Raw genomic sequence first — 57,050 nt, forward strand, 5'->3', positions numbered from 1 at the left:
AGTGCGAAGCGAGTGCGAAGCGAGTGCGAAGCGAGTGCGAAGCGAGTGCGAAGCGAGTGCGAAGCGAGTGCGAAGCGAGTGCGAAGCGAGTGCGAAGCGAGTGCGAAGCGAGTGCGAAGCGAGTGCGAAGCGAGTGCGAAGCGAGTGCGAAGCGGGTGCCAAGCGGGTGCCAAGCGAAGACCCGGCCGGCCGCCGGGCCGCCCCAAGGCCGGCCAGCCCCCTCGGGGGGCAGCAAGCGAGCGAAGCGAGTGCGGCGTGGGGGTCCACATTTATTTCTTGTTTACACCCCCCTCCCCAACCTATATCCCGTTTTTACCCCCCGCTCCGTAACCTGCCGGTGTCCTGATTGGTCACCTGGCCTGCCCGGCGCGCATCCGCTTTTGCCGCGCAGGCCCGTCGTTCGAAGGGAGCGTGGCTCCCGGGAGGAAAAACGTGGATGCCATCTATATCGCCGTCTTCGCCGTCATGGCCGGGCTGACAGTTGCCCTGCTGCGCTTCTGCGAAGCCCTGTCTTCGGGGGAGCCGTCATGAATTGGCTCTATTGGGTCAGCGGCCTGACCGCCGCCCTGCTGTTCGTCTACCTGCTGGTGGCCCTGTTCAAACCGGAGAAATTCTAATGACCGCCGAATTCGTCGGACTGCTGGTCCTGTACCTGGCGGTCCTGCTTGCGATCGCGCCGCTGCTTGGGCGCTATATCCGTATCGCCATGGAAAACGGGCAATCCCGGCTTACCGCCTTGGGCCGCCCGCTTGAACGTGGCATTTACCGGCTGGCGGGCGTCGACCCGCAGGCCGAGATGGGCTGGAAGCGTTATGCGCTGGCCGTGCTCGCCTTCAACATTCTTGGCGTCGTGGTCGTGTACGCCCTGCAACGGGTCCAAGGCATGTTGCCGCTGAACCCGGCGGGCATGGGCGCCGTCACGTCGGACTCGGCGCTCAACACCGCCATCAGCTTTGTCAGCAACACCAACTGGCAGGGCTACGGCGGCGAAGCCACGATGAGCTACCTGACGCAGATGCTGGCGCTGACGGTGCAGAACTTCGTCTCGGCCGCCACCGGCATCGCCGTGCTGTTCGCGCTGATCCGCGGCCTGGCGCGCCATAGCTCCGCCACCATCGGCAACTTCTGGTCCGACATGGTCCGCTGCACGCTTTACGTGCTGCTGCCCCTGTCGTTCGTGCTGGCGCTGGCGCTTGTCAGCCAAGGCGTGATCCAGAATTTCAGCCCCTACCAGGACGTGCAGACGGTTGAAGCCCTGCACTACGACCAGCCGCGCGTGGATGCGCAAGGCCAGCCGGTGCTGGATGCAAAGGGCCAACCCGTGACCGACCCTGCGGTGACCTCGACGCAAACGCTGGCCATGGGCCCCGTGGCCTCGCAGGAAGCCATCAAGCTGTTGGGCACCAACGGCGGCGGCTTCTTCAACGCCAACTCCGCGCATCCGTTCGAGAACGCCACCCCGCTGGCGAACTTCCTGGAGATGCTGGCCATCCTGATGATTCCCGCCGCGCTGTGCTTCACATTCGGCGAAATGGTGGGCAGCCGGCGTCAGGGCATCGCCATCCTGGCCGCGATGACCGTGCTGTTCGCCGTCTTCGCGCTGGGTACGGCGTACTTCGAACAGCAGGCGAACCCCATGGCCGCGCAGGCCGGCGCCGACAGCGCAATGACCGCGCTCTCGCCCGGCGGCAACATGGAAGGCAAGGAAACCCGCTTTGGCATTGCGGCCACATCGCTGTTCGCCACCATCACCACGGCGGCGTCCTGCGGCGCGGTCAACGGCATGCACGACTCTCTGAACGCCATGGGCGGGCTGCCGCCGATGCTGCTGATGCAGTTGGGTGAAGTCGTTTATGGCGGCGTGGGTTCTGGCCTGTACGGCATGCTGGCCTTCGCCATCCTGGGCGTCTTCATCGCCGGGCTGATGATCGGCCGCACCCCGGAATACCTGGGCAAGAAGATCGAAGCGTACGACATGAAGATGGTGTCCATCGTCATTCTGGCCACGCCGCTGCTGGTGCTGGGCGGTACGGCGCTGGCGGTGTCGGTGTCGGCCGGCCAGGCGGGCGTGCTCAATCCGGGCATCCACGGGTTTTCCGAAATCCTTTATGCGCTGTCTTCCGCCGCCAATAACAACGGCAGCGCGTTCGCCGGCCTGTCCGCCAACACGCCCTTCTACAACGTGCTGCTGGGCATCGCGATGTGGTTCGGCCGCTTTGCCGTGATCGTCGCCGTGCTGGCGATGGCCGGGTCGCTGGCGGCCAAGCGCCGCCTGCCCGCCGGCCCCGGCAGCATGCCCACCACCGGCCCCCTCTTTGTGGTGCTGCTGATTGGCGCCGTACTGCTGGTGGGCGCCCTGACATATGTGCCCGCGCTGGCCTTGGGCCCGGTCGCGGAACACCTGCAACCCTGAATGCAACAGGCTAGGAATCAACATGGCCAAAATTGAAATGCCAACCTCCAGCGCAGGCGGCGGCGCTGCCCGCGCCCCCGCAACTGCCACGCAAGATCGCCCTTTCGGCATGTGGTCGCGCTCGCTTGTCGGGCCGGCCCTGGTGGACAGCCTGCGCAAGCTATCGCCCGCCGCGCAGCTGAAGAACCCCGTGATGTTCGTGGTGTACGTGGGCAGCATCCTCACCACGCTGCTCTGGGTCATGGCCCTGCGCGGCCAGGCCGAAGCCCCGGCGGGCTTCATCCTGGCCATTACCGTGTGGCTGTGGTTCACGGTGCTGTTCGCCAACTTCGCCGAGGCGCTGGCCGAAGGGCGCGGCAAGCAACAGGCGGCGACGTTACGCGGCCTGCGCACCACCATCAACGCCCGCTTGCTGAAAGGCTTTCGCGAGGCAGACGCCCGCGACGCCCAGCCCGCGCAATGGCGCGATCAGGCCATCAGCCAGCCCTCGGGCCTGCTGCGCCGTGACGACGTGGTGCTGGTGGAAGCCGGCGACACCATTCCCGGCGACGGCCAGGTCATTGCCGGCGTGGCGTCGGTGGACGAAAGCGCCATCACCGGTGAATCGGCCCCCGTCATCCGCGAATCGGGCGGCGACTTTTCTTCCGTCACGGGCGGCACGCGAGTGCTGTCCGACTGGATCTTCGTGCGCATCGCGGCCGATCCCGGCGAGAGCTTCCTGGACCGCATGATCGCCATGGTCGAAGGCGCCAAGCGCCAGAAGACGCCAAACGAACTGGCGCTGACGATTCTGCTGGTGGGCCTGACCGTGGTGTTCCTGCTGGTCGTCGTCACGCTGATGCCGTTCTCGATCTACGCGGTCAGTGCGGCCGGTGGCGGCGCGGCCGTCACGGTGACGGTGCTGGTGGCGCTGCTGGTCTGCCTGATCCCCACCACCATCGGCGGCCTGCTGTCGGCCATCGGCGTGGCGGGCATGAGCCGCATGATGAGCGCCAACGTCATCGCGACCTCGGGCCGCGCGGTGGAAGCGGCGGGCGATGTGGATGTGCTGCTGCTGGACAAGACCGGCACCATCACCTTCGGCAACCGTCAGGCGTCGACCTTCCTGCCCGCGCCCGGCGTGTCGCCGCGCGAACTGGCCGACGCCGCCCGCCTGGCGTCGCTGGCCGATGAAACGCCGGAAGGCCGCAGCATCGTGGCGCTGGCCGACAAGTCCCTGCACGCGCCGGCCGCGCGCATGATCGACGTCGAATTCGTGCCCTTCACGGCGCAGTCGCGCATGAGCGGCGTGAATCTGGGCGATCGCATGATCCGCAAGGGTGCGGTCGACGCCATTCAGTCGTGGATTGCCGCGCAAGACAACACGGTGCCTGAACCCGTCTTGCGCCTGGCCGAAGATGTGGCGCGGCGCGGCAGCACGCCGCTGATGGTCAGCGACGGCAACCGCGCGCTGGGTGTCGTGGAACTGAAAGACATCGTCAAGCCCGGCATTCAGTCGCGCTTTGCCGAGCTGCGCCGCATGGGCATCAAGACGGTGATGATCACGGGCGACAACAAGCTCACCGCCGCGTCCATTGCCGCCGAAGCGGGCGTAGACGACTTCCTGGCCGAAGCCACGCCCGAAGCCAAGCTGAAGCTGATTCGCGCCTATCAATCGGAAGGCCGGCTGGTGGCGATGACGGGCGACGGCACCAACGACGCGCCCGCACTGGCGCAGGCCGACGTGGCGGTGGCAATGAACTCGGGCACGCAGGCCGCCAAAGAGGCCGGCAACATGGTGGACCTGGACTCCAACCCCACCAAGCTCATCGAAATCGTCGAGATCGGCAAGCAGATGCTGATGACGCGCGGCGCGCTGACCACGTTCAGCGTGGCCAACGACGTGGCCAAGTACTTCGCCATCATTCCGGCCGCCTTCGCCACCGTGTACCCGCAACTGAACGTGCTGAACATCATGGCGCTGACGACGCCGGCGTCCGCCATCTTGTCGGCCGTGATCTTCAACGCGCTGATCATCGTCGTGCTGATCCCGCTGGCGCTCAAGGGTGTGCGCTACCGGCCGCTGGGCGCGTCTGTGCTGCTGCGCCGCAACCTGCTCATTTATGGCCTGGGCGGCCTGCTGGTGCCGTTTGCCGGCATCAAGCTGGTTGACATGGTGCTGGCCGCGCTGGGCTGGGTGTAAGCCAGCTCCCGCCCCGAAACCCGAAAGGAATTCATCATGAAACACACAGCCTCATCCCCCGCCCCCCTGCCTCGCCCGGGCGGCATCCTGCGCCCCGCGCTGGTCGTCTTCGCCGCCCTGTCGCTGGTGACGGGCCTGGCCTACCCCTTCCTGACGCGCGGCGTCGCGGCCGTGGTATTCCCGCACGAGGCGGCCGGCTCGCTCATCAAACAAGGCGACAAGGTCGTGGGGTCGGCGCTGATTGGCCAGTCGTTCACGTCGCCCCAGTATTTCTGGAGCCGGCCGTCCGCCACCGCGCCCATGCCGTATAACGGCGCGGCCTCGGGCGGGTCGAACCTGGGCCCGCGCAACCCCGCGCTGGCCGAAGCCATCCAGGCCCGCATCGCCGCGTTGAAAGCGGCGGACCCCGACAACCCCACGCCCGTGCCGGTGGACCTGATCACGGCGTCCGGCAGCGGGCTGGACCCGCACATCAGCCCGGCAGCGGCCGCCTACCAGGCCGCGCGCGTGGCCCGCGCCCGAAACTTGCCGCGCGCGCAGGTCGATGCGCTGATCCAGGCCAACACCGAGCAGCCCTGGCTGGGCGTGCTGGGGGACCCGGTCGTCAATGTGCTGATGCTGAATCTGGCGCTGGACAACTTGCGCCCGGCCCCATGAGCCCCGAGCGTATAGTATTGCCAGCTTTCCCCACCCCACTCTTGCGCGTTCATGGCTGATATTGCTGGCGAGCGTCCCGATCCCGACGCGCTCTTGAAGACCCTGGACGAGGCCGCGCGCCAAGCCGTGCGCGGCAAGCTGCGCGTGTACTTCGGATCGTCGGCCGGCGTGGGCAAGACCTACGCCATGCTGGTCGCGGCCCGGGCGCAAGCCGCGCAAGGGGTCAACGTGCTGGCGGGCATCGTCGAAACCCACGGCCGCCGCGAAACCGCGTCGCTGCTGGAAGGCTTGGCGGTGCTGCCGCTGAAAGACGTCGCGTATCGCGGCCACGTCCTGAAGGAATTCGATCTGGACGGCGCGCTGGCCGCCCGCCCCGGCCTGGTGCTGGTGGACGAACTGGCGCATTCCAACGCGCCGGGTTCGCGCCACGCCAAGCGCTGGCAAGACATTCAGGAATTGCTGGCGGCTGGCATCGACGTCTGGACCACGCTGAACGTGCAGCATCTGGACAGCCTGAACGAAGCCGTGGGCAGCATCACCGGCGTGCGCGTCTGGGAGACCGTGCCAGACGAGGTCTTCGACGCAGCCGACGAAGTCATGCTGGTGGACTTGTCGGCCGACGAGCTGCTGCGGCGCTTAAAGGAAGGCAAAGTCTATCTGCCCGAACAGGCCCGCCACGCCACGCGCAATTTCTTTCGCAAGGGCAACCTGATTGCACTGCGCGAATTGGCGCTGCGCCGCACGGCGGATCACGTCGATGACGACGTGCAGGCCTACCGGCGCGACCGCGCCATTGAACCCGTGTGGCGCACGCGCGAAGCGGTCGTCGCCTGCATCGGGCCGGACATCGATGCCGAATACGTCATCCGCAGCGCGCACCGCCTGAGCCAGCAGCTGGAGTGCGACTTGCACGTGGTCACCATCGACACCCCACGCGCCGCGCCCACGCCGCAAGCTGAGCAGGACCGTATGCAGCGCACGCTGGCGTTCGCGGATTCGCTGGGCGCACGCACTGAAACGCTGGCGGGCGGCGACATGGTCGACGCGGTGGTGCGTTACGTGCGCCGGCACAACATCACCAAGGCCATCGTCGGCCGCACGCGCGCCACCGGTTTGCAGCGGCTGCGCCTGTCGGTGTCCGCGCTGCTGACGGCCGCCATCACGCCCGGCTGGTTGTGGCGGCGGCACAGCTTCGCCGACATGCTGGCCGCGGGCTGCCCCGAGATCGACATCATCCGGCTGGGCGCGCCACCGCTGCCCGCCAGCGCCGCGCCCGGGCGCGACCCGCTCACGCTGGGCCGCCGCGCGAGTCTGGGCGCCGACGAGCGCACCGCCCGTTCCTGGGCCGGCTATGCCTGGGCGCTGTGCTATTGCGCGGCTGCCACGGGCTTGTCGATGCTGGCATTCCCCGTGCTGCACCAGACCAATATCGTCATGCTGTTTCTGCTGGCGGTGGTGGGCGTGGCGCTACGCCATGGACGCGGGCCGGCGGCGCTGGCATCCGTCGTCAGTGTGGCGCTGTTCGACTTTTTCTTCGTGCAGCCGCTGGCCTCGTTCGCCGTGTCCGACGTGCAGTACCTGCTGACCTTCGGCGTGCTGTTATCCGTGGGGTTACTGATCGGGCAACTGACGGCCGGCCTGCGCCTGCAAGCCCAGGCCTCGGTCAAGCGCGAAGCCGACGCGCGCAGCCTGTATGAATTTGCGCGTGAACTGTCATCGGCGCTGCTGCCCGAGCAGATCGTGGCGTCGGCCGGCGCCTTCGTGCACGCCACCTTCGGCTCGCGCTGCGCGCTGTATATCCTGGGGCTGGACGACCGGTTGAAACTCGCCTCGCCGGCATCCGACGACATGCCGCCGTTGGAGTCGGCGCTGGCCCAATGGGTCTACGATCACGGCCAGCCCGCAGGCGCTGGCACCGCAACCTTGTCCAACAGCGAGCTGCTGTACCTGCCGTTGAAAGCACCCATGCGCACGCGTGGCGTGCTGGCGCTGGCCGCCCCCCGCCGCAGCCTGTTCTCGCACCCGGATTCGCGCCGCCAGATCGAGGCCTACGCCACCCTGATCGCCATTGCGCTGGAACGGCTGCACTACGTGGAAGTGGCGCAGCAGGCACTGGTCAGCATGGAATCGGAGCGGCTGCGCAACTCGCTGCTGGCCGCCGTGTCGCACGATTTGCGCACCCCGCTGACCAGCCTGATCGGCATGACCGACACCTTGACGCGCCAACAGGCAACGCTTGCGCCCGACGTGCAGGACACCGTGCGCGCCATGCGCGACCAGGCGCAGCGCATGCACGCGCTGGTTGTCAACCTGCTGGACATGGCGCGCCTGCAAAGCCGCGACACGCCGCTGCGCCGGGAATGGCAATCGATTGAAGAGCTGGTGGGCGCATCGCTTGCCGCCATGCGCGAACCGCTGGCTGCGCATCACGTCACGGTCGCCAGCCTGTCGCAGCTGCCGCTGGTGGAATGCGATGGCGTGCTGATCGAACGCGTGCTGTGCAACCTGCTGGAGAACGCGGCCAAGTACACGCCCGCAGGCAGCACGCTGCATCTGCACGCGGCCGTCGTCGATGACGAACTGCGTGTAGCCGTCAGCGACAATGGCCCCGGTGTCGCCCCCGGCGCCGAACGCCGCATCTTCGAAAAATTCACGCGCGGCGAACGCGAATCCGCCACCCCCGGCGTTGGTCTGGGCCTGGCGGTGTGCGAAGCCATCATCTCGGCCCACCACGGCCGCATCTGGGTCGAACACACGCCGGGGCAGGCCTCTGGCGCGCAATTCGTCTTCAGCCTGCCGCTGGGCACGCCGCCCGCAATTCCTCCTGAAACCCATTGATTCCCCCAAAGCATGTTCGACTATCAGCCCACCGTCCTGATCATTGAAGACGACGCCAACATCCGGCGCTTCGTCCGCCAGGCCCTGGAAAGCGAAGGCTGCGTCGTGCACGAAGCCGACACCGTCAAGCGCGGCCTGATCGAAGCCGGCACCCGCCAACCCGACGCCATCGTGCTGGACCTGGGCTTGCCCGACGAAGACGGCATGACGCTCATCCGCGAATTGCGCGCGTGGACGGAAGTGCCGGTGCTGGTGCTGTCCGCCCGCAGCGCCGAGGCCGACAAGGTGGCCGCGCTGGACGCGGGCGCCGACGACTATCTGACCAAGCCCTTCGGTGTCAGCGAGCTGCTGGTCCGGCTGCGCGTGCTGCTGCGCCGGCATGCACGGGGCGGCGCGGGCAGCGCCGCCGAAATCACGTTTGGCGAGGTGCGCGTGGACTTCGCCAAACGCGTTGTCGAACGCAATGGCCAGCACGTGCACCTGACGGCCATGGAATACCGGCTGCTGGCCGCGCTATTGGCGCATCGCGGCAAGGTCATGACGCACCGTGAACTGCTGCGCGAGGTCTGGGGCCCATCGCATGTGGAAAGCAATCACTACCTGCGCATCTATATGGGTCATCTGCGCCAGAAGCTGGAAGCCGATCCTGCGCAGCCGGTATTCCTGATGACGGAAATCGGTGTGGGCTATCGCTTCGCGGGGTGAATGCCGGGTGGTGGGGATGGCGCCGCGTTGATGCGGTCTTGTTGATGCGGTGTTGTTAACGCGGCCTGGTTGACGCGGCACTCTTGATGCCGCCTTTATGCGGACCACGCGAGTCTTGTCTCGCGCTTTATGCCGATCCTCCTATTGTTGCGATCCTCATCCAACATCAGGAGCCTTCCATGTCCCGCAACACCCTGGCCGCGCTTGCGCTGCTTGCGCTTACCACCACCTCGCAGGCCAGCGAAGCCCCCGTCGCGACGACAACGCCCGCCGCCAGCGACTTCTCTTTATCGGCCAACCTCACGCTGGCCAGCCAGTACCGCTATCGCGGCCTGATGCAGTCGAACAACCAGCCCGCCATCCAAGGCGGCTTCGATCTGGCTCACGCGAGCGGCTTTTATCTGGGCAACTGGAATTCCAGCATCAGCTGGCTGGGCGACAGCAACAGCGCCGTGTCAGCCCCCGTCGAAATGGATTTCTACGGCGGCTACAAGGGCAATCTGACAGAAGGCGTGCCGGTTGACCTGGGCGTCTTGCAGTACTACTACCCCGGCGACTACCCGTCCGGATTCACCAGCCCCGACACCACCGAGCTCTATGCCGGCATCGGTTACGGCCCGGTGATGTTCAAGTATTCCATCGCCATGACCAACCTGTTCGGCTTTGCCGACAGCAAGTACAGCCAGTACTTTGACGTGACGGGCAACGTGGAAACGGGGCTGTGGGGCTTGACCCTGAACGCCCATGTCGGCCGCCAGATCGTGCGCAACGTCGACCACGGCTCCTATACCGATTGGAAGCTGGGGCTGACGAAAGACTTTGGAGCGGGCTTGTCGGTGTCGCTGGCGTACCTGGACACCAATGCCGACCGCGCGGTCTACACCAACACGCGCGGGCGCGACATGGGCCGCGCAACCGGCCTGCTGTCCGTGACCAAAACGTTTTGATCCGGCGCGGCGTTGACGCGTTTTTTATGCGCCGCGCCCGCTTTTATCGGCAGGATTTACGGTGCGATTTCTATAGTGGAATCGTCATCAACCAACCGGAATTACGGATCGCCGCAAGTGGCGAATCCGTCCCGCCCCCCGCCATGACTCCCCGACTGGATCGCCGCCCCCTGCTTTCGCCCGCTTCCTCTCCCGCGCTGCCCCTGCCGCAATCCGAGCGGGTGGCGCTGACGGTCAGGGTCGATACGCTGGATGCCCTGAAGGTGCGGCTGGCGCTGCACCGCGAGCTGGGCGACCGTATCGGCGTCTATGTGCTGTCGGTAGACCACGCCCATGCGCAAAGCACGCTGCAACTGCAGTGCGCCCGCCACGAACTCGGCGACCTGATGCACGCCGTCATGTGCGGCCTGCCCCAAGCGGAATTCGGCGCGGTGCGCCCGGCGTCGGCCATCACGGTGCAATAAGCCATGGACATGCCCGTTACGACCGCATTCGAAGGCATCTGGCTGCCGATGATCACGCCGCTGCGTGGCGGCTATGTCGACCTGGACGCCGCCCAGGCGCTGGCCCGCTACTACCGCAACGCCGGCATCGCCGGGCTGGTGCTGTTCGGCTCCACCGGCGAAGGCAACCTGCTGAGCCTGTCCGAAAAAATCGACATGGCAGAAGCCATCGCCAGCGATCCGCACGCACTGCCGCTGGTGTTTGGCGCAGGCGGCGTCGACACGCGCGGCGTCGCCACCGCCATCCGCCGCCTGGACAAACTGGCCCCCGCCGGCTATCTGGTGCCGCCGCCCTACTATTTGGGCCCATCGCAAGCCGGCATCCTGTGGCATTACCGCCAGATCGCCTGGGCAACCGAACGCCCCATCATTCTGTACAACATCCCCAAGCGGACTGGCGTGACGATGACAGTGGAGACCATGGAGAAGCTGGCGCTATTGCCCAACTTCAGCGCGGTCAAGGAATGCAATCCGTCGGTGCTGTCCGCCTTGAATGCGCGCGGACGCCTGGCCGCGCTGTGCGGCGAAGATCTGTCGCTGCTGGATCATTGGCTGGCGGGCGGACGCGGCGCCATCCCGGCCGCGGCGCACGTGTACCCGGAGCGCTATGTTGAAGTCATGCGCCTGGCGCAGGCGGGCCACGCCGAGGCCGCACGCGAACTCTTCGAGCCCTTGCGCGGCATGATCCGCCTGCTGTTCGCCGAACCCAACCCCGCGCCCATCAAGCGCGCCCTGGCGATGCAAGGGCTGATCACCGACGAGCTGCGCATGCCCATGACGCCGGCCAGCCGAGAGCTGAGCATCCGGCTGCAACGCGCCATGGGCGCGCTGCACAGCCTGCCTAGCCGGCTGCAGACAGCTTGAACACCGACACGGCGCGCGCCAGGTCGTCGGCCTGCTCGTGCAAGGTGGCGGCAGACGCGGCAAACTCCTCGACCAGCGCGGCGTTCTGCTGCGTCACGCTGTCCAGGTGCGTCACAGCCTGATTGATCTGTTCGATCCCCACGCTTTGCTCAGCCGACGCGGTGGCGATTTCGCCCATCAGGGGCGCGCTGGTGGCGGCGGATTCCAACACGCTGCCCATCGTGGCGCTGGCCTGTTCCACGCGCTGGCTGCCGCGCGCCACCGATTCGGACGAGGTTTCGATCAGCCCCTTGATCTCTTTGGCCGCAGTGGCCGAACGCTGCGCCAAGGCGCGAACCTCGCCCGCCACAACCGCAAAGCCACGCCCCTGCTCGCCGGCTCTTGCAGCTTCCACGGCCGCGTTCAGCGCCAGGATATTGGTCTGAAACGCAATGCCGTCGATCACGCTGATGATTTCGCCAATGCGCTGCGAACTGTGCGAGATCTCGTGCATGGCGTCGATGGCGTGTTGGGTCTCTTCACTGCCCTGGCGCGCCAGTTGCGCCGCCTGCCCCGCCAGCGAACTGACTTCGCGCACATGCTCGGCGCTTTGCTTGGCCGTGGCGGTGATTTCTTCCACGCTGGCCGCCGTCTGTTCCAGGGCGGCCGCCTGCTTTTCGGTGCGATCCGACAAGTCCATGCTGCCCGCGGCAATCTGGCGCGAGGCCGCCGCGATGGAGCTGGTGGAATGCACGATGGTGCGCACGGCAACGTCCAGGCGTTGCTGCATTCTTCCCATGCCCTCGAACAAACGGCCGATCTCGCCCCGATGGTGGCGCGACACCGCGGAAGACAAATCGCCATTAGCCACGCGCTCGCACAAGGCCACGGCTTCATCCAGCGGGTTGATCACATGGGTGCGGAAAAAGCGCAGGGCGGCGATCAGCACCAGGGCCAGCAAGCCCAGCGTCACACCGCCCTGCCGCCACAAGGTGCCGTAAAACGCGTCATCGACATCATCCACGTACAGCCCGGTGAAGATCAGCCAGCCCCACTCCGCGTCATAGGCGGCATAGCTGATCTTGGGCAGCGCCTCGTCGGCGCCCGGCCGGGGATAGCGGTACTCCACATAGCCGCCGCCCGCCTTACCTTCGGCATAAAGGTTTTCAAAGATCGGCAGGCCGTCCACATCCTTGATGGCGCGCACGTTCGTGCCCACCAGCTTGGCGTCAGGGTGCGCCAGCAAGGCGTAGTCGTCACCGAACACCCCCACATAACCATCAGCGCCGTAGCGCAGTTGCGTCAGGCGCCGCGCCACATTGCGCTTGGCCTCCGCCAGCGGCATGCCTTCACTGACGCTTTGCTTGCCGTTGCGCAAGATGCCCGCGGACAGATCCAGTACGTGGCGCAACTCCGTCTTCCGTTCGGCCACCATCTCTATGCGCCGCTGCCATGCGTCCCAGGTGCCTAGCGCCAGAACGGCAACGCCAATGGCGAACACGAACCACAACAGCTCCCTGCGCAGACTGGAATTTTTCACAGCCTCTCCTCGTAGTGCCCATTCTTATGCCTGAAACCTTTCGCGGCAGAATGTGACGGTTTATGTATTGCGTTCCGTCAGAATACGGTGACACAGCAGGGTTTTCACTAGGTCGACCTCGTCGACTTGATCTAACGCAAGGCCCATAAAAAAAACGCAAGGCGAGTGCGCCTTGCGTCAGGTAATGCTTGCACTGCGCGGGAATTTACCCGCCCGTCTTCAGCGCCGCAGCGCGCGGTTGGCGGCCTCGGCTACGCGAGGCGTCGTCAACGCAATCAGCGTCACGACGATGAGCGAATAATTGGGCACGCTGCGCATATTGCGGAACATCATTTCCGTCAGGCTGAATGCGCAGTAGCTCAGGCAGAACAGCAGGCCCAGTTGCGCCCCCACTCGGATCACCCGGTCGTCGCTCGCCATGCGGCGGAAAAACACCGCGGCTGGCAACAGATACAGGGTCAGGATGCTCAACAAGCCCAGCAGCCCATAACCGGACAACGCGGCCAGCATGTCGTTGTGCGGTTCGCCAAACCCTTCAACGACCTCGGCGGTCACGATCCCCTGGGTTTCCAGCTGGCGCAGTTCCTCGCGGAACTTGCTGGGCCCGATTCCCACGATGGGACTTTTCTGGAACATGAGGATGGACGCGTGCCACAGCTGCAAGCGGATACCGAAAGACGTATCGCGATTGGCCGAGGTGGAATAGCCCTGCACGTCTTTCGAGATCTCGTGCATGCGCGTGCTGAACGTCCAGATGGCGGCGGCGCTGGCCACCAGCGCCACACAGACGGCCAATGCGCAATACACCTTGTGGCGGCGCTTCCAGTTGCGCAGGCCCAGCAAGAACACCACCCCCAGAATGGGCAGCAACATCCAGCTGCTGCGCGTCTCGGACTCCCATGTGGCGTAGACGGACAGCGCCACGGCCACCAGCTTTACCGTAGTCTCGGCGCGCGGCCAGCGCGTACAGGGGCCAAAGCCCAGGGACAACAGCGTCATCGCGCCAAACAGCAGCGTCATGTTTGCAAACGCCACGGCGTTATAGCGCCCGCCGACATCAACCATGGCGCCACGCCCTTGCGTTTCCATGGTGACGATCAGCAGCACCGAACCGGCAATGGCGCCCGCCAAAATGCTCCACTGCACCAGCTTCAGCCATCGCTGCGGCGCGCGCAGCAGCAGCCAGAGCACCGGCAGCGCCAGCGCAAAGCGCAGCAGCTTCTCCAGCTCTGAATTGCTCCACACGCCTCGCACCGCGGACGTGATGAACATACAGGCCAGCGGCAGCAGCAACACCAGCGACATCGGCCACAACTCGCCAAACGCCATGGGCTCGTAACGCTTGATGGCGTTCACCGCCAGCGCCGTCAGCGCGACCAGGCCGGCCAGGTAAAGCACGGCGGGGCCACCCACCGGGCTGGTCAGCGCCAGGGCAGGAACCAGCAATACCAGCCAAGTGGCCAGGGAAACATACATTCGGGGCACAGCGATCAACCTGAAAAGAACGATGCAAGCGCAGCGCGCTTCATGCGAGTAAGGGTAGATAAACCCGGTAGACAAAACCCGCCCGCCATGACGGCGGGCGGGTTCTACGGAGCAATGCGGAGCGAACCGCGAATTACATGTTTTCGATCATGACCTGACCGAAGCCCGAGCACGACACTTGCGTCGCGCCTTCGAGCAGGCGGGCGAAGTCGTACGTGACCTTCTTGGACAGAATGGATTTTTCCATGCTGGAGATGATCAGGTCGGCGGCTTCGGTCCAGCCCATGTGGCGCAGCATCATTTCGGCCGACAGGATTTCGGAACCGGGGTTCACGTAGTCTTTGCCTGCGTACTTGGGCGCCGTGCCGTGGGTGGCTTCAAACATGGCCACCGAGTCCGACAGGTTGGCCCCCGGCGCAATGCCGATGCCGCCCACTTGCGCGGCCAGCGCGTCAGAGATGTAGTCGCCGTTCAGGTTCAGCGTGGCGATGACGTCGTACTCGGCCGGGCGCAGCAGAATCTGCTGCAGGAAGGCGTCGGCGATCACGTCCTTGACGATGATCTCGCGCCCGGTCTTCGGGTTCTTGAACTTGCACCACGGGCCGCCGTCGATCAGCTGCGCACCGAATTCCTTTTGCAGCAGCTCGTAGCCCCAGTCGCGGAAGCCACCTTCCGTGAACTTCATGATGTTGCCCTTGTGCACCAGGGTCAGCGACGTGCGGTCATTGTCGATGACATACTGCGCGGCTTTGCGCACCAGGCGCTCGGTGCCTTCGCGCGACACGGGCTTGATGCCGATGGACGAGGTGTTCGGGAAGCGGATCTTCTTCACGCCGAGCTTGGTTTGCAGGAACTGGATCAGCTCCTTGGCCTGCTCGCTTTCGGCCATGTATTCAATACCCGCGTAGATGTCTTCCGAGTTCTCGCGGAAAATCACCATATTGGTCTTTTCGGGTTCACGCACCGGCGAGGGCACGCCCTTGAAGTACGCCACCGGACGCAGGCAGACGTACAGGTCCAGTTGCTGGCGCAGCGCGACGTTCAACGAACGGATGCCGCCGCCGACCGGGGTGGTCAGCGGGCCCTTGATGGACACCACGTAGTCTTTGACGACTTCCAGGGTTTCATCGGGCAGCCACACGTCGGGGCCGTAGACCTTGGTGGCCTTCTCGCCCGCGTAGACTTCCATCCAGTGGATCTTGCGCTTGCCGCCGTAGGCCTTTTGCACCGCGGCGTCGACAACCTTGATCATCACCGGGGTGATATCGGCGCCCGTGCCGTCGCCTTCGATGAAGGGAACGATGGGCTGTTCAGGCACATTCAGCGAGAAATCAGCGTTGACCGTGATCTTCTGGCCGCCAGCGGGAACCTTGATATGTTGGTAGGTCATGAATGCTCCATTTGCTCCGGGTGGTTTTTCTGCATGCGCCGCATCGGAAAGCGTCCGATTCCGCAGGGGAAAATCACCCTCGCGAACCGCACTCCGGATGGCGTATAGCAACCAATTCTATATCGCAAAGACGCTACAGAAACCTGACCGCGCCCCGGGGGCGGTAAAATAGTGCATCTCCATCCCGCATTTCTGCCCCGACCCGATGTTCAATCCCTCACGCGACCAAGTCCGCGAATTCTTTATCGACACTTGGCGCAAGCACCGCGCCAACGAGGTGCTGACCCCGCTTGAGGCCATCGCGCTGGACTGGATCATCGAGCATCCGGAATATCACGGCGACCTTGAAAGCCCCGACGCCATGACCGCGGAATACGCGGTGGAAAAGGGCCGCACGAATCCTTTTCTGCATTTGTCCATGCACCTGGCCATTGCAGAGCAGCTGTCAATCGACCATCCGCCCGGCATCCGCCTCGCCTATCAGCAACTGACGGCGCGCTCGGACGCCCACCACGCGGCGCACGAGATCATGGAATGCCTGGGACAGGTGGTGTGGGAAGCGCAGCGGCTGGGCACGCCGCTGGACAGCGACAGCTATATCGATCTGATCCGCCGCCGCGCCAGCCTTTGAACCCGCTAGCGGGTTATTTGCGTACGCCCAGGTCGCTGGGCAAGGACGCCAGCCACGCCGATACGTTGGAGATGTCCTGGTCGGACAGTTGCGTGGCGAACGCGCCCATGATGGGGTTCTTGCGCACATTGGCCGTGGCCGCGCTGCCGGAGGCGCCGCGTTTGTAGGCTTTCAGTGCATGGGACAGGTAATCGGCGTGCTGGCCGGCCAGCGTCGGGTAGGCCGGGTCCACCGCCGTTTTGGCGTCGGCGCCATGGCACGACGCGCAATTGAATTTGTCGAAGACGGCCTTGCCAGCCGCCAGATCCTGCGCGTGGGCGGCAGAGCCTGCGATAGCGAGGGTCGCGCCCAGAAGGGCAAGCATCGTGCGATTCATGGTTTGCCCCTTATTTGAGATTCGAGTAGTACGCGGCCAGATCGGCGATGTCCTGGTCGGACAAACTGCCGGCAATGGCGTCCATCGTGGGATGGCTGCGCGCGCCTTTCTTGTACTCGTTAAGGGCGGTTTCGATGTACTTGGCGTTCTGGCCAGCAATCATCGGCACGTGATAGAGCTCGGGAAACGTCGCCTTGTAGCCTTCGATGCCATGGCATCCGATGCACATGGAAACCTTGTCGCGGGCGTTTTGGATATTACCGACAGGCGCTGCGTCAGCAGCAACAGCCTGGCCGGCGATCGCACAGGATGCCATCGCGGCCAACACGGAAACCGTGCACTTCAGAGAGGTTCGCAACTTCATTGGAATGGCTCTTCTTGGTATGGCTTAAGGACTAGGGCCTGCTCACACGTTGGCCCCCTGCAAACACGTTGCGGGTCGAACCCAGCTGCAAATCCAACTGCAAAACCGCCTGATTGTACGATAATTGCCCAGGATTAATACCTTACGATGGGTTTGATCCCCGTCAATTCTCGGAAGCCATCAGACAATGTCAGCAGCCCAGTCCGCCACCTCCGCGTCGCCTGCCCGCTTTAACGGCACCGACAGTTATGTCGCCACCGATGACCTGAAACTCGCCGTCAACGCCGCCCTGACCTTGCAGCGCCCCTTGCTTATCAAGGGCGAGCCCGGCACCGGCAAGACCATGCTGGCCGAAGAGGTCGCACGCGCGCTGGGCCGGCCGCTGCTGCAATGGCATATCAAGTCCACCACGAAGGCGCATCAGGGCTTGTACGAATACGATGCCGTGTCGCGGCTGCGCGACTCGCAGCTGGGTGATGAAAAAGTCCGCGATATCCGCAACTACATCGTGCAAGGCACCTTGTGGCAAGCGTTCCAGGCGGATGAGCCGGTGGTGTTGCTGATCGACGAAATCGACAAGGCCGACATCGAATTCCCCAACGACCTGCTGCGCGAACTGGACCGCATGGAATTCCATGTGTACGAAACGCGCGAGACCATTTCCGCGCGCCATCGCCCGCTGGTCATCATCACGTCCAACAACGAGAAGGACCTGCCCGACGCCTTCTTGCGCCGCTGCTTTTTCCATTACATCCGCTTCCCCGACCGCGACACCATGCGCGACATCGTGGCCGTGCACTACCCGCATTTGAAGCAGGACGTGCTGCGTGCGGCGCTGGACACGTTCTTTGCGCTGCGCGATGCGCCGGGCCTGAAGAAAAAGCCGTCAACGTCGGAACTGCTGGACTGGCTGCGCCTGTTGCTGGCTGAAAACGCCACGGCCGCCGAAATCGACGCACACACCGCCACCGCCGTGCCCCTGATGGCCGGCGCCTTGTTGAAGAATGAGCAAGACGTGCATCTGCTGGAACGCCTCGCGGCCATGACGCGCGGCGGCCAGCGCCGCTGATCTTGCCGCCACGCGCAGCCCGCTCATGCTGATCGACTTTTTCTACCACCTCCGGGCACACAAGCTGCCCGTCTCGGTCAAGGAATACCTGACGCTCGTGGACGCGCTGCGCCACGACCTGATGGCGCCCACGCTGGACGAGTTCTACTTCCTGGCGCGCGCCACGCTGGTCAAGGACGAGTCGCTTTACGACCGCTACGACAAGGCCTTCGGCGCCTACTACAAAGGCATCGAAGCCGCCCTGCCCGCCGGCAAGGAGATCCCGCTGGACTGGCTGATCAAGCAGTTCGAAAAGAACCTGTCGCCCGAAGACAAAGCCGCCATCGAAAAGCACGGCTGGGACAAGCTGATGGAGCTCTTCAAGGAACGCATGGAAGAGCAGAAGGAACGCCACGCGGGCGGCAGCAAATGGATCGGCACGGGTGGCACCTCGCCGTTCGGCAACGGCGGCTATCACCCCGAAGGCATCCGCGTGGGCGGCGCATCGGCCGGCAACCGCACGGCCGTGAAGGTCTGGGACATGCGCCAGTTCAAGGACTACGACGATCAGGTCGAACTTGGCACGCGCAACTTCAAGGTTGCGTTGCGCCGGCTGCGGCGTTTCGCGCGCGCCGGCGCCGAGATGGAGCTGGACCTGGACGACACCATCGCCAGCACCGCCCGCAATGCCGGCCACCTGGACTTACGCATGGTTCCCGAACGGCACAACACGGTAAAGGTGCTGATGCTGCTGGACGTGGGCGGCAGCATGGACGACCACATCGGCCGCGTCGAGGAACTGTTCTCGGCCGCGCGCAGTGAATTTCGCAACCTGGAAGTCTATTACTTCCACAATTGCCCCTACGAAAGCCTGTGGCAAAGCAATCGGCGGCGTCAGAACGAACGCTTCGACACCTGGGACGTGCTGCGCAAGTACAACCCGGACTGGCGGCTGATCATCGTCGGTGACGCCACCATGAGCCCTTACGAAATCCTGCAACCGGGCGGGTCGGTTGAGCACTACAACAAGGAGCCCGGCGCGCAATGGATGCGGCGGCTGCTGGATGCCTGGCCGAAATCCGTCTGGCTGAATCCGGAGCCCACGGCGTCCTGGCAGTACCGTCAATCCATCGCGCTGATGCGCGACATCATGCAAGACCGCATGTACCCAGTCACGGTTGCCGGTCTGGAACAAGCCATGCGGGTGCTGTCGAAATAACGCGCGGCCGGTAAGGGATCAGCCATCCACCGGCTGTTCAGGCGTATCCAGAATCCGCTGATAAAACGCCAGGTCCAGCCACCGGCCAAACTTGAATCCCGCTTGCTTGACCGTGCCGGCGTGCGTGAAGCCCAGCTTTTCATGCAGGCGGATGCTGCCGTCGTTGGACGCATCAATGCCGCCCACCAGCACGTGCACCTGATTCTGGCGCGCCCGCTCAATCAGCACGCGCATCATCGCTTCGCCCAGGCCCTTGCCGCGAAAACGTCCGTCGACATACACGGAATGCTCGACGGAATACTTGAACGCGGGCCACGCGCGGAAAGTGCCGTAGCTGGCGAACGCCATCAGCTCACCGTCTGCGTTCTCGAAACCGACCACCGGAAAGCCGCCCTGCTGCTTGGTCTGGAACCAGCCCTGCATCGCCTCGCGCGGACGTGGCTTGTAGTCATACAGCGCGGTCGAGTTGACGATCGCGTCATTGAAGATGGCCAGAATCTGGTCTGCATGGCGTTCATGCGTGCAGTCGACAAGGATTGCGCCGTCGGGCGCGACGATTTCAGCGGGCGTTTTCATGGGCAAAAGTGTACCGGGCGGCTCTGGAACCCGTCACGCGCCACGCATAAAAAAAACCGGCAATCTGCCGGTTCAGTAAGGTGTTGCCGCTTCTGGCCACTCTCAGGCGGCGCGGCTCTCCACTGATCGGTTGGCGGCGGACGCACTGCGCAAGCCGGGGCATTGGCGCCAGGACAGTTCGTCTGCATCCATGTCCAGGTCGAATAGGTCGTTCGCGGCCGGCCAAGGATGGCTGCGCGCGGCGGCGCCTTCCATCTCCAGCACATGTCCGGCGAACCCGCGGGGCGAACCGCCGCACTCCTCGAAATACCGCTGGGTGCTCAAGTCCACCACATAGGTGGTCATGTCATGGGTCAGTATGGCCACGAATTGGCCGTCATCACTGGCATAGGCGTACTGAAATTGCCCTTTGATCCCGTCGCCGTTCAAGGCGTTGCCGGTCAGTTGGGACAAGGCACGCGTGACGATCTCGGTCAGCATGGGTCGTTCCTCCGAAAAATGCGCCGGCAGGATGCCGGCAGCGAAGGCGCGAACGACAAGCACCGGCGCCGCACTCAAAGCGGCGTCTGGCGTTGGACGGGAAGCCGGTAGACGGCTGTCGCGCATCCCGTCGGCAACAGCTACTACGTCTTCAAAAGCTTACACCCGCGAACCTGCCGACCTCAAATTTGCCTTGTGCACTAAGGATATTGCAATGCAACACCCTATGACGACGCGGTTTTCGGGCCGTTATGCGGCTGCGACCGGCATGCCGCCTAGGTCGGCGTCACCATTTTTTGTTCGCATCCAATGCTCCCGCGGCAGGCGATAAAGCACATGTTGTTGCAACGGGTGCCCCTTCGCCACAGCGGGATGATCGAACAGGTCGGCATCCGCAAGCATGCCCAGCTTCTCCATCACCGCCCTTGAACGCTGGTTGCCCACCGCCGTGAAGGCCACGATTTCGTGCAGGCCCACCTGCTCGAAACCCACGCGCAGCGCGGCCTCGGCCGCTTCTCTGGCGTAGCCCCGGCCCCAGTACGGCTGCGCCAGACGCCAGCCGATTTCTACGCCCGGCGCAAACGGCAGCGTCGGCGGCATCGGCTTGATGCCCACGAAACCGACAAACGGCGCCACGCCGGGCGCCTCAACCGCCCAAAAACCCCAGCCATGTTCATCAATGCCCGCCGCCAGGCGGCCAGCCAATGCATCGCTTTCGGACTCGGACAGCGGCAGCAGGAACTCGGTGACGCGCGGGTCTGCGTTCATTGCCGCGAACGGCTTGCGATCATCGGCGCGCCATTGGCGCAGCACAAGCCGCGGCGTTTCAACTTCCAGAGATAGAGACATGTTGCACTTCCTTGCCTTGCGCTACGGGGTGGCAGCCCCTGAACCATTGCCAACGTATACACTCCAACGGATTCTGCCATGCCAAAGGAATTGTCTGCCATGCGCCTGTCCCTGTCGAAGCTGCCGCGCCCGTTGGGTGTGCTGCTGTTCTCATCCTTCCTGGCCTTTCAGGCCGGCGCCGCGCCCCTCCCGGCGGGTGTCTCGGAGGCCGCCTCGATTGAAGGCATTACCGAATACCGCCTGGCCAACGGCTTGAGAGTGCTGCTGGTTCCCGATGAATCCAAGCCGTCCACCACCGTCAACATGACGTACCTGGTGGGCTCGCGCAACGAGAACTACGGCCAGACCGGCATGGCGCACCTGCTTGAACACATGCTGTTCAAAGGCACGTCCACCACCCGCAACGCCATGGGTGAATTCTCGCGCCGCGGCTTGCAAGCCAACGGCTCGACCTCCAGCGACCGCACCAATTACTTCGCCAGCTTCGCCGCCAACCCCGACACCTTGAAGTGGTATCTGGGCTGGCAGGCCGACGCCATGGTCAATTCCCTGATCGCCAAGGAAGACCTGGACTCGGAAATGACCGTCGTCCGCAACGAAATGGAAAGCGGCGAAAACAGCCCGTCCCGCATCCTGATGCAGAAGATGCAGGCCGCCGCCTTTCAGTGGCACAGCTACGGCAAGAACACCATCGGCGCGCGCTCCGACGTTGAAAACGTCGACATCGCCCAACTGCGCGCCTTCTATCACGAGTACTACCAGCCCGATAACGCCGTGCTGATCGTGGCCGGCAAGTTCGACCCGCAAGCTACGCTGGCGGATATTCAGGAAACGCTAGGCAAACTGCCCAAGCCCGAGCGCAAGCTGCCGCCCGAATACACGGTGGAACCCACGCAAGACGGCGAACGCTCGGTGACCTTGCGTCGCACGGGCGGCACCCCGCTGGTGGCCGCGATGTACCACATCCCTGCGGCCGGCAGCGCAGACTTCGTGCCGCTGGACCTGGCCACCGTCATTCTGTCCGACACGCCGTCGGGCCGCCTGTATCACGCGCTGGTCGCCACCAAGCTGGCTTCGGGCGTGTTTGGCTTCACCATGGAAAACCGCGACCCGGGCCTGGCGATGTTCGGCGCGCAGCTGCCCCCCGGCAAGAACCTGGTCACCGCCATGACGGCGCTGACCAGCACGCTGGAAACGCTGGCGAAGAAGCCCTTCACGCAACAGGAGCTGGACCGCGCGCGCAGCAAATGGCTGACCGCGTGGGAACAGACCTATAGCGATCCCGAGCAGGTGGGCGTGGCGCTGTCTGAAGCGATCGCCGCGGGCGACTGGCGCTTGTTCTTCCTGCAACGCGACCGCGCACGCAAGGCCTCGCTGGCCGACGTGCAACAGGCCGCTGTCACGTATCTGGTGCAAAGCAACCGCATTGAAGGCCGCTACATCCCCACCGAAAAGCCGGTGCGCGCCCCGCAATTGCAGCGTGAAGACCTGACTGCCGTTTTCAAGGACTACAAGGGCGACCCCGACTTCAAGGCCGCATCCGCCTTTGATCCCACGCCGGAAAATATCGACAAGCTCACCCAGCGCAAGAAGCTGGACCTGCCCAACGGCCCGGTCCAACTGGCGCTCTTGCCCAAGGCCACGCGCGGCAACCGCGTGCAGGCGCAGATGCTGATCCAGTTCGGCAATGAAAAAGACCTGCGTGGCCAACGCGTGAACGCCAGCGCCGTCGCCGACCTGCTGACCCGCGGTACGGCCAAGCTGTCGCGCCAGGACATCCAGGACCGTCTGGACAAGCTGCAAGCCGAGCTTGGCTTCAGCGGCGGCGGCACCACGCTCAAAGTCGCGATGTCGACCAAGAGCGAAAACTTGCCCGAACTGACCGCGCTGGCGCTCGAGATCGTGCGCACCGCGAACTTCCCGAAGGAACAGCTCGAGGAATACCAACGCCAGATCGAGACCTCGATCCAGAACGCCATGACCGAGCCCTCGGCGCTGGCCGGCCGCGCCCTGGCTCGCCAGGACAACCCGTGGCCTGCCGATGACCTGCGCTATGTGCCCACGTTTGACGAAGCGCTGGCCAGCGTGCGCGGCCTGAACCGCGACGCCCTGGTCAAGTTCCACACCAAGTTCTATGGCGCGGGCAAGATCGAGTATTCGGCCGTTGGCGATTTCGAGCCGGAAGCCGTGGAAAAGGCCATCAAGACCGGTTTGGCCGGCTGGAAGAAGGCGCCCGCCTACACCCGCGTGCCCAACCCCTACCGCGACATTCCCGCCAAGCAGTTCGACATCGACACGCCCGACAAGGCCAACGCCTTCTATATCTCGCGCATGCCGCTGAAGCTGCAAGACACGGACGCCGACTATGCGGCCCTGTACCTGGCCAACTACCTGTTCGGCGCGTCGGAAACGTCACGCTTGTGGAACCGCGTGCGTGAAACCGAAGGGCTGTCGTACAACGTGCGCAGCTCGCTGTCGGTCTCGTCGTTCGAACCCAGCGCCAGCTGGACCATGTACGCCATCTACGCGCCRCAAAACCGCGAGCGCCTGGAGAAGGCCATCAACGAGGAATTGGCCCGCGTGCTGAAAGAAGGCTTCTCGGACAAGGAAATTTCCGACGGCATCAATGCGCTGCTGAACTACCGCAACCTGGCCCGCGCGCAGGACGACATCCTGGCCAGCACGTGGCTGGACTATCTGCAACGCGGCCGCACATTCGAATGGTCGGCCGAGATGGACAAAAAGATCTCGGCGCTGAAACCCGAAGCGGTCAACGCCGCCCTGCGCAAGTACCTGCGGCCGGACGGCTTCAGCACCGCCGTGGCAGGCGACTTCAAAAAGAAGGCAACGCCTTGATCCGCTGAGCGCTTCTCGCAACACCGGCCCCTGCCTTGTGCAGGGGCTTTTTTTTGCACGATGAAATCCGGGTTCCCAGGCAGCCAGCCCTTTGAATCCGCATAACCATGCCATAGGTGGGGAATTTTTTTCACAAATAACTTATTACTCGGTTATTTGGAAAGATGTTTTCAAGGAATACGGGTTTATCCCAGGTGGGATGACGCGCACAATTCAGTCATCGGGAACAAACAACGAACCACGACGGAGGGCCGCCGGATTCGGTCCCCACTAAAAACGAATTGGAGGTCTCACCATGAAAACCCTAACCACCACCCTGCTTCTGTCCCTAGCCCTGGTTGGCGTTGGCGCCCAAGCCGCCGGCCTTGAACAAGCCAAGACAAGCGCACAAGTCGCGACCGAATTGCAGCAAGCCAAGGCCAGCGGTCAATACACCTTCGGCGAACTGGACTATCCGCCCGCCCAACCCCAAGCGGCCAGCCTGACCTCGCAAGACGTGCAAGCGCAGTTGCAACAAGCCAAGATCAGCGGCGAATACACGTTCGGTGAACTGCAATACCCGCCCGTCGTTGCGGCTCCGGCCAGCGTGAAGACCCGCGCCGAAGTCCAGCAGGAACTGGCTCAAGCCAAGGCCAGCGGCCAATACACGTTCGGCGAACTCGAATACCCGCCGATCACCCGGTGAGCTGCTTGCTGTAGCCCGGCCGGCCTCAGGCGGCACCATGGCTTGAGGCCGGTTTCTTCCGGTACAGCGGCAACCGCAGTAGCAGTACCCAGTAGTAGCAGTACCCAGAAGTAGCAGTACGAGGTAGTAGCAGTACGAAGCACTAGCAGTACGAAGTAGTAGCAGTACGAAGTAGTAGCGGTACGAAGTAGCAGCAGTACGAAGTAGTAGCGGTACGTAGCACTAGCAGTACGTAGCACTAGCAGTACGAAGTAGTAGCAGTACGAAGCACTAGCAGTACGTAGCACTAGCAGTACGAAGCAGTAGCAGTACCAAGGCCGCGGCGTAAAGCTGCGGCCTTTTTATTACGTAAGATGGGCAAAGCGCCCAATGAAAGCCCAACGAATCCCCAAAAGAAAAAGCCGCGATCTCGTCGCGGCTTTTCCACAGGCCCTTCAGCCCTTTCAGCTGAAGAATTCCTTCACTCGGTCCGTCCAGGACTTGCTTTGCGGCGAGTGGCGATCGCCACCGTCGTTCAGCGAGGCCTCGAACTGGCGCAGGATGCTCTTCTGGTCTTCGCTCAAGCGCACGGGCGTTTCCACGACGACGTGGCAATACAGGTCGCCCGGATAGCTGCCGCGCACGCCGCGAATACCCTTGCCGCGCAGCCGGAAAGTCTTGCCCGACTGGGTGCCTTCGGGAATCGAGATCTCGGCCTTGCCGCCCAGCGTGGGCACCTGAAGCTCGCCGCCCAATGCCGCCGTGGTGAACGGGATGGTCAGCTCGCAGTGCAGATCGTCGCCATCGCGCTGGAAGATCTTGTGCTGCTTGATGTGGATTTCCACATACAAGTCGCCCGGGGGGCCGCCGTTGATGCCCGGCTCGCCATTGCCGCTGGAGCGGATGCGCATGCCGTCATCGATACCGGCCGGAATCTTGACCTGCAGGGTCTTGTTGCGGCGGATACGGCCCACGCCGTCGCAAGACGGGCACGGGTCGGTGATTTCCTTGCCATTGCCGTGGCAGGTCGGGCAGGTTTGCTGCACGCTGAAGAAGCCTTGCTGCATCCGCACGGCGCCCGAGCCACCGCAGGTGCGGCAGGTCTTGGGCGACGTGCCAGCCTTGGCGCCAGAGCCGTGGCAGGTATCGCAGTTTTCCCAGCTGGGGACGCGGATTTCGGTATCGAAACCGGCCGCGGCCTGTTCCAAGGTGATTTCCAGCGCGTACTTCAGGTCGGCGCCGCGGTACACCTGCGGGCCGCCGCCGCGACGGCCACCGCCGCCGCCACCGCCAAAGATCTCGCCGAAAATGTCGCCAAAGGCGTCGGCAAAACCGCCGCCCATGCCCGCCCCGCCCATGCCGGCGGAGTTGGGGTCGACGCCCGCATGGCCATAGCGGTCATACGCGGCGCGCTTCTGTTCATCACCCAGGACCTCGTAGGCTTCCTTGGCTTCCTTGAACTTCTCTTCGGCTTCTTTGCTGTCCGGATTGCGATCCGGGTGGTACTTCATGGCCAGCTTTCGATAGGCCTTCTTGAGTTCGTCGTCCGCGGCGTTTTTTGCTACGCCCAAGACTTCGTAATAGTCGCGTTTTGCCATGATCCGTGGGCTCAAAAACGAGCCATCTTTTCAGTGCTACAGAATGAGTACGCCCGGTAGGCGGATTTCTCCGGCTACCGGGCGGCAGAGGCTGGTCAGCGCCCGGCCATTATTGGTCGCGCTTGACTTCCTTGAAGTCGGCGTCGACGACGTTGTCGTCTACCGGCTTCGCGTTATCGGCCGCTTGTTGCTGGCCGGCGGCTTGTTGAGCCTGCATGTCGGCGTACATCTTTTCGCCCAGCTTCTGCGATGCGGTCGACAAGGTTTCCACCTTGGCGTCGATCGCGGCCTTGTCGCCTTCCTTCAGCGTGTCTTCCAGGTCCTTGATGGCGGCTTCGATGCTTTCCTTTTCGGAAGCTTCGAGCTTGTCGCCGTACTCGGTCAACGACTTGCGGGTGGCGTGCACCAGCGCGTCGGCCTGGTTGCGCGACTGAGCCAGCTCGGCAACACGGTGATCTTCCTCGGCGTTGGCCTCGGCATCCTTGACCATGCGCTGGATCTCGTCTTCCGACAGACCCGAGTTGGCCTTGATGGTGATCTTGTTTTCCTTGCCGGTGCCCTTGTCTTTCGCGGACACGTGCAGGATGCCGTTAGCGTCGATGTCGAACGTGACTTCGATCTGCGGCATGCCGCGCGGCGACGGCGGAATCCCTTCAAGGTTGAACTCGCCCAGGGCCTTGTTGCCCGCGGCAATTTCGCGCTCGCCCTGGAACACCTTGATCGTCACGGCCGGCTGATTGTCGTCAGCGGTCGAGAAGGTCTGCGAGAACCGGGTCGGGATCGTCGTGTTCTTCTGGATCATCTTCGTCATCACGCCGCCCAGGGTTTCGATACCCAGCGACAGAGGCGTCACGTCCAGCAGCAGCACGTCCTTGCGGTCGCCCGACAGCACGGAACCTTGAATGGCGGCGCCAGCGGCAACAGCTTCATCCGGGTTCACGTCCTTGCGCGGATCTTGGCCGAAGAATTCCTTCACCTTTTCCTGAACCTTGGGCATGCGGGTCATGCCGCCGACCAGGATCACGTCGTCGATGTCGGAAACCTTCACGCCAGCGTCCTTGATGGCGACGCGGCAGGGTTCGATCGTGCGTTCGATCAGCTCTTCAACCAGCGCTTCCAGCTTGGCGCGCGTGATCTTCAGGTTCAAGTGCTTCGGACCCGAGGCATCCGCCGTGATGTACGGCAGGTTGATTTCGGTCTGCTGAGCCGACGAGAGTTCGATCTTCGCCTTTTCAGCCGCTTCCTTCAGGCGTTGCAGCGCCAGCACGTCTTTCGACAGATCAACGCCTTGTTCCTTCTTGAACTCGGCAATGATGTAGTCAATGATGCGTTGGTCGAAGTCTTCGCCGCCCAGGAAGGTGTCGCCGTTGGTCGACAGCACTTCGAACTGCTTTTCACCGTCAACGTCAGCGATTTCGATGATGGACACGTCGAACGTGCCGCCACCCAAGTCATAGACGGCGATCTTGCGGTCGCCCTTTTCGGTCTTGTCCAGGCCGAACGCCAGCGCGGCTGCGGTGGGTTCGTTGATGATGCGCTTGACTTCCAGACCGGCGATGCGGCCGGCGTCTTTGGTGGCTTGGCGCTGGCTGTCGTTGAAGTAAGCGGGCACCGTGATGACGGCCTCGGTCACTTCTTCGCCCAGGTAGTCCTCGGCGGTCTTCTTCATCTTGCGCAGCACGTCGGCCGACACTTGGGGAGGCGCCATCTTCTTGCCGCGCACTTCCACCCAGGCGTCGCCGTTGTCGGCGCGAGCGATGGTGTAGGGCATCAGGTTGATGTCCTTTTGCACCGCCTTTTCTTCGAACTTACGGCCGATCAGGCGCTTCACCGCGTACAGGGTGTTGCGCGGGTTGGTCACAGCCTGGCGCTTGGCGGGTGCGCCAACCAGGGTCTCGCCGTCGTCCATGTAGGCAACGATCGAGGGGGTGGTGCGAGCGCCTTCCGCGTTTTCAATGATTTTGACCTGCCCGCCGTCCATGACAGCTACGCAGCTGTTGGTCGTGCCCAGGTCAATGCCAATAATCTTGCTCATGGTGGGTTACCTTGAATTGAATCTATGAAAATAGAGAGAAACTTCTTGTCCCCACATAACTGGGGCTACTCGCAGGGTTTTTCAAGACGCCTTGCTGGAATTTTCCGCATTCGGGTCTTGCAACCGATGAATTGCCGCCGTGAACTGGGGCAATCCGGGCCAACCGGTGATACGACCGAGCCGTTTGCCGGCCCGGTACAGCACAAAAGTGGGGACACCATGCAGGGAAAAGCGGCGGCCCAGGGGCTCGTCGGCATAGACATCGGCCTCGAACCACGTCAGGCCCAGCTCAAGCAAGGTGGCTTGATGCAGCAGCGCCGCCTGCTTGAAAAGATTGCAGTTATAGCAATCCTGCCCCCACAAAAACACGCAACGCAAGTCCGACCCCGGCGCCTGGACCACGGCGGCATCGAATCCCGCGGTGTCGACATGACGCATGCCGAACACCTGGAAAACCTGAGCCGGATCGAAACGGGGATCGGTCATGGTGCGCGCGAGGCGGTTCAGCCCTGACCGGCAGACACCACCACCAGCGCCGGACGCAGCGTCCGGTCAGCGATGACGTAGCCTTTTTGCAGCAGCTGCACCACGGTATTGGCGGGCTGCTCATGGGGAATCGACGAAATCGCCTGATGCAGGTGCGGGTCGAACTTGTCACCTTGCGCCGGAGCGATGTCTTTCAGCAGATTGCGCTCAAAGGCGGCGCTCAGCTGCTTCAAGGTCACTTCGACGCCTTCGCGCAGCGTCGCGACGGTCTGGTCAGGCTGGGCCAGTGCGGCCTCCAGGCTGTCCTTGACCGGAACCAGGCTTTCGGCGAACGACTCGATGCCGAACTTGCGCGCCTTGGACACTTCTTCCTGGGCGCGGCGGCGCACGTTCTCAGCTTCGGCGTGCACACGCAGAAGCTGGTCGTGCTGCTCATTGACGGTAGCCTGGGCGGCGTCCAGTTGGGCGCGCAACTCGTTCAGCTCGGCCTGTGCGGCGTCCTGGGCGGCGGGGGCCGCGCCGGCGTTCTGGCCGGCTTCGGGCGTCTGATCTACAGGCTCGTGGGGTGCCGTCATGGGGAATCCTCCAAAAAGAATGGCTTTCGCAGACATGAATGGGGGCCAATACCCCTATTTCAAGCCCGGGAAAGCGAAATATTCCCTGACGGCATCCGCCCGGGCGGCGGCGTGGCCGGAGGCGTTTACTTCTTGTGGGGCGTGGCGGGCGCGACGGGGTCGCTGGCCGGGAAGCTCTCTTTCAGAGCACGGTCCACGCGCGCATCGTCTTCGTCGGGTTCTGACCGGATCGCGATGGGATCGCTGGCAGGAAAGGTCTCGGCCAGCGCTTCATCCAGATCGTGCTCGACCTGATCCTCATCTACCGGGGTGGAAACCGTCCCCTTTTTTACAACCTTGTCGCTCTTGGGATCATGGTGCATGCGCCTTCTCCTTCAAGTCCGTGATGGGCTGGGCAGTCAGAGGCCACCCCTGCAAGTTCCGTTCCACCAACCTGGCCAAGCCGGCGATCCAGTCGGGATCGTCGTTCAGCGCCGGGATATAGCGGAACTGCTTGCCGCCCGCCTCGATAAAGGCGTCGCGGCATTCAAGGCTGATCTCTTCCAGCGTTTCCAGACAGTCTGCCACAAATCCCGGGCACACCACATCCACCTCGGTAATGCCCGAGGCAGCCAGCGCCTTAAGCGTAGGTTCGGTGTACGGCTCCAGCCAGCGCGCAGTGCCGAAGCGGCTTTGGAAGGTGACTTCGATCTGGTCACGCGGCAGCGACAGGCGTTGCGACAACAACCGCGCCGACTCCATGCAATCGCGGTAATACGGGTCGCCCAATTCGATCGAATAGCGCGGCAGGCCGTGAAAGCTCATTACCAACTTCTGCGGTTTGCCACGTTCGCGCCAAAAGGACTCGATGCTGGCCGCCAATGGGTCCAGCCAGGCCGGGTCTTCATGGAAACGCTTGGTGAAGCGCAGTTCTGGCTGATCGCGCAGCCGCCCCGCATGGCGGGTAACCGCATCCACGACGGTGGCCGTGGTGCTCGCGGCGTATTGCGGATACAGCGGCACGGTCAAGATGCGTTCGCAGCCAGCGGCGCGCAATCGTGTCATCGCATCGGGGATCGACGGATTGCCATAGCGCATCCCCAATTCCACGACGGCATTAATGCCAGACTGTTGCAAGGCCGCGCGCACGCCTTCCGCCTGGCGCTGGCTGTAGACCATCAGCGGCGAACCCTCTTTGAGCCACACTCCGGCGTAGCGCGGCGCGAGCTTCTTCGGGCGCAGCGTCAGCACCAGACCGTGCAGGATGGGTTTCCACAAATAACGGGGAATTTCGATGACGCGCGGGTCGGACAGGAATTCGCCCAGGTACTTCTTGATGTCCTTCTTGCTGGGGGTGTCCGGTGTGCCCAGGTTCACCAGCAGCACACCGATCTTGTCCAGGCCGCGCGGCGGCGGATCTTCGTTGAAGGGGTCGTCCTGCTCGGTTTCCGGCAGATAGCGTTCAGGCCATAGATACTTGAACAGGCGAAGAAACACAAAAACTCCCCTTCCTCCGCAAGGAGGATGTAGCTTTGAATGGAACTACTGGTTGTGGCTGAGGGCGTTGGACAACAAGCGCGCCGTGATATCCACGATGGGAATGACGCGCTCGTAAGCCATGCGGGTGGGGCCGATCACGCCCAGCGTGCCCACCACCTTGCCGTCCACGCCGTAAGGCGCGGTGATGACCGACACTTCTTCCATCGGCACCAGCTGCGAGTCGCCGCCGATGTAGATCTGCACGCCCTGCGCGCGGCTGGACACGTCCAGCAGTTGCAGCAGGTCGGTCTTCTTTTCGAACAGCGAAAACATTTTGCGCAGGCGGTCCATGTCGGACGCGATGTCCGTGACGTCAAGCAGCTTGCGTTCGCCGGAAATGATCATGGCGTCGCCATCTTCCGCCGCTTCCGCGCTGGCTTCCACCGCCGCCTGCATCAGGCGTGAGATGTCTTCGCGCAGTTGGGCGAGCTCGGTCGACAGCGTTTGCCGAACCGCATTGAAGGACTTGCCGGCGAAATGCATGTTGAAGAAATTGCCGGCTTCCAGCAATTCAGCTTCGACGTAATCGCGCTGCACAAAGAGAATGCGGTTCTGGACGTCGCCATCGGGCGTGACGATGATCAGCAGCACCCGCTTGTCGGACAGGCGGATGAATTCAATCTGGCGGAACACCTGGGCGCGCTTGGGCGTCAGCACCACGCCTGCGAATTGCGTCAGGTTCGACAGCAAGGCGGCGGCCGCGTTGACGGCGCGCGTGGGTTCGGCGGCCGACAGCATTTCGCCCATGTTGTGGGGTTGCAGCTGATAGGACTGCACCGCAAGCAGGGAATCGACGAACATGCGATAGCCCCGCGGCGTGGGAACCCGGCCGGCGGAGGTGTGCGGACTGTGGATCAGCCCCAGCTCTTCAAGATCCGCCATGACATTGCGGATGGTGGCTGGGGACAAATCGAAGACTTTCGATAGCGTCCGCGAGCCGACGGGCTGCCCATCGGCGATGTAGCGTTCTATCAACGCTTTCAGTAGTGCGCGTGCGCGGTCATCCATAGCAGGTATTTTAGGGAATCTTTTCCAATTAAGGCGATTTTTGTCCCGCAAGCAGATATGCGGCCCCATATAATCGGCTAAACCGCCCATTCCGGGCACGTTTTGGCTTTCGGATTCCGCCTTTTTGATACGCACGCAGCCATGCACTTTCCTACCGTCGCCCTGATCGGCAGATACCAGGACACCGGCCTGGACACACCGCTGAGAGCACTTGCGCACGCGCTGACGCAAGCGGGCAGGCACGTGCTTATCGATGCGGACACCGCGCGCAACACCGGCCTGACCGAATACCCCGTCGCTACCCTCGAAGAGATTGGCCAGAATGCCTCGCTGGCCGTCGTGATGGGCGGCGATGGCACCGTGCTAGGCGCGGGCCGGCATCTGGCCCCCTATGGCGTGCCGCTGGTCGGCATCAACCACGGCCGATTGGGCTTCATCACCGACATTCCGCTGCAAGACGCGCACGGCGCGCTGGCGCGTGTGCTGGAAGGCAGCTTCCAGATCGAAGAACGCATGCTGCTGGAAGGCAGCGTGTGGCGCGGCGATCAAAAAATGTATTCCGCGTCGGCGCTGAACGACGTCGTGCTGAACCGCGCCGGCCGCGGCGGCATGATCGAAGTGCGCGTCGAGCTGGACGGCGCCTTCATGTACACGCAGCGCGCAGACGGCCTGATCATCGCCACGCCCACCGGCTCAACCGCGTATGCGCTGTCTGCCAACGGCCCCATCCTGCATCCCGGCATGAACGCCATGGTGCTGGTGCCCGTGGCCCCGCAAACGCTGTCAAACCGCCCTATCGTGATACCTGACACGGGCGTACTGAACATGACACTGACGGCCATGGGCCGCGTGGAAGTGGGCGCCAGCGTGCATTTCGACATGCAAACCTGGTCCGACCTGCAACCCGGCGACCGCATCGTCGTGCAGCGCGCGCCGTACACCATCCGCTTCGTGCACCCTGAAGGCTACAGCTTCTTTTCCACCCTGCGCCGCAAGCTGCACTGGAACCTGATGCCCCAGGCCACCGACAACGTAGAGTAGTAAGCGCCCCCACATGCTGCGCACCCTGCATATCCGCGACTTCGTCATCGTCGAACAAACGGAAATCCATTTTGGCCCCGGCTTTACCGTCTTTTCTGGTGAAACCGGCGCGGGCAAATCCATCCTGGTGGACGCGCTGGCACTGACGCTGGGCGAACGCGGCGACGCCAGCATGCTGCGCGAAGGTGCTGCGCGCGCCGACATCACCGCCGTCTTCGACACGCCCAAATCCCTGCATGCCTGGCTGGCCGAACGCGAGATCGATGCGGACGACGAACTGTCGCTGCGCCGCGTGATCGATGCGCAAGGCCGCAGCCGCGCCTACATCAATGGCACGCCGGCCACCGTCGCACAACTGCGCGAACTGGGCGATAGCCTGGTCGACATCCACGGCCAGCACGCCCATCAAAGCCTGATGCGCCCCGATGCCCAACGCGACTTGCTCGACGCCCACGGCGGCCATGGCGATCTGCGCCAAGCCGTCGGCCAGGCATGGAAGCAGTGGCGCGCGCTGGCGCGGCAATTGGAAGCGGCCGAAAAAGATGCGGCCAGCCTGGCCACCGAACGCGACCGCCTGCAATGGCAAGTCGACGAGCTGGACCAATTGGCATTAGGCCCGGACGAATGGGAATCGCTGCAATCCGAGCACACGCGGCTGTCGCATTCGCAATCGCTGCTGGACGGCGCCTCGCAAATTCTTGAGGCACTGGACGGCGAAGGCGATTCCGCGCATCACCGCGTGACCTCCGCCAACTCCCGCATCCAGCAGTTGCTTCGGCACGACCCCGGCCTGCAAGGCGTGTATGACGAACTGGAATCGGCTCGCATCGCCATCAGCGAAGCCGTGTCTGACCTGAACAACTACGTCAGCCGCGTCGATCTCGACCCGAAGCGGCTGGCCGACGTGGAAGCGCGGCTAGGCCTGGTGTTCGAAACCGCCCGCAAATTCCGCACCGAACCCAATGGCTTGTGCGAGTTGCGCGATGCGCTGCACGCCGAACTGGCCGCGTTGCAGGCCGCAGGCGACATCGACGCGCTGCGCGCCCAAGCCGTCACGGCGCAGGCCCAATACGACACGGCCGCGGCGAAACTCACCACGGCCCGCCGCAAGGTCGCAAAAGACCTCGGCAAACAAGTCACGCTGGCCATGCAGACGCTGGCCATGCAAGGCGGCAAGTTTGAGCCCACGCTGGCCGCTTCCGCGCCGTCCGCGCATGGCAATGAACAAGTGGAATTCCTGGTGGCCGGCCATGCTGGCACCACGCCCCGCCCCCTGGCCAAGGTGGCCTCGGGCGGCGAACTATCGCGTATTTCGCTGGCGCTGTCCGTCATCGCCAGCCGCGCGGCTCGCGTGCCCACGCTGATATTCGACGAAGTCGATAGCGGTGTTGGCGGCGCGGTAGCCGAAGCGGTTGGCAAACTCTTGCGCGAACTCGGCGAACGCCATCAGGTGCTGTGCGTCACGCACTTGCCGCAAGTGGCCGCCTGCGCCAACAACCAGTTCCTGGTCAGCAAGACCGAATCACGCGGCACCACGCGCTCCAGCATCGAAGAGCTGGACGCAGCCGACCGCGTCGAAGAGATCGCCCGGATGCTGGGTGGCATCAAGCTCACCGCCACCACGCGAGAACACGCGCGCGAGATGCTTGAAGGATTCCGCCACCCCGCGGGTGAATGACGCCTTCGGTGCGTCACCGGCTAGAAAAACAGACCGCCCCCGCGCTCAGGCCCGGGGGCTTTTTTATAGATGGCGCCCATAAAAAAAGCCCCTACTAGTATGAGGGGCTTTTGATCTCACTGGCCCGCAGTGAGCGCGGCCACGGACCGTGGGGCGGACGCTAGCGGATTAGCGGCCTTTCATGCAGCTGCCGCAGATGCCGTAAAGCACCATGGCATGGCTTTCCAGCGCAAAGCCGTTGTCTTTGGCAATCTTCTGCTGGCGCTTTTCGATGTCCGGGTCTGAGAACTCGACCACCGTGCCGCAATTCGTACAAATCAGGTGATCGTGGTGATCGCCGTCGTTGAGCTCGAACACGGCCTTGCCGCTGTCGAACTGGCTGCGGGCAAGAATGCCGGCTTGTTCGAACTGCGTCAGCACGCGATAGACCGTTGCCAGGCCAATTTCGACGTTTTCGCCAATCAGGGCGCGGTAAACGTCTTCGGCGCTAAGGTGCCGCTGGTCGGATTTGCGGAAAATATCAAGAATTTTCAGGCGCGGAAACGTCGCCTTCAAACCCATGTTCTTCAGTTCGCTTTGGTCGCTCATGGTGTAATCGCTCTCCGTCCGCGTTGGCATGGGCAAGGATTGGGGTGCGCCGCGAGCCGGCTCACCTGAATTCATGCCGCCCCGCGGAACTATCCTTATGAAACCTTTATGATAACGGTTTTGTCTGCTTCCAAATAATAGGGGCGCGTAGTGTCCATGATTGCACGAATTCCCTCCCGCTCACTGAAGACCGGATTGGCCGTTGCCGCCCTGGCCGTCGCCCTTGCCGGTTGCTCGGGGGACAAGTGGGGCTTCCCCTACAAAGCCGGTGTCCAGCAGGGCAACTGGATCACCCAGGAGCAAGTCTCCCTGTTGCAGCCGGGCATGACGCGCGAGCAAGTGCGCTTCGCATTGGGCAGCCCCACGCTGACCAGCGTTCTGCACGCCAACCGCTGGGACTACCCCTACTACTACAAGCCCGGCTACGGCGAAGCCCGTGAACGCAAGTTCACCGTCTGGTTCGAGAACGACCGCCTGACCCGCTGGGAAGGCGACAAGCAACCCGACCTGCAGCCGTATCAACTGAATACGCCCAGCAGCACGGCGGACGAAAAGGCCGACACGCGCCTGGACCGGGACATGGAGCGGATCAAGGAAGACGAAGCGCTGCAAAAGCGTGACTCCGCCGCCCCCGTCAGCCCGCTGAACCAGTACCCCGGCCAGCCCGGCAACGCGCCCGAGCCGCTCCGGTAACCCCAAGGATTTTTTTCATGCGTATTGCAATTGCCGGCGCCAGCGGCCGTATGGGCCAAATGCTGATCGACGCCATCCTCAAGTCCACCGACCTGCAACTGACGGTTGCGCTGGACCGCAAGGGTTCAACCGCCCTGGGCCAGGATGCCGGCGCACCGTTGGGCAAACAGACGGGCGTCCTCATCACCGATGATCTCGACGCCCTGGCCAACGCTGATTGCCTGATCGACTTCACGCGCCCCGAAGGCACGCTGGAACACCTGCAAGCTTGCGTCAAGCACGGCACGCGCGCCGTCATCGGCACGACTGGGTTCGACGACAACGGCCGCGCCGCGATTGAAGTCGCCGCGCAAAAGATCGCCATCGTGTTCGCGCCCAACATGAGCGTGGGCGTGAACGCCACGCTGAAGTTGCTGGACATGGCCGCCCGTATCCTGAATTCCGGCTACGACGTCGAAGTGTTTGAAGCGCACCACCGCAACAAGGTTGATGCGCCCTCTGGCACGGCCTTGAAGATGGGCGAAACCATTGCGTCGGCCTGGGATGTGGCGCTGCCTGATGTCGCCACCTGGAGCCGCCACGGCGACACCGGCGTGCGCAAGCCCGGCACCATCGGCTTCTCGGTGCTGCGCGGCGGCGATATCGTGGGCGATCACACGGTGTCGTTCTGCGGCATCGGCGAACGCATCGAAATCACGCACCGCTCGGGCAGCCGCGCGACCTACGCGGAAGGCGCGCTGCGCGCCACGCGATTCCTGGAAGACAAGCACAACGGCCTGTACGACATGCAGTCGGTGCTGGGGCTCTAAGCCTGGATCTGGCTCTGGCTCTGGCTCGGACTCTGGCTCGGACTCTGGCTCTGGCTCTGGCTCTGGCTCTGGCTCGCGCCCATCAAAAAGGACCCCTGAGGGTCCTTTTTTTCGTCTGCCAGGCGCCGTTCACACCACGACGGGTTCGGGTTCCAGATTGACGCCGTAACGCGCCTGCACCGCCGCCTGGATGGCGTGGGCCAGGCCCATGATGTCGGCCGCCGTGGCGCCGCCGCGGTTTACCAGCACCAGCGCTTGCCGGTCATGCACACCGGCCGCACCCAGCGCTTGCCCCTTCCAGCCGCACTGATCGATCAGCCAGCCTGCCGCCAGCTTGTAGCGGCCGTCGGGCTGCGCATACGAGACCAGCCCCGGAAAGCGCTCCGCCAAGCCATCGCGCACATTGGCTGCAACGATGGGGTTCTTGAAGAAGCTGCCGGCATTACCGGTCACGGCGGGGTCGGGCAGTTTCGCGCGGCGAATCTCGCAGACCGCGTCGAAAATGCCACGCGCGGTGGGCGCCTCTTCGGCCAGCGCGGCATGGCGCTGCAGGTCGGGATATCCCAATACCGGCTGCCACGGGCGCGGCAGCGCGAACCGCACACTGACGATGATCCAGCGCCCGGGCGCATCGTGCTTGAAAGCGCTGTCACGGTAGGAAAAACGGCAATCGGCCGCGCTCATCTCGACCAGGCTTGCGGCCGGCACATCCCACGCCGTGAGGCTGTGAAAGCGTTCTTCGAACTCCACGCCATAGGCGCCGATGTTCTGCACTGGGGCCGCACCTACGGTACCGGGAATCAGCGCCAGATTTTCCAGGCCATCCCATCCGTTGTTCACGCAGGTTTCGACGAAGCCATGCCAGCTCTCGCCCCCAGCGGCCTCGATGATCCAGGCATCCGGCCGGGATTCCAGCAAACGCACGCCCTTGAACGCAACCTTGGCCACCAGACCCGGCACTCGCTCGGGCAGCACCACATTGCTGCCCCCGCCTAACACCAGCAACGATTCTGCTTCGCGCGCCAAAGCCGACAAGGCGGGCAATTGCGCCACATCGTCCAGCGACACGAACGCCTGGGCTTGAGAGGCCAGCCCCAGCGTATTGAGCCGGCTCAGGTCTTGCGTGATGGGAATCAGCGCGCTTGGCGCCGGGTTGATAGCAGAAGGATTTGACATGGGTGCTACGGGTTGTGCTATAGTTTCTGTCTTCGCTCATATTACTTGATTGAGTGTTTGGGTCTGAATTCACTGCCTTTTTCAACAGCCGCTCTGCAAAGAGATCTCGGCGAAAAAAGCAAAAAGACATCAGGCTCATGACAAACTCAAAAAAATCATGTAAGATGCGCGCCTTCTGATCGATAACCAAGTTGATCAGAGTGAATAAGAAAACAGGTTCTGAGCAGTGCTAAGTCGGAACCCATGCGGGAGTAGCTCAGTTGGTAGAGCGCAACCTTGCCAAGGTTGAGGTCGCGAGTTCGAGACTCGTCTCCCGCTCCAAATTCAGATTTGCAGCGTTTCTTCAGAAGTTCTGCAAATCATTAAAAAGGGCCTACGGGCCCTTTTTTCATGCCTGTCTTTTTCGTGCCCGTGCATACGTGGGCATAGCCTCCGAGGCCACGCCGACACGAAAGCGATCCAGCAACGCGCACAGACGCGGGTCGCTCGAATAGCCGATATTGAAGCGCATATGCCGCTCGAAATCGCCTCGGACCGAAAACAGCGTCCCTCTCAGCAGAAAGATCCCATCGCGAAATGCGGCATCAATAAGCCCGTCGATATCGACCTGCGCGCCCAGCCTTCCCCAAAGAAACAGCCCATCGTTGGGCGGCCCGTCGAATGCCACCCCCACCTCGGACAAGGCCAATCGCGCAGCCGAATGCGCCTTCAGAATGCGCCCGCGCAAGGCGCTCAGATGCGCCTGATAGCGTCCCGAGCGCAACACATGCGCCACGATTGTTTCTTGCAATGACGAACTGTGCTGCACCGACAGAATCTTCGCCTCGATGATGGGTTCGCAGAATGCCGGCGGACACGCGACGAAACCGACGCGCAAGGCGGGGCTCAGCACTTTGGTGAAGCTGCTGATGTAGAAGACGCGGCTCAAGCCATCCAGCGAACTCAGGCGCAGATTGCGTTCGGTGCACAGGCTGCCAAATACGTCGTCTTCGATGACATAAAAGCCATAGCGTTCGGCAAGCATCAGCAGGCGATACGCGCACGCGGGCGACAGTGTGAGGCCCGTCGGGTTGTGCAATACGGGCTGAATCACGAACGCCTTGGGGCGGTACTGTTTGGCCACCGCTTCCAGCATGTCCAGATCCGGCCCGTCGGCCATGCGCGGCACCGACACGATGGCCGCTCCCGTTTTCACGAGCTGCGCCTTATGCATCATGTAGCCCGGCTCTTCGACCACCACGGTGTCGCCCGGCCCCAGCAGCATCCCGCTGACCAGTGAAAACGCATGCGTTGCGCCGCAGGTCGTCACAATCTGCGTGGGCTGAGCATTGATCCTGATGTCGGCCAGGCGTGATGCGATCTGCTCACGCAACAGCGGCAAGCCCATCACTGAGACCGGTGTCGAAATGGACACTTCCTGGCGCATCAAGCGGCCAACCACCGCCGGCGGAATGGCGTCTTCCAGCCAATCTTCCGGCAGGAATCCAGACCCCGCAGGCACGGCATATCTGCCGAGATCAACCGCGTTCAACACAACATTTGCCGCGCAGTCGGGCCGCTGCACGGCGCCCTGGTGTTCCGCGTTCAGGATTTCCGGCTTGGGCAGCGCCACGAAAAAACCGGCGCCCACGCGCGAAAACAGCACACCATCCGAGACCAGCCGCGAATAGGCCGATGACACGGTGAAGATACTGACATCAAGATCGCTGGCCAATCGCCGCACTGACGGAAGCCTTGCGCCCACGGGCCAGTGGCCGGCATGGATCAGCCCTTGCACGCCCTCATAAATCTGATCGACGAGCGTGCCTCGTCCCTGTCTATCGAGTGTGAACATACGCTGCGCGTCGAACCTCCCTCGCCTACACGTGTTGAACGCTGCACCAGAGCGGCTCGGCCGAGCATACCCCAAACTGTATGGTCAAACGCCCATAACAGTTTGCGCAGCAACATCAGAAAGGTCATCTGTTCGAATGCGGGCGCCGCACCTACTCTGGACATTTGAGTCCTTGCGCACCCCCCTCTTCAGGCGACTTCCCATGATGACGCTCCCTGTTCCTGTTTCGACCCCCGACTTCCGCGCCGAAATCGATGCCTTGCTTGAACGCCGGCTGACGCGCTTCTACCAGACGGTCAAGGGCGCCGATCATCTGCTCACCAGCAACGCCATTGACCCGGAATACTACAAACGGCATGTCATCGAGATCATCCTGCGCCTGCGCATGAAGCGCGTGATTGACGCCCTGACGGTCCACTACTTCACGAAGACCGATCCGGTGCTGGCCAAGAAATGGGCGGGATACACCGAAGACGAAATGCTTCACGACAGCCTGTTCGCCAACGACCTGGAACGCATCGGGGTGACCAAGGAAGAGATCTATTCCACCGACCCGCTGCTGTCGACGAAGCTGCTCCAAGGGTATTTCTATTACGGACTGGAGCATGAAGGCCGCCCGCTGGCCTCGCTGTGCAGCGCTTACCTGATCGAATCGCTGGCGAACAAGACACAGCCGAAGTGGATCAGCAATATCGAACGTAACTTTGGCGATGGCGCAGCAAGGGGCCAATCCGCCCACGTCAGCCACGACATCGCCGACGAGCACATCGATTTCGTCTGGAGCGTGTTGTCGACCTTTGCCAACACCGAAGCGGACAGACGGCGTATCCGCGAGCACTTCGTCAATATCGCCGTGCTGTTCGAGGCCTTCTATACCGAAATGGCCAGCAAGTTCCTGGAGCGCCAGGAAAACCACGAACCGATTGTCGACGCCATTGCCGCCAATTAGCCTGCCCCATGATAAGCATCAGCCGGTCCGTGTTGCTGCACCGCTTGAAAACCGCGGGCTACGCCATCAGCTCCGTCGTACTGATCAGCTGGGTGACGGATGCATTGAACGAAGGGTTGATGTTCAAGCCGCTGCTGCGATACCTGTACCCGCAGGCCGTCGAGAACTACCAGCATCCGTTCACCGACCACCCCAGCCTGATGATCTGGCTTGTGCCGCTGCTGGCCGCGTTGTTCCTGATGTTCGCCACGTCCACGCTGGCCGTGCACCACTTCAAGCGCCGCCATCTATATCGCTTGAGCCAGCCCGTCGCGGCGCCTGCCATGGCGCATCTGGTGACGCGCGCCACAGGCGGCCAGGCACTGCTGGATGCGCTGCCGATGATCGGGCGCCCGCCCTTGCATACGCTGCACGCCCTATATCTGCAGCCCAACGAACTCACACCGCTTGAGGCGCCCTGCGCGGCGATCGGCATTCGGCTGCGCGCGCGCGCTCTGCCGGACACCCCCGACATCCATCAGCAATACACACGGCTAGGCCACATCCTCGAACAAATCCGCCGCGAGGCCGGACCCGACGAACGCATTGCGTTTGACCTTTCCCACTTGCCGCCGGAGCTGGCTAGCGCCGCCACGCTGGCCTGCCTGGAAAACGATGTGATGCTCTGCTATCTGGACGCCAAGCAGGTGTTGCGCACGCACCGGGTCATCTGCGAAATGCGCGAATAATTCCCACCCCGCAATCCCCAACCCGTAATCCCCAACCCGTAATCCCCAACCCATAATCCCCCACCCGCGCACCCATGAAAAAGCCCCTGCCGGGAGAACCCGGCAGGGGCTGGAACATCAGACGATAGCCTTCTGACGCTTAGCGCAGAATCCAGGCGTCACGCCAGTGCGAACCCGTCCCCGGCGCGTAGTGCGACGGCGAGGCGCTGCACCAGCCTTCATACGGCCAGAGCTTGCACTCGTAGGTCTTGCCGCCATTCTGGACCTTATCGCCCGCCTTGTAGGTCGTGCCAACCTGGTACTGCGGCACGCCGCCCACCACGGGCTTGCCCGCCACGGTCACGCTATGGCTGGCCTGCGCCTCACCACGAGCATTACTGACCGTCAACGTGAAGCGGTACGACGTATCCTTGGTCGGGGTGGGTGCCACGAAGGACAGCTCCGCCTTATCCAAGGCACTGGCCGAAATGCCGGCGGGAACCGTCCAGCGGTAGCGCAAATCGGTACCGACCGACGCCTTGCCCGACAACGTCACGCGATCACCCGCGCCGACCTTGGCCGGGCCGCTCAGCTTGGCTTGGGGCGCGATCACTTCAGGAATCTGCACCTTGGCCTTGACCTTCACAACGTGGCTGGCCGTCGCCGTCCGGCCACGCTCGTCCGTCACGGCAAGCTTGAACGAGAAAGTCCGATCTTCACCGAGAGGCGGCGCGGTGAAGGACGCCGTGTTGCCCGACGCTTCAATCGGCATGCCGTCCACGCTGGTCCAGGCGAACTTCAGGCCTTGGCCCGTCGAACCACTGCCAGACATGACCACGCGTTCCATTGCCTTCGCTTCGACCGGCCCGCTGATCTTGGCAACAGGCAGCGGAATCGGTGCAGGCGTCACATCGCAATCTTCCGGCGACTTCCAGGGCTTGCCCCACGGCGCCGAGTTCACATCCGGCGCTGCATCCACGTTCCAGTAGTTCTGGTGATACAGCTTGCCCTTGTAGGAAACGGCTTCGTTCGGGACGTTGTAGATCTTCTTTGCCTCCCACGCAGGCGCCTTCGCGCACACGCCGACCGCGGCCTTCGCCTTGACCTGAACGCCATGATGCGTGGTCGCGGTGCGGCCTTGCGCGTCGGTCACCTTCACCGAGATGCGATAGGAGACGTCCTGCGTGCTTTCCGGGGCGACGAAGCTGGCTTCGGCGCCTTGCTTGACGAACGTCAGCGCCGGCTGGCTGCTCCACGCATACGACAGTTCCTTGCCGCTGGACTTGGCTGCTGACAAGACAACCTTGTCACCTGCCTGTGCGGTGGCGGGTCCGGTCAAGTAGGCTTGCGGAGGTTCCCCACCCATGGCGTCGCCGCCCAGCAGTTCTGCCGCACGCATCAGGTCCGGTTGCACGCCGATGTTTCTGACCGGGTCCACGACGGGCAACGGGTTGCCGCTGTCCACCAGAATCTGGCGCATGGTCTTGGGGGGAATGTTGCCCAGGCCGCGTTCGCGAGCCAGGCTCTGCAACCACGCCACGCTACCCGCAATGATGGGGTTGGCAGACGATGTGCCGGAGTACTTTAACGTGTACAAATCGTGCTTACCGTCCGCCCACGTCGTGGTGGTCACCTGCCCGCCCCAACTGAACACGTCGACCCGGCTACCGTACTCAGAAAATCCCGCGCGAGCTCCGGTGCCCGGATTGGCCGCTCCGACATAAATCGAACCGGAATCCCGCACCCGGCGGTCATATCGCCCCTTGAACCACGGGTCATCCAGGTTGGCGTTGCCATTCGCGGCCGCCAGGATAACGTGCACGCCCTTTTCCTTCACCAGATACGAGATCGCATCAAAGACGGCGTCAACGTTCTCGACCGGCAGGTAGCAAGTGATGTTGGGACCGCAGCCATTACCCCAGCCGTAGTGCACGCCAATCTGCAGCACGTCTCCGGCGCGCAGCACGTGGCGCAAGTCGATCATTCCCGCAACGCTGTATTTCGTGTAGCCCGCCTGCGCATTCGGCACAATTCCAGTGACACCAAAGCCGTTGCTCTGGCCGAACATGATCCCGGCTGACATGGTGTCGTGAGACCCGGTCACTCCCGAGCCGAGGTTATGCACCATGAAGGGTTTGGGCAGGTCGATGTGATCAAAGTCCCAATGGTCGATTTCGTTCGAGAACAGGCGAACGTTATCGCCGTAGTGGCCTGTCATGCGCTGGGCTTCAAACGCATTGACGCCGCCCAGCTTCCAAACCGCCGACTGTCCAGGCGGCCCCATGTGGGCTTGGCAACGAGACAAATAGGCGCCCGTACAATCGGTGTAGTCGGGAATGCCCGAGATGCTGCTGGCGGGTTCAGCCCCAAATTGCGCATCTTGCGCGATTGGCACCGGAACGGGCTCGATTTGCGCGCTCTCGACCAGCGGATTGGACAGCAGCTGCGCGACCAGGGCCTCGGCGTCAACGCCTTGCAAGGCTTCAGCAGGAATCTGGTAATAGCGCAGCAGGTTATGGCGTTCCAGCGCCTCGACGTCTTCCACGCTGCGCGTCATCGGCGACAGCGCTACCAAGGGATGCATGGCGGGCGTCAGGCGCTTGAGGTCGTCCATGGCCTGCTGACTCTCGGGGCTCGCCGCGCGTCGCAGCGCCGGGTCTGGCGCTTCCGCCTTCAGTCGAACAAAAATGGGACGGGGTTCGTCGCCTTGCGCGGCGTGCGTAACCGGGGTGAAGCCCGCGCTAAACAACAGCGCGAGCAGTGACAAGTGCATAGTCTTTTTCATAAGTCTTCCGCGATCCGGCTAACCGCCAGATAAAAAGGCGCGATAAGAAAAAGCCCCCTCCTGAATCGAAAGGGGGCTCGCGTCAATCAGGAACCGCTGCGCAATGCGCAACGGTTCCCTTCAACGCCCGTGATTTACTTGATCAGGTTCCAGGCCTGGCTCCAGTACAGGCCCTTGCCGGGCTCGTAGTGGAACGGCGACTGGCCGCACCAGTTGGTGTAGGGCCACGGCTTGCACTCGTAGACCTTGCCCAGGTTCGTCACGCGCTCCAGCGGCTTGTAGGCGGTGCCAGCCTTGTAGGCCTGCACGGAACCATCAGTGACGCCGTCGTTGCCGCCGTTGTTGCCGCCTTCGTTACCACCGTTGTTGCCACCATCCACGACCGGCTTGGCCTTGACCGTGACCACGTGGGTAGCGTCAGAGGCGCCCTTGCTGTTGCTGGTCGTCAGCTTGAAGGAGTACTGCTGGTCCTTCGTCAGCGTCGGGGCGACAAAGCTCAGCGTGGGCTGGTTCTTCACGGCGGCGCTGATGCCGGCCGGAACGGTCCACGAGAACTTCAGGTCGCTGCCCGTCGACGCCGCGCCGGACAACTGCACCTTCTGGTCGGCCTGCGCAATGGCGGGGCCAGCGATGGCCGATTGCGGCGCGATCACTTCGGGAGGCGGCGGCTCAACCTGCGCCGATTCCTTGGTCACGGCGAAGTGGTACTTGTTGCCGTCGATCGAGTAGACGTGCGACTTGTCCAGACCTTCAGTGGCGGTCACGGTCTTGCCGTCAGCGCCCAGCAGGCCAACACGAACGCGTTGTGACGTGCTGTTGACCGCATCGCCCAAGGCCTTCGTCCAGCGCTCACCCTGGATGGCGTTCGCGTCCAGCGGCACGCGCAACTGTTCCAGGTATTCGCCATTGCGCTTGGGGTCAGCCAGGCGCCACACCAGCGAATCGCCCGCCACGGGTTGGCCGATCTTGTACAGCGCGCCGATGTCGGTCGGCAGGTTGATGTTGGCTGTGCCTTCGATGTTCACGTCGCCGCACGCGCGATAGGACTCACCCGAGGTAACGCCGTCGCCCACGTGGTTCGTGTTCCACACGCTAACGATCAGGTGGCGGCCCGTCTTGCCCGGGGGCAACGTGCAGCTGTATTCCTGCTCACGGTTTTCGCCCGCGATCGCCGGCGTGAAGTCGCGCTGTTCGCAGAACTTTTCCAGGTCTGAGAATTGCAGCGGCTTGGTGGAGTCGTACGGCATCTTCGTCACGAAGAACTGAATCGACTTCGTGCGGTGAGCCACGGTGTGGTTCCACTTCAGCGTGACCTTGCCATTGGCGTCCGGCTTGAGCGTCGTCACGGGCCATTGGGCCAGTGCGTTCAGGCCGCGATGCGAAGCCTTGGTGCCGCCGTCGCACAGCCGATCCCCCGGCGTGGTCGGGAACGTGGCTTCGCCACCCGGCTTCTGCCAGATCTCGCGCCAGTCGTACACACTGCCGCCTTGCGCCTTGTAGGCTTGGCAGCCTTCGCTCTGACTACCCGCGTAGCAGTGCAGAACGCGCGCCTTCGGAAAAGACATGGTGCCGTGCGCCAAAGCCGTACCGGACATTGCAGCCAGTACCACGCCACCGAGCAACGTAAGTTTGAAAGATCTCATTGGTATCTATTTATAAGAAGAGAGTTGAAGAATCACTGCATGAACGAGCCTGTTCCGCGCAGTGAGACCATTCTCGGCCGCAAGCTGACTCGCACTCAAAGTTGTTGAATGCTTTCTCAAAGCGCTTTAACCACACTTGCATCGCCCTGTTTGAATCGCTTGAAGCACTCCCAAAAAAAATCCCCCGCACTTTCGTGCGAGGGATGAATTACTGCTTGGCGCCGCCTTATTACCCACGGCTTTTTTACGATTTTCGATAACCGCTATGACTTGCGATCAAGCAGAATTACTTGATCAGGTCCCAAGCCTGGTCCCAGTTCAGGCCCTTGCCGGGCGCGTAGTGGAACGGCGAGGTGCTGCACCATGCGGTGTAGGGCCAGATCTTGCACTGGTAGTTCTTGCCACCGTTCGAGACCTTGTCGCCCGCGGCGTACGTCGTGCCTTCCTTGTAGGCCGGGTACGTGCCGGCGCCGCCGGTGTTGCCGCCATCGGTGCCACCGCCGGTGTTGCCACCGTCAGTGCCGCCGCCAGTGCCGCCGCCGGTTTGTTCCTGCTTCTTGACCAGCACGGAATGCGACTTGCTCGACGAACCCTTTTCGTTCGTGACCTTGACGGTGAACGAGTAGGACTTGTCTTGCGCCTGGGCCGGAGCGGTGAAGCTCAGGTCAGCCTGGTTCAGCGCCGAAGCGGTGATGCCAGCCGGAGCGGTCCATTGGTACGTCAGCTTGCCGCCACCGTTGTTCGAACCCTTGGCCGACAGCGAAACGCGCTCGCCAGCCTTGGCCGTTGCCGGGCCAGTCAGTTCAGCCTTGGGCGGGTTGATGACGACGGGCGGGGGATCGACCGGCTCGGGAGCCTTCTGGTCAATCGCAAAACCCACCTTCTTGTTCAGGCCATAGACCTGGTTTTCGGTGTCGCTTTGCTGCGGCGCGACCTGGCCGTTCGTCCCCATCTTGCCAACCCGGATCACGGACGACTTGCTGTTGACTTCCTTGGCCAGCGCGTACATCCACTGGGCAGCCTTTTCTTCACCGGCCTTGACCATGATCGAATGGCTTTCCAGATCGCCCGTGCGGCTCAGATCGAACACACGCAGGGTCATCTTCGAACCGGTATCCACCTGGCCGCCTTGCAGCGCGCCGCTGGCTTGCCATTGCACGTTGGCGGGCATCACTTCCACGTTCGAGCAAGCGTAGAAACCTTCAGCGTTGTCGCTGGGGTCACGTTGCCACACGCTGTAGATCACGCGCTTGCCAGTGAAGTGGGCGGGGATCTTGACGTCGAGCGGGGTGATCGAGTTGTTGGCCGGACGCGGCAGGAAGCCGGTGTCGCCAATCAGTTCCAGATCGTCCCAACGCAGGCCGCGCTTGGGATCGTAGCTGTCCTTGCTGATGTAGGTCTTGAAGTACGTGCTGACGTGAGCTGCGGTCTGCATGTACTTGAACTGCACATTGCCGTTGGCGTCAGGCGTGACAACCGTGGTGGGCCATTCGTGGTTGGCGTCCAGTTCCTTCCAGCTTTCCTTGCCACCGGCGCACAGCAGACCGTCGCGGATGTGGTCTTTGTGGTTGCTCTTCACACCGAGAATGGCGTTGGACTGCCAACTGCCCGCCAGATTGGCGATCTTGCCGCAACCCGAATGCTTGGGGCTGTTCCAAGGCGTGTCGTGCGTGTTGCAACCGTATTCACGGCTGGGAGGATCGATCATCGAACCGTGGGCCGACACCGTGGTCGGCGCCATGGCCATCAACACAGCCTGGGTCAGGGCGGCAACCGGCAATGCCAGCTTGCCGGCTGCGCCGTGCAGGGAAGTTTTCTTCATCAAATATCCTTATTTTTGGGATGTGTTTATGCACGCGACTGGCATCGGAAAAATGCACGAAACCCGCGAAGCGATGCCATTATTCCGCGCCGCTTTCATCACCAAAACCATTCTCAACACAGTCTAAAAAAAAGCGCCGTAAAGGCGCTTTTTCATGAGGCAGGATGCAGGCTTGCACTGAATTTCTCGCGCCTTGCCGCACATTTTTTTTCGTTCGATTCTTTGTGCATCAATGGAAATGTCAGCGAAAAAATGCTGCCTGCTTCCGGCCGCGATTCGACCGACAGATTTCCACTGTGCGCATCGGCCACCGCCATGACGAGCGACAGCCCAAGGCCTACGCCGTCGCCGCGCCGTCCATCGGATTCAATCTGGTAGAACGCCTGGCAAAGCTTCGGCACATCAACGTCCTGAATGCCGATGCCCTGATCCGCTACGCAGATGCGGCCCATGTCACCTTGCCGCTGCACCGTCAACGTGATCCGTGAAGACGGGCCCGAATACTTGATCGCGTTATCCAGCACATTCACGACCGCGCGCAACAACATGCAGTAGTCGCCCGCCACCCACATCGTTTCCGAGCATTCGCGGACACGGATGTCGATGCGCTTTCGTTCGGCCCGAAGTTCAGTTTGATCCACCGCTTCGCGCCCCAGATCTTGCAACGACACGGGCAAAAATTTTGCCTTGTCCAAGCGTTCAGCGCGCGACACGTACATGCAGTCTTGCGCCACCGACAAGCTGTACTGCACCAGGTCACGCACCGAGTCCACGAACTCGTCTTGCTGCGGGTCATTGCTTTGCGCGCTTTGCTTTTCCAGCATCACCAACACCGTCGACAAAGGGCTGCGCAGGTCGTGCATCATTTGTAGCATCACTTCGCGGTCACGCGCGGTGTCTTTCTGACAGGCTGCGGGCGACTGCGCGGCAGCATCCGCCGCTGCCACCGCCTGCTTCAAAACACGCTTGCGGCGCGCCGATCGCGCCGCTTCAAAACGCCACCGCGCCACACAGCAATAGGCCAGCACGCCACCCCATACCGGTGCGAACATCGGCGTCCAGGTGCGCGCGGTGATCACCACCACGGCCGCCACAATCCAAAAGCCGACCAGCCACGCCAAGGCGCGAAGACGCAGCCGCGATTGGCCCGACATGACGAACACCAGCGCCAGACAAGCCAGAATGCCAAGATCCACCCACACGCCCGGCGCGGCCGAGGTGATGGGGTGATCACCCGTGGGCATGGCGAAGCACAGCAAGATGATGCCCAGGTTGCAAAACAGCAGCGCATCGTTCTTTTTCGCGCCCAAGCGCAGGAAAGGCTGAAGTAGCAGTTTCATAGTCGATTCGGGAACAGGGAGACGCGAGCGCAATCGCGGCGGAAATCAGCCGGCGGCGCGAAAGCGGCAAGTCAGAAGGGGGGGGGGAAACACAGATGCCACGGCCACCGTGGCAGAACACTCGGCAAAGCCGTGAAGACGGCCCGCGAATCAATGCATGCGTTCCAAGCGATAGCCGTAGTTGTATACGGTGGCGATCACGTAGCCATTACGCGAGCGCAGGCCAAGCGACGAGCGCAGATTGCTGACGTAAGTCGCCAAGCTGGCGTCGTACTTGCGATCAGCCGTGCCCCAGATGTGTTTGCTGAGCGCATCTTTGGTGATGATGCGTCCGGGGTTCCTGAACAACAGCGTGGCCAAATCAAATTCACGCGTCGGCAAGTTAACGGGACGCCCATCGACGGTGACGGTTTTGGCTTCCAGGTTGAAAGCGAAGTGCCCCACCTGGAATAGCGCGCTATTGGCTTCGTCCCGTTGCGACTTGCGCAACTGCGCAGTCATGCGCGCCAGCAGTTCGCGTTCACGCACGGGCTTTTGCAGGTAGTCATCAGCGCCCTGGTTCAACGCCTGAACGATGCTTTCTTCGTCGTCGCGCTGGGTCACCATCAGGATGGGCAGCTTGGGCGACATATTGCTGCGCGCCCACTTCAGCACGGCCATGCCGGAGGCGCCCGGCACTTCCCAGTCCAACAGCACGACGTCAGCCGGCTGCGTTTTCAGCAAGGCGATAAAGCTGTCGCCATCGCCTCGTGTGTAGACCTGATGGCCATGGCGTTGCAGCAGCTTGGTAACCCACTCAACCTGAGCGGGAGAGTCTTCGAGAATCGCGACGATCATTCAGTAGATTTCCTATTGGCGGCAATTCCCGAATGACTATTTTTCTATTCCGGCAATCACATTTGATACCCCGGAAGAATGATTTCATGCGGGGATAGCAGCAACAATAAGAACTTTCTCAAAGAAAATAGGCGCAAGACAATTATCAAAATCTGACGAAAATTCGCAATCTTTTGACTATCTGTGTTCTGGCCATCTGTTCACGCGAACCGGGATGCTTGACCCCCAGGTGCTTGATTCCCTAGCGCTTGATTCCCTGGCCCTTGATTTCCTGACGCTTGATTTCCTGACGCTTTATCAAGATCTCCCTCTCCGCATGGAGTTCCCCCCACGATCACATTGCGTCGAAGAAAACAAACTTCCAGTCCTGATAACTGGACTTGCCCGACAAGTCCCCAAGTTCCGCATCAAAGCCATCCTGCTTGAGCGGCGCGCGTTCCGACAGGCTGTACACGCCCATGATTCCTCCGTCTGGCGATTTGACGATGCCCCATTCCTGGCTGCCCGTGATCGGGTCCGTGTACACACGGCGCAAATGCCGTCGCGTGAACGACACCCGGTCGTCCTTGAGCAGCGCCTCCATCGTCTTCGGATAGGCGGGCGCCGTGCCTGACCGGTAGTAAGACGCCAAGGCCCGCTGAAACTGTTTGCCGATGAACAGCAATTCCGCCTCTTGTTCGCGCAGCTTCTTGGTATGCCAGGGCTGCGCCACCGCGGCCAGGCCGGTGGACACGGCCAGCACCAGCATCAAGATTGCCAGGTACGCCGAGCCTTCCTCACGCGCGCCGCCGCGCCTACCAGCTTGCATAATCAAGCCCATCCAGGCCGGTGCCCTTGGCGCCGCTGATCACGTCATTCACCCCGCTCTCTTCCCCACGCTGCGGCTGCCAGCTATCACGCCGACCCGTAACCGGGTCCATCGGCAACTCGCGCAGATAGCGGGCAGAGACCAGCGCTTCCAGCGTGTCGGGGTTACCGCCATGATCCGCGCGGTAGTCGTCCAGCGCATGCCGGATCGCTTGCAGGTTGTGCCGCAGCACGGTTTCGCGTGCGCGGTCGTTGCTTTTCAGGAATGACGGCGCAACCAGCGACATCAACGCGCCGATGATGGCCATGACGGCCAGCAGCTCGATCAGTGTGAAGCCGGCGCATGCGCGCCTACCACGCCGTGTATGGAATGCCATTGATACCCTCTCGGCGGTTCTTGGACCGCACATCAAATACATCTCGGCCCGACGAAAAAGATTCCGCCGAACTGTCATAACTGCGCGTGTCCCAGGTGTCGGCCGCCGCGCGTCCCTCGCAGTGTTCGCACATGGGGTCCGCGGGCAGGCGGCGCAGGAAGTAAATGTTGCCGCCATTGGGGTCTGTCTTGTCCTGCACCCCTTTGACCAGGCTGTCGAGATCAGGCGGGTAACCACTGCGGTCCACCGACTTCTCGATCTTGCCTTCGCGGCTGGCCTGGTAATAGGCGTCAATTGCGTTTCGGATGACTTGCAGGCTGTGGCGCAGTTCGGTCTCCTTGGCGCGCTGCTTCACCAGCGCCGAGAACGGCACCGCCACGCTCAGCAGCAAGGCCAGCAACGTCATTGCCGCCAGCATCTCGATCAACGTGAACCCGGATTGCTTACGCATGCTGGCGCCTTAGAACGGCGGCTTCGCCAGCGCCGCATCCAGCGCCGGGGACGCTTCACCCGCCGCCACAGCCGGCGCCGCCGGTGCGGGCGCCGGGGCTTGCGTCGTCATCGGAACCACCGTAACGCGCGACTCCGTGCCCGACGGGAAGTAGCTGTCGGAGGCCGACGGCAGCGCCATCGAACGTTCGATGTGGGGCGTCAGCAGCAAGACGATCTCGGTGGTTTGATCCGTCTTCTTCTGGCCGCCGAACAGGCTGCCCAGCCATCCCATCACGCTCAGGCCTGGCAAGCCGCTGCTGCTGCGCGTCTGCTGCTGGTTCACCAGGCCGGCCAGCACCTGGGTTTCACCATCGCGTGCGGTCATCACCGTTTCAGCGTTACGGGTGCTCATCGGGTAGACGATGCCGCCGCCCGCCGTCTTGACCTCGCCTTTGAGGTTGCTGACTTCCATGCTGACCTTGACGCTGACTTCGTTGCTCAGGCTGATGCGCGGTTCCACTTGCAGGATCAACCCCACATCCTGATAGTTCACCGATTCCGTCACCACGCCGTTGGCGTTCGTCGTCGTCACCACCGGCACCTTTTCGCCGATCTTGATGCTGGCCTTCTCCATGTTGCGCACCCGGATCTTCGGATTGGCCAGCACCTTCGTCTTGCCCCGCTTTTGCAGCATGTTCAGCGCCACAGAAAGATCATTGCGGCTGCCCACGCCGACCTTGCCCTGGTTCAGGTTCAGCAGGTCGCGCACGGTGACCCTGCCGCTTTCGCCTTGGGGCAGAATCGAAAAGCGTAGATCGCTGGGGTAGTCAACGCCGACTTCCAGCTCGTCATTGGCGTTCACTTCCAGGACTTGCACGTCCATCGTCACTTCCGACTGCGCGATGTCCAGCGCCGCCACCACCCGCTCCACCACCGCCATGACTTCTGGCGTGTCGCGCACCAGCACCGCGTTGGTGCGCTCATCCAGATGCACATTCTTCGGCGCGCTGATCTGCCGCAAGGCCGCCAGCACATGCGTCGCGTTTGCCTGATCCAGGTAGAACACGCGCACCATGAGCTCGCGGTATTCCTTTTCCTTGTCCGCGCGCGCCGGGTAGATCAAGAGGCTGTGCTGGTCCAGCACCTTCTTTTCCAGCTGATTGGTGCGCAACAACAGGTTGATCGCGTCTTCCGCCGTGGTCTGCCGGGCCATGATGCTGGCCGGCATGGTCGTCTGCACGTCCGGGTCCAGCACAAAGTCCACGCCGGCCGCCAGCGAGATCGCGTCCAGGATCTGCACAATGGGCTGCGACTTGAAGTTCAGCGACACCGGCTTGCGCATGGCGTCAGCCAGCCTGGGCCGGGCCGCGTTGCGCCCCGCATCACGGCGCTGCATCTGGTTGCGCAACGCTTCGGCCTGCGCATAGCCCGGCTGCTCTTGCAGAATTCGGTTGACCTTGTACAGCGCTTCGGCCGGACGGTCGTGCTGCATGGCGGCGGCCTCGGCCAGCTCTTCTTTCAGATGGATACGCTGCTCCAGCTGCGCCTTCAACTGTTGCCCGCGCATGTTGCCCGGGTTCATCGCCAGCAGTTCGTGCACCTCTTCCAACGCTTCCTGCTCGTCGCCCGCTTCCATCTTCACGCGCACACGTTGCAGGATCTCGCGCGCCACGGCGATGTCGTCGCGGACCACGTTCTTGTTCGCTTCGATGTCGTTGGGATTGTTGGCCAGTTGTGCGCGGCCAGCGGCCAGACGCTCGGAGGCGGTCGGGGGAGGCGATGCGCCCAGCGCCCGCTTGAATGACTCGGGCGCCGCGCAACCGCTAAGCGCGACGGTCAGTGAAACCGCCAGTGCGGCAGGTTTGAAGCTCATCATTTTCTTTCCTAATTTGACGTGACGCCAGCCATCGGCGGCGTGCGCCCGCAGGCGCTGGGTCTACTGCGCCAAGGGCGCCAGGTCGACGTGTTGTTCTCGCCCTTTCGGGTCGATCAGCACCGCGCGCGAGGGCTCCAATGCCTTGAATTGGTACTGCTGCGCAACCGTGTCGCCCGGCCGCAAGGCATCGGCGATGCTGCAACGCTGGCAGAGCAGATAGGTTTGCCCCTGACTCTCCAGCACGACAATGCGGTGCGCGTCATCGATCCACTCACCGACGGCATGAATGGGAACCCGCACAAGCTCCGGCTCACCCTTGGCCTGTTCCGGCGCCAAGGCGTCTGGTTCCGCCGCCGGCGACGTGTCCGAACCGGCCGCGCCGTTCGGCGCTTGCGGCGTATTGCCGCCCACTAGCGACGCCCAAGGCTGCGACGGAAACAGGTCGACTTCTTGCGGGATCGCGGGTTCCTCAACGCGGGCGTCCTCGGACCCGACGGGAGCATCCGCGGGTGCTTCATTGGCGGGTGCTTCATTGGCGGGTGCTTCATTGGCGGTTGCTTCATCGCCGGCTGCTTCCTCGGCGGCTGCGTCATTCGCGGCTGCGTCACTGCCGGTTGCTTCATTGACGGTTGCGTCACCGCCGGCTGCTTCATTGACGACTGCGTCAATCACAGCAGCTTCGTTCACCACGTCTTCATTGCTGGCCGCGTCATTGCTGGCTGCCGACGTCGCGGCGGCCAGTAGCATCGCTCCCAGCGTGACTCTCATCAGGCGCTTCATTACACGACTCCCAACATGCTCAAGCGCATCTTTATGTTGACCAGCATGTTTTCCGGCCTCTGCCTGTCCAGCGCCAGCGACTCCAGGCGCAGCAGCGGATGCTCGGCCAGCTTGCGCAGCCCCGTGGAAACGTCCTGGTACGAACCGATGGCCGTAATATCCAGCGACGTGCGGCGCAGCCGGCCCTGAATGGTGTCTTCGCCCTGATACTGAATATCCACCAGCAGCAGGCCCGCGCGCAGCAGCTCACCCATGATTTCCAGCTTGCGCTGGTCGGGGTCCAGCCGCATCTGCACGCGCAGCGCAGTCATGTCATTGCCAGGCGGCTCGATCGACGGGCTGCACGCGTGCAGTTCCCCATACATTTCCATGGCCCGGTTCTGCAGTTCGTTCTTCTCTGGCCAAAGCACCACAATGAAGTGGGCGAGCAAGACAAGCGCAGCGACCAGGGCCAACATGCCGCCGCGGCCCAGGCGCTCCGCACAGCGCTGCCCATGCCAGCGCAGCCATGCCAGTCCGTTGCCCTGCCGCATGGCGGCAACACGCAACTTGAGTGATCGAAAGGCATTCATCGCAGCTCCACCCGTACGGTGGCCATCGTGGCCAGGTTAGGATCGCCCGACTTGATGCCATGGCGCATCACCGTGGCGCGCATGCCCGATTCGGGTTCGTTCATGCGCGCGGCGAACGCAAAGATCTCGCTCAGATCCGCGGTCATGAGTTCCAACGACGCGGCCTTTCCCGCCAATTCAATCTTCAGGTTCATGACCGCAATCCGCGGCGCCCAGGCCGCCTCAATCGCGCGCAACAACTTCGGCCGCAGCCGGTCTTCGGCGCTTTGCGCCGACAACAAGGCATCCACCTTTCGTTCTTCGGGTGACTGCGCCTGCATGCGGCGCAGTTCGCGCTCATGCAGCATGCGTTGGTTGGCAAGCCGGTCATCCAGCTGGGTCACTTCGCTGCGCAGCGCCGCCACATCCCATTCGCGCCAGGCACTCAGCAAGCCGACGGCCAAGAGCAGCAGCACCGCCGCGATCGCGAGCGGATTCGCGGTCTTGCGCTTGCGGAAGTCGGGCGTGTTTCTATTCAAGCCGGCCATGTCCGCTCCGCTAACATTGCATGCGGAAAGCCCAGCCAGCGCGCTTGCGCCGCGGGAGGAAGCTGCTGCGGGCCAAGGGTCGACACCCAGCCGTATTGCGCCGGGGTCGTGCGGGCGCAAAGCGCTTGCGCGGCGGCAATGCCCGCATCGGCGGATTGCCCAGGCGACATCTGCAACGTGATCATGTCTTGCCAACCCTGCTCGGACTGCCACAGGCAGGTCATCGCCGTACGCTCGGCCAGCACCAGGCATTGGCCGGCATGGCTGAGCGCGCCGCGAAAGCGTTGCACGCTGGCAGACAGCACGTCGCGGCATCCCGCTACCGTCCAGCCCTGTTCGCCCACTTTGCGCTCCAGCGCATCCAGCATCGTGGCGTCGGCCGCGAAGGCCAGGCGAGCCTGACCGTAACGCGCGGCCCCCAGGCGCACGCGCAGCGAGCCCGTAATACCGCGCTCACGCAGCAACGCCTGCGCATAGTTGCACCAGTGGCTGTCGCCTCCCTTCAAACCCGGCTGCCAGGCCAGCAACTGGCCATGAAACCAGGGGTACCCCAGCCACACGTTCAAACGATTGCGCCAGCGCGGCCCGCGCCGCTCGACGGCACCCAGCAGCGACGCCACGGCGGTCGCGGGGTCCCCGGCGTGCAGGACTTTCATCCGGTCATCAGACGCGACGCCCGGCGCGAGCAGGCTCGCGTGTTCGGCGTCGATCAGCACGGTTTGTTCATTCCATAGCGACAGCACGGCAAACCTCCTGATAAGTGGTGAGTCCACGCGCCACCGCCTCGTGGGCAGCGTCACGCATCGATTGATAGTCAGCGCAGTGCGCCAGCGCTTCCAGCCGCCGCTCGGGCGAGCGGTCCAGCAGCGCACTTTTCATGCGGCTATCCAGCCGCAGCACTTCAGCCAGCGCAATGCGGCCAAGAAAGCCGGTGTGACGGCAGGCCTCGCAGCCCGGCCCCGCACGCGCCTCATCCTTGGGTGCGCAATGGGGGCACAAGCGCCGCACCAGCCGCTGCGACACCACGCCGTTCAGCGATTCCAGAAACGTGGCCGGCTCCACATCCATGTACAGAAAGCGGTCGATCACGCTGAACGCGTCGTTGGCGTGCACGGACGACAGCACCCGGTGGCCCGTCAGCGCCGACTGCACCGCAATGGCGGCCGTTTCGGCATCGCGAATTTCGCCGACCAGGATCGTGTCCGGGTCGTGACGCAGGATCGATCGCAGGCCGCGCGCGAAGGTCAGGCCTTTTTTCTCATTGACCGGAATTTGCAGAATGCCGGCCATCTCGTATTCCACCGGGTCTTCGATGGTGATCAGCTTTTCGTCGCCACTGTTCAGCTCGGACAGCGCGCCATACAGCGTGGTGGACTTGCCGCTGCCGGTCGGGCCGGTGATCAGCGTCAGCCCATACGGCAATTGCGCCAGCGCACGAATGCGCCGCGCCGTCTCCGCCGGAAACCCAAGGGTGTCCAGGCTGAGCTTGTCACCCCGTTGCGAGCGATCCAGCAGACGCAACACGGCGTTCTCGCCGTGGTTGCCCGGCATGATCGACACGCGAAAATCCACTTCCCGCCCCTGCAGCACAACTTTGAAACGGCCGTCTTGCGGCACGCGCTTTTCAGCGATGTCCAGGCTGGACAACACCTTCAGGCGCGACATCACCTGGTTGGCGGTCACCTGCCCCGGCACCTGACGGATGCGCAGCATCACGCCATCGATGCGGTAGCGGATCAACAAGCCTTCTTCATCCGACTCCAGATGGATATCGCTGGCACGGCTTTGCAGCCCGTCGTAGAGCGTCATGTTGACTAGGCGGATCACGGGGCTTTCGTCTTTCGCCAGCGACGCCAGGGAAATCGACTCAACCGCCTTGGCGAGCGAATCGTCTTCCATGTCGACGGCCACGCCGTCCATCACCCGCTCGCTGGCTTCAGCCTGCTTCAGCCACGCGTCCACCACGCCCGCCGGGCACAGCGCAAAGCGCA

Annotated in this window: 52 protein-coding genes and 1 tRNA gene (1 of these 53 running past the window's edge); 21 read left to right on the forward strand and 32 right to left on the reverse strand. The window is 63.0% G+C overall.

Annotated elements, in window-relative coordinates; all coding sequences use genetic code 11:
* Positions 1–527: 527 nt before the first annotated feature.
* The 9 genes from kdpF (at position 528) to AC1DB0_RS21615 (ending at position 11,109) form a co-directional block, all read left to right on the forward strand.
* On the forward strand, positions 528–617 hold the full coding sequence (gene kdpF / locus AC1DB0_RS21575) for a K(+)-transporting ATPase subunit F (RefSeq protein ID WP_006223569.1): 90 nt from the start codon (positions 528–530) through the stop codon (positions 615–617).
* Positions 617–2,413, forward strand: coding sequence for a potassium-transporting ATPase subunit KdpA (kdpA, locus tag AC1DB0_RS21580; protein WP_476757759.1), 1,797 nt, complete (start codon positions 617–619; stop codon positions 2,411–2,413). The genes kdpF and kdpA overlap by 1 nt, the downstream gene beginning before the upstream one ends.
* A gap of 22 nt (positions 2,414–2,435) precedes the next feature.
* Entirely contained in the window at positions 2,436–4,595 is a 2,160-nt protein-coding gene (kdpB, locus tag AC1DB0_RS21585) for a potassium-transporting ATPase subunit KdpB (RefSeq protein WP_054424394.1), read from the forward strand.
* A 36-nt stretch (positions 4,596–4,631) separates the two neighbouring features.
* The gene (gene kdpC / locus AC1DB0_RS21590; protein ID WP_476757760.1) at positions 4,632–5,252 is read left to right on the forward strand and encodes a potassium-transporting ATPase subunit KdpC; all 621 of its coding nucleotides are present in this window, start codon (positions 4,632–4,634) and stop codon (positions 5,250–5,252) included.
* 51 nt (positions 5,253–5,303) lie between these two features.
* Positions 5,304–8,090, forward strand: coding sequence for a sensor histidine kinase (locus tag AC1DB0_RS21595; protein WP_054424398.1), 2,787 nt, complete (start codon positions 5,304–5,306; stop codon positions 8,088–8,090).
* A gap of 12 nt (positions 8,091–8,102) precedes the next feature.
* Positions 8,103–8,795 carry a two-component system response regulator KdpE gene (gene kdpE / locus AC1DB0_RS21600; RefSeq protein ID WP_476757762.1) on the forward strand — a complete coding sequence of 231 codons (693 nt, stop codon included), beginning with the start codon at positions 8,103–8,105 and terminating at the stop codon, positions 8,793–8,795.
* Between the two features lie 179 nt (positions 8,796–8,974).
* Complete coding sequence (locus tag AC1DB0_RS21605; protein ID WP_476757763.1) at positions 8,975–9,742, forward strand: TorF family putative porin; 768 nt, start codon at positions 8,975–8,977, stop codon at positions 9,740–9,742.
* A 143-nt stretch (positions 9,743–9,885) separates the two neighbouring features.
* Entirely contained in the window at positions 9,886–10,206 is a 321-nt protein-coding gene (locus tag AC1DB0_RS21610; RefSeq protein ID WP_476757764.1) for a hypothetical protein, read from the forward strand.
* A gap of 3 nt (positions 10,207–10,209) precedes the next feature.
* A complete protein-coding gene (locus tag AC1DB0_RS21615; RefSeq protein WP_476757765.1) occupies positions 10,210–11,109 on the forward strand; it encodes a 4-hydroxy-tetrahydrodipicolinate synthase family protein in 900 nt (299 codons plus the stop codon).
* Here the strand turns inward: AC1DB0_RS21615 and AC1DB0_RS21620 are convergent.
* The 3 genes from AC1DB0_RS21620 to icd all read right to left on the reverse strand — a co-directional run bounded on the left by AC1DB0_RS21620 (position 11,087) and on the right by icd (position 15,503).
* On the reverse strand, positions 11,087–12,628 hold the full coding sequence (locus tag AC1DB0_RS21620) for a methyl-accepting chemotaxis protein (RefSeq protein ID WP_476757766.1): 1,542 nt from the start codon (positions 12,626–12,628) through the stop codon (positions 11,087–11,089). The two genes, AC1DB0_RS21615 and AC1DB0_RS21620, sit on opposite strands and share 23 nt — an antisense overlap.
* A 219-nt stretch (positions 12,629–12,847) precedes the next feature.
* Complete coding sequence (locus AC1DB0_RS21625; protein ID WP_476757767.1) at positions 12,848–14,113, reverse strand: O-antigen ligase family protein; 1,266 nt, start codon at positions 14,111–14,113, stop codon at positions 12,848–12,850.
* A 133-nt stretch (positions 14,114–14,246) separates the two neighbouring features.
* Positions 14,247–15,503 (reverse strand): NADP-dependent isocitrate dehydrogenase, encoded by a 1,257-nt coding sequence (icd, locus tag AC1DB0_RS21630; protein ID WP_175170855.1) that lies wholly within the window; start codon positions 15,501–15,503, stop codon positions 14,247–14,249.
* A 205-nt stretch (positions 15,504–15,708) separates the two neighbouring features.
* Here icd and AC1DB0_RS21635 point away from each other — a divergent pair, with 205 nt between their 5' ends.
* Positions 15,709–16,134: a DUF1841 family protein gene (locus AC1DB0_RS21635; protein ID WP_054424409.1), complete on the forward strand. Its 426-nt coding sequence runs from the start codon at positions 15,709–15,711 to the stop codon at positions 16,132–16,134.
* Between the two features lie 13 nt (positions 16,135–16,147).
* Here the strand turns inward: AC1DB0_RS21635 and AC1DB0_RS21640 are convergent, their stop codons facing one another.
* Positions 16,148–16,510 carry a c-type cytochrome gene (locus AC1DB0_RS21640; protein ID WP_054424411.1) on the reverse strand — a complete coding sequence of 121 codons (363 nt, stop codon included), beginning with the start codon at positions 16,508–16,510 and terminating at the stop codon, positions 16,148–16,150.
* Positions 16,511–16,520: 10 nt separating this feature from the next.
* Positions 16,521–16,874, reverse strand: coding sequence for a c-type cytochrome (locus tag AC1DB0_RS21645; protein WP_006217806.1), 354 nt, complete (start codon positions 16,872–16,874; stop codon positions 16,521–16,523).
* 187 nt (positions 16,875–17,061) lie between these two features.
* Between AC1DB0_RS21645 and AC1DB0_RS21650 the strand changes: the two genes are divergently transcribed.
* The gene (locus tag AC1DB0_RS21650; RefSeq protein ID WP_054424413.1) at positions 17,062–17,943 is read left to right on the forward strand and encodes an AAA family ATPase; all 882 of its coding nucleotides are present in this window, start codon (positions 17,062–17,064) and stop codon (positions 17,941–17,943) included.
* A 25-nt stretch (positions 17,944–17,968) separates the two neighbouring features.
* A complete protein-coding gene (locus AC1DB0_RS21655; protein ID WP_175170854.1) occupies positions 17,969–19,141 on the forward strand; it encodes a vWA domain-containing protein in 1,173 nt (390 codons plus the stop codon).
* An 18-nt stretch (positions 19,142–19,159) separates the two neighbouring features.
* Here the strand turns inward: AC1DB0_RS21655 and AC1DB0_RS21660 are convergent, their stop codons facing one another.
* The 3 genes from AC1DB0_RS21660 to AC1DB0_RS21670 all read right to left on the reverse strand — a co-directional run bounded on the left by AC1DB0_RS21660 (position 19,160) and on the right by AC1DB0_RS21670 (position 21,046).
* The gene (locus AC1DB0_RS21660; protein ID WP_346552149.1) at positions 19,160–19,717 is read right to left on the reverse strand and encodes a GNAT family N-acetyltransferase; all 558 of its coding nucleotides are present in this window, start codon (positions 19,715–19,717) and stop codon (positions 19,160–19,162) included.
* A 102-nt stretch (positions 19,718–19,819) separates the two neighbouring features.
* The gene (locus AC1DB0_RS21665) at positions 19,820–20,197 is read right to left on the reverse strand and encodes a hypothetical protein (protein ID WP_054424416.1); all 378 of its coding nucleotides are present in this window, start codon (positions 20,195–20,197) and stop codon (positions 19,820–19,822) included.
* Between the two features lie 249 nt (positions 20,198–20,446).
* A complete protein-coding gene (locus AC1DB0_RS21670; RefSeq protein WP_427949729.1) occupies positions 20,447–21,046 on the reverse strand; it encodes a GNAT family N-acetyltransferase in 600 nt (199 codons plus the stop codon).
* A 99-nt stretch (positions 21,047–21,145) separates the two neighbouring features.
* Between AC1DB0_RS21670 and AC1DB0_RS21675 the strand changes: the two genes are divergently transcribed.
* Together AC1DB0_RS21675 and AC1DB0_RS21680 are read left to right on the forward strand one after the other, a co-directional pair.
* Positions 21,146–23,902 carry a M16 family metallopeptidase gene (locus AC1DB0_RS21675; protein ID WP_476757768.1) on the forward strand — a complete coding sequence of 919 codons (2,757 nt, stop codon included), beginning with the start codon at positions 21,146–21,148 and terminating at the stop codon, positions 23,900–23,902.
* A 295-nt stretch (positions 23,903–24,197) separates the two neighbouring features.
* Positions 24,198–24,587 (forward strand): DUF4148 domain-containing protein, encoded by a 390-nt coding sequence (locus AC1DB0_RS21680; protein ID WP_427221947.1) that lies wholly within the window; start codon positions 24,198–24,200, stop codon positions 24,585–24,587.
* 443 nt (positions 24,588–25,030) lie between these two features.
* On the opposite strand, the gene dnaJ is transcribed toward AC1DB0_RS21680, so the two are convergent.
* From dnaJ to hrcA, 7 genes are all read right to left on the reverse strand, one after another.
* A complete protein-coding gene (gene dnaJ / locus AC1DB0_RS21685; RefSeq protein WP_054424424.1) occupies positions 25,031–26,164 on the reverse strand; it encodes a molecular chaperone DnaJ in 1,134 nt (377 codons plus the stop codon).
* A 109-nt stretch (positions 26,165–26,273) separates the two neighbouring features.
* Entirely contained in the window at positions 26,274–28,199 is a 1,926-nt protein-coding gene (gene dnaK, locus AC1DB0_RS21690; RefSeq protein ID WP_054424426.1) for a molecular chaperone DnaK, read from the reverse strand.
* 81 nt (positions 28,200–28,280) lie between these two features.
* Positions 28,281–28,685 carry a thioredoxin family protein gene (locus AC1DB0_RS21695; RefSeq protein ID WP_054424428.1) on the reverse strand — a complete coding sequence of 135 codons (405 nt, stop codon included), beginning with the start codon at positions 28,683–28,685 and terminating at the stop codon, positions 28,281–28,283.
* A gap of 17 nt (positions 28,686–28,702) precedes the next feature.
* Positions 28,703–29,260 (reverse strand): nucleotide exchange factor GrpE, encoded by a 558-nt coding sequence (gene grpE / locus AC1DB0_RS21700; protein ID WP_054424431.1) that lies wholly within the window; start codon positions 29,258–29,260, stop codon positions 28,703–28,705.
* Positions 29,261–29,385: 125 nt separating this feature from the next.
* Positions 29,386–29,622 carry a hypothetical protein gene (locus AC1DB0_RS21705; RefSeq protein ID WP_054424433.1) on the reverse strand — a complete coding sequence of 79 codons (237 nt, stop codon included), beginning with the start codon at positions 29,620–29,622 and terminating at the stop codon, positions 29,386–29,388.
* Complete coding sequence (gene hemH / locus AC1DB0_RS21710; RefSeq protein WP_476757769.1) at positions 29,612–30,736, reverse strand: ferrochelatase; 1,125 nt, start codon at positions 30,734–30,736, stop codon at positions 29,612–29,614. The genes AC1DB0_RS21705 and hemH overlap by 11 nt, the downstream gene beginning before the upstream one ends.
* 45 nt (positions 30,737–30,781) lie before the next feature.
* Positions 30,782–31,786, reverse strand: a complete 1,005-nt coding sequence (hrcA, locus tag AC1DB0_RS21715) for a heat-inducible transcriptional repressor HrcA (protein ID WP_006223542.1) — start codon at positions 31,784–31,786, stop codon at positions 30,782–30,784.
* Between the two features lie 141 nt (positions 31,787–31,927).
* On the opposite strand from hrcA, the gene AC1DB0_RS21720 reads away from it, so the two are divergent.
* Positions 31,928–32,827, forward strand: a complete 900-nt coding sequence (locus tag AC1DB0_RS21720; RefSeq protein WP_054424436.1) for an NAD kinase — start codon at positions 31,928–31,930, stop codon at positions 32,825–32,827.
* Positions 32,828–32,840: 13 nt separating this feature from the next.
* Positions 32,841–34,505: a DNA repair protein RecN gene (recN, locus tag AC1DB0_RS21725; RefSeq protein ID WP_054424437.1), complete on the forward strand. Its 1,665-nt coding sequence runs from the start codon at positions 32,841–32,843 to the stop codon at positions 34,503–34,505.
* A gap of 168 nt (positions 34,506–34,673) precedes the next feature.
* On the opposite strand, the gene fur is transcribed toward recN, so the two are convergent.
* Positions 34,674–35,093, reverse strand: coding sequence for a ferric iron uptake transcriptional regulator (fur, locus tag AC1DB0_RS21730; protein ID WP_054424439.1), 420 nt, complete (start codon positions 35,091–35,093; stop codon positions 34,674–34,676).
* 156 nt (positions 35,094–35,249) lie between these two features.
* Between fur and AC1DB0_RS21735 the strand changes: the two genes are divergently transcribed.
* Positions 35,250–35,786, forward strand: coding sequence for an outer membrane protein assembly factor BamE (locus AC1DB0_RS21735; RefSeq protein ID WP_054424441.1), 537 nt, complete (start codon positions 35,250–35,252; stop codon positions 35,784–35,786).
* Positions 35,787–35,803: 17 nt separating this feature from the next.
* Entirely contained in the window at positions 35,804–36,595 is a 792-nt protein-coding gene (gene dapB, locus AC1DB0_RS21740) for a 4-hydroxy-tetrahydrodipicolinate reductase (protein ID WP_054424443.1), read from the forward strand.
* Between the two features lie 129 nt (positions 36,596–36,724).
* On the opposite strand, the gene murB is transcribed toward dapB, so the two are convergent.
* Positions 36,725–37,771 (reverse strand): UDP-N-acetylmuramate dehydrogenase, encoded by a 1,047-nt coding sequence (gene murB, locus AC1DB0_RS21745; RefSeq protein ID WP_346552156.1) that lies wholly within the window; start codon positions 37,769–37,771, stop codon positions 36,725–36,727.
* 245 nt (positions 37,772–38,016) lie between these two features.
* Here murB and AC1DB0_RS21750 point away from each other — a divergent pair.
* A tRNA-Gly gene (locus tag AC1DB0_RS21750) sits at positions 38,017–38,092 on the forward strand.
* Positions 38,093–38,159: 67 nt separating this feature from the next.
* Here AC1DB0_RS21750 and AC1DB0_RS21755 read toward each other — a convergent pair.
* Positions 38,160–39,605, reverse strand: coding sequence for an aminotransferase-like domain-containing protein (locus tag AC1DB0_RS21755; RefSeq protein WP_476757770.1), 1,446 nt, complete (start codon positions 39,603–39,605; stop codon positions 38,160–38,162).
* A gap of 202 nt (positions 39,606–39,807) precedes the next feature.
* On the opposite strand from AC1DB0_RS21755, the gene AC1DB0_RS21760 reads away from it, so the two are divergent.
* Together AC1DB0_RS21760 and AC1DB0_RS21765 are read left to right on the forward strand one after the other, a co-directional pair.
* Complete coding sequence (locus AC1DB0_RS21760; protein ID WP_054424449.1) at positions 39,808–40,554, forward strand: iron-containing redox enzyme family protein; 747 nt, start codon at positions 39,808–39,810, stop codon at positions 40,552–40,554.
* 8 nt (positions 40,555–40,562) lie between these two features.
* Entirely contained in the window at positions 40,563–41,282 is a 720-nt protein-coding gene (locus tag AC1DB0_RS21765) for a hypothetical protein (protein ID WP_454668353.1), read from the forward strand.
* 139 nt (positions 41,283–41,421) lie between these two features.
* On the opposite strand, the gene AC1DB0_RS21770 is transcribed toward AC1DB0_RS21765, so the two are convergent.
* The 14 genes from AC1DB0_RS21770 to AC1DB0_RS21835 all read right to left on the reverse strand — a co-directional run.
* Entirely contained in the window at positions 41,422–44,046 is a 2,625-nt protein-coding gene (locus tag AC1DB0_RS21770; protein WP_476757771.1) for a PKD domain-containing protein, read from the reverse strand.
* 134 nt (positions 44,047–44,180) lie between these two features.
* Positions 44,181–45,611, reverse strand: a complete 1,431-nt coding sequence (locus AC1DB0_RS21775) for a lytic polysaccharide monooxygenase (protein WP_175170845.1) — start codon at positions 45,609–45,611, stop codon at positions 44,181–44,183.
* A gap of 364 nt (positions 45,612–45,975) precedes the next feature.
* The gene (locus AC1DB0_RS21780) at positions 45,976–47,511 is read right to left on the reverse strand and encodes a lytic polysaccharide monooxygenase (protein ID WP_476757772.1); all 1,536 of its coding nucleotides are present in this window, start codon (positions 47,509–47,511) and stop codon (positions 45,976–45,978) included.
* A gap of 152 nt (positions 47,512–47,663) precedes the next feature.
* Positions 47,664–48,851, reverse strand: a complete 1,188-nt coding sequence (locus AC1DB0_RS21785; RefSeq protein WP_476757773.1) for a sensor histidine kinase — start codon at positions 48,849–48,851, stop codon at positions 47,664–47,666.
* A gap of 150 nt (positions 48,852–49,001) precedes the next feature.
* Entirely contained in the window at positions 49,002–49,688 is a 687-nt protein-coding gene (locus AC1DB0_RS21790) for a response regulator transcription factor (protein ID WP_175170843.1), read from the reverse strand.
* A gap of 334 nt (positions 49,689–50,022) precedes the next feature.
* Positions 50,023–50,496 (reverse strand): type II secretion system protein, encoded by a 474-nt coding sequence (locus AC1DB0_RS21795; RefSeq protein ID WP_175170842.1) that lies wholly within the window; start codon positions 50,494–50,496, stop codon positions 50,023–50,025.
* Positions 50,483–50,872, reverse strand: coding sequence for a type II secretion system protein (locus tag AC1DB0_RS21800; protein ID WP_054424466.1), 390 nt, complete (start codon positions 50,870–50,872; stop codon positions 50,483–50,485). The genes AC1DB0_RS21795 and AC1DB0_RS21800 overlap by 14 nt, the downstream gene beginning before the upstream one ends.
* Positions 50,847–51,323: a type II secretion system protein gene (locus AC1DB0_RS21805; RefSeq protein WP_054424468.1), complete on the reverse strand. Its 477-nt coding sequence runs from the start codon at positions 51,321–51,323 to the stop codon at positions 50,847–50,849. Before AC1DB0_RS21805 ends, AC1DB0_RS21800 begins: the two co-directional genes overlap by 26 nt.
* Before the next feature lie 9 nt (positions 51,324–51,332).
* On the reverse strand, positions 51,333–53,180 hold the full coding sequence (locus tag AC1DB0_RS21810) for a secretin N-terminal domain-containing protein (RefSeq protein ID WP_476757774.1): 1,848 nt from the start codon (positions 53,178–53,180) through the stop codon (positions 51,333–51,335).
* Between the two features lie 60 nt (positions 53,181–53,240).
* Positions 53,241–53,960, reverse strand: coding sequence for a hypothetical protein (locus AC1DB0_RS21815; protein WP_476757775.1), 720 nt, complete (start codon positions 53,958–53,960; stop codon positions 53,241–53,243).
* Positions 53,960–54,532: a hypothetical protein gene (locus AC1DB0_RS21820; RefSeq protein WP_476757776.1), complete on the reverse strand. Its 573-nt coding sequence runs from the start codon at positions 54,530–54,532 to the stop codon at positions 53,960–53,962. Before AC1DB0_RS21820 ends, AC1DB0_RS21815 begins: the two co-directional genes overlap by 1 nt.
* A complete protein-coding gene (locus AC1DB0_RS21825) occupies positions 54,529–55,059 on the reverse strand; it encodes a hypothetical protein (RefSeq protein WP_476757777.1) in 531 nt (176 codons plus the stop codon). The genes AC1DB0_RS21820 and AC1DB0_RS21825 overlap by 4 nt, the downstream gene beginning before the upstream one ends.
* Complete coding sequence (locus AC1DB0_RS21830) at positions 55,047–55,802, reverse strand: hypothetical protein (protein ID WP_476757778.1); 756 nt, start codon at positions 55,800–55,802, stop codon at positions 55,047–55,049. Before AC1DB0_RS21830 ends, AC1DB0_RS21825 begins: the two co-directional genes overlap by 13 nt.
* On the reverse strand, positions 55,783–57,050 hold the 3' portion of the coding sequence (locus AC1DB0_RS21835) for a GspE/PulE family protein (protein WP_245636355.1). The gene runs 367 nt beyond the window's last position; the window shows 1,268 of its 1,635 coding nt (coding positions 368–1,635); the start codon falls outside the window, past its right edge; the stop codon is at positions 55,783–55,785. Before AC1DB0_RS21835 ends, AC1DB0_RS21830 begins: the two co-directional genes overlap by 20 nt.

The sequence above is a fragment of the Achromobacter sp. 10T422 genome (assembly GCF_056394065.1).

Excerpts from the sequence above, each read along its gene's own strand:
- AC1DB0_RS21640 (WP_054424411.1), bottom strand. The coding sequence starts at position 16,510 with ATGAATCGCACGATGCTTGCCCTTCTGGGCGCGACCCTCGCTATCGCA.
- AC1DB0_RS21635 (WP_054424409.1), top strand. The coding sequence starts at position 15,709 with ATGTTCAATCCCTCACGCGACCAAGTCCGCGAATTCTTTATCGACACT.
- AC1DB0_RS21770 (WP_476757771.1), bottom strand. The coding sequence starts at position 44,046 with ATGAAAAAGACTATGCACTTGTCACTGCTCGCGCTGTTGTTTAGCGCG.
- AC1DB0_RS21615 (WP_476757765.1), top strand. The coding sequence starts at position 10,210 with ATGGACATGCCCGTTACGACCGCATTCGAAGGCATCTGGCTGCCGATG.
- AC1DB0_RS21765 (WP_454668353.1), top strand. The coding sequence starts at position 40,563 with ATGATAAGCATCAGCCGGTCCGTGTTGCTGCACCGCTTGAAAACCGCG.
- AC1DB0_RS21610 (WP_476757764.1), top strand. The coding sequence starts at position 9,886 with ATGACTCCCCGACTGGATCGCCGCCCCCTGCTTTCGCCCGCTTCCTCT.
- AC1DB0_RS21655 (WP_175170854.1), top strand. The coding sequence starts at position 17,969 with ATGCTGATCGACTTTTTCTACCACCTCCGGGCACACAAGCTGCCCGTC.
- AC1DB0_RS21705 (WP_054424433.1), bottom strand. The coding sequence starts at position 29,622 with ATGCACCATGATCCCAAGAGCGACAAGGTTGTAAAAAAGGGGACGGTT.
- AC1DB0_RS21785 (WP_476757773.1), bottom strand. The coding sequence starts at position 48,851 with ATGAAACTGCTACTTCAGCCTTTCCTGCGCTTGGGCGCGAAAAAGAAC.
- AC1DB0_RS21815 (WP_476757775.1), bottom strand. The coding sequence starts at position 53,960 with ATGAAGCGCCTGATGAGAGTCACGCTGGGAGCGATGCTACTGGCCGCC.
- AC1DB0_RS21670 (WP_427949729.1), bottom strand. The coding sequence starts at position 21,046 with ATGTCTCTATCTCTGGAAGTTGAAACGCCGCGGCTTGTGCTGCGCCAA.
- dnaK (WP_054424426.1), bottom strand. The coding sequence starts at position 28,199 with ATGAGCAAGATTATTGGCATTGACCTGGGCACGACCAACAGCTGCGTA.
- AC1DB0_RS21795 (WP_175170842.1), bottom strand. The coding sequence starts at position 50,496 with ATGCAAGCTGGTAGGCGCGGCGGCGCGCGTGAGGAAGGCTCGGCGTAC.
- AC1DB0_RS21805 (WP_054424468.1), bottom strand. The coding sequence starts at position 51,323 with ATGCGTAAGCAATCCGGGTTCACGTTGATCGAGATGCTGGCGGCAATG.
- AC1DB0_RS21800 (WP_054424466.1), bottom strand. The coding sequence starts at position 50,872 with ATGGCATTCCATACACGGCGTGGTAGGCGCGCATGCGCCGGCTTCACA.
- AC1DB0_RS21820 (WP_476757776.1), bottom strand. The coding sequence starts at position 54,532 with ATGAATGCCTTTCGATCACTCAAGTTGCGTGTTGCCGCCATGCGGCAG.
- recN (WP_054424437.1), top strand. The coding sequence starts at position 32,841 with ATGCTGCGCACCCTGCATATCCGCGACTTCGTCATCGTCGAACAAACG.
- AC1DB0_RS21755 (WP_476757770.1), bottom strand. The coding sequence starts at position 39,605 with ATGTTCACACTCGATAGACAGGGACGAGGCACGCTCGTCGATCAGATT.
- AC1DB0_RS21810 (WP_476757774.1), bottom strand. The coding sequence starts at position 53,180 with ATGATGAGCTTCAAACCTGCCGCACTGGCGGTTTCACTGACCGTCGCG.
- kdpC (WP_476757760.1), top strand. The coding sequence starts at position 4,632 with ATGAAACACACAGCCTCATCCCCCGCCCCCCTGCCTCGCCCGGGCGGC.
- AC1DB0_RS21720 (WP_054424436.1), top strand. The coding sequence starts at position 31,928 with ATGCACTTTCCTACCGTCGCCCTGATCGGCAGATACCAGGACACCGGC.
- AC1DB0_RS21680 (WP_427221947.1), top strand. The coding sequence starts at position 24,198 with ATGAAAACCCTAACCACCACCCTGCTTCTGTCCCTAGCCCTGGTTGGC.
- dapB (WP_054424443.1), top strand. The coding sequence starts at position 35,804 with ATGCGTATTGCAATTGCCGGCGCCAGCGGCCGTATGGGCCAAATGCTG.
- AC1DB0_RS21605 (WP_476757763.1), top strand. The coding sequence starts at position 8,975 with ATGTCCCGCAACACCCTGGCCGCGCTTGCGCTGCTTGCGCTTACCACC.
- kdpF (WP_006223569.1), top strand. The coding sequence starts at position 528 with ATGAATTGGCTCTATTGGGTCAGCGGCCTGACCGCCGCCCTGCTGTTC.
- AC1DB0_RS21760 (WP_054424449.1), top strand. The coding sequence starts at position 39,808 with ATGATGACGCTCCCTGTTCCTGTTTCGACCCCCGACTTCCGCGCCGAA.
- kdpB (WP_054424394.1), top strand. The coding sequence starts at position 2,436 with ATGGCCAAAATTGAAATGCCAACCTCCAGCGCAGGCGGCGGCGCTGCC.
- icd (WP_175170855.1), bottom strand. The coding sequence starts at position 15,503 with ATGACCTACCAACATATCAAGGTTCCCGCTGGCGGCCAGAAGATCACG.
- AC1DB0_RS21825 (WP_476757777.1), bottom strand. The coding sequence starts at position 55,059 with ATGGCCGGCTTGAATAGAAACACGCCCGACTTCCGCAAGCGCAAGACC.
- AC1DB0_RS21695 (WP_054424428.1), bottom strand. The coding sequence starts at position 28,685 with ATGACCGATCCCCGTTTCGATCCGGCTCAGGTTTTCCAGGTGTTCGGC.
- AC1DB0_RS21650 (WP_054424413.1), top strand. The coding sequence starts at position 17,062 with ATGTCAGCAGCCCAGTCCGCCACCTCCGCGTCGCCTGCCCGCTTTAAC.
- fur (WP_054424439.1), bottom strand. The coding sequence starts at position 35,093 with ATGAGCGACCAAAGCGAACTGAAGAACATGGGTTTGAAGGCGACGTTT.
- murB (WP_346552156.1), bottom strand. The coding sequence starts at position 37,771 with ATGTCAAATCCTTCTGCTATCAACCCGGCGCCAAGCGCGCTGATTCCC.
- AC1DB0_RS21775 (WP_175170845.1), bottom strand. The coding sequence starts at position 45,611 with ATGTCTTTTCCGAAGGCGCGCGTTCTGCACTGCTACGCGGGTAGTCAG.
- AC1DB0_RS21790 (WP_175170843.1), bottom strand. The coding sequence starts at position 49,688 with ATGATCGTCGCGATTCTCGAAGACTCTCCCGCTCAGGTTGAGTGGGTT.
- kdpE (WP_476757762.1), top strand. The coding sequence starts at position 8,103 with ATGTTCGACTATCAGCCCACCGTCCTGATCATTGAAGACGACGCCAAC.
- AC1DB0_RS21735 (WP_054424441.1), top strand. The coding sequence starts at position 35,250 with ATGATTGCACGAATTCCCTCCCGCTCACTGAAGACCGGATTGGCCGTT.
- AC1DB0_RS21660 (WP_346552149.1), bottom strand. The coding sequence starts at position 19,717 with ATGAAAACGCCCGCTGAAATCGTCGCGCCCGACGGCGCAATCCTTGTC.
- AC1DB0_RS21595 (WP_054424398.1), top strand. The coding sequence starts at position 5,304 with ATGGCTGATATTGCTGGCGAGCGTCCCGATCCCGACGCGCTCTTGAAG.
- AC1DB0_RS21645 (WP_006217806.1), bottom strand. The coding sequence starts at position 16,874 with ATGAAGTTGCGAACCTCTCTGAAGTGCACGGTTTCCGTGTTGGCCGCG.
- hrcA (WP_006223542.1), bottom strand. The coding sequence starts at position 31,786 with ATGGATGACCGCGCACGCGCACTACTGAAAGCGTTGATAGAACGCTAC.
- grpE (WP_054424431.1), bottom strand. The coding sequence starts at position 29,260 with ATGACGGCACCCCACGAGCCTGTAGATCAGACGCCCGAAGCCGGCCAG.
- kdpA (WP_476757759.1), top strand. The coding sequence starts at position 617 with ATGACCGCCGAATTCGTCGGACTGCTGGTCCTGTACCTGGCGGTCCTG.
- dnaJ (WP_054424424.1), bottom strand. The coding sequence starts at position 26,164 with ATGGCAAAACGCGACTATTACGAAGTCTTGGGCGTAGCAAAAAACGCC.
- AC1DB0_RS21780 (WP_476757772.1), bottom strand. The coding sequence starts at position 47,511 with ATGAAGAAAACTTCCCTGCACGGCGCAGCCGGCAAGCTGGCATTGCCG.
- AC1DB0_RS21665 (WP_054424416.1), bottom strand. The coding sequence starts at position 20,197 with ATGCTGACCGAGATCGTCACGCGTGCCTTGTCCCAACTGACCGGCAAC.